This window comes from Alteromonas sp. 4NH20-0056 (genome assembly GCF_057539655.1).
This window is the reverse complement of the sequence record NZ_BAAJLS010000009.1, coordinates 115,343-161,777: the sequence shown is the minus strand read 5'-3', so window position 1 is coordinate 161,777 and position 46,435 is coordinate 115,343. Positions and strand designations below refer to the sequence as shown.

Sequence of the window (46,435 nt, the reverse complement as noted above, 5' to 3'; positions counted from 1 at the left end):
GCCGTTTCCGGCTGCTTCATCTCGAAGCGAGGCGCGCATTCTACGCGATTCGATTTCCGTGTCAACACTTTTTGAAAATTTATTTTCTAGAGCGTTTCCTTTGAAACCTTGCCAGTACTGCGCTATGGCGATAGTACTGACTTGCTTTTAACCGGTTAGCAATTTTGCTTTCCTGTCGAAGCGGATGCGCATTTTAGGGATTTATAACTAAAGGTCAAGCGCTATACCCTAAAAAGTTGATTAATTTGAACTGAATGGTTATTTTTCAGTCAAATGTGGTAATTAGTAGACAATTAGGACTAATTACTAATAGGATGGATGGTTATATCCTATAAAGTGTAGGGGCAAAAGCGCTGCAATTGTGTGGTAGATATTTTTGCATTACATAATAATTATAAGGTGGTTATATGTTTCGTAGGCTTTCATTTATATTCGCAGTGCTTCCAGTGTTAGGCGTAAGCGCTTTAGTAAATGCACAAACTGCAAATGAAGAAACAGTTACACCGGAACGGAATCTAGAAAGTAGTACTCAGCAAGATGCAAAGAGTCACGCGTTTCAAACTTCATTTTTAAAGCGTCAAGTCGATAGCTCTATGTCAGTAGGTAGAGCGATACGTTCTATTGCTGGCCACTATCCACAAGAAATGGTGTCTATTGTTGATATCGCACTTGATATTTATCCAGAAAAATATCGCGAGATCATTTTTGCCGCCGTTTCAGCCCAGCCTTCATCTACAGAAGAAATTGTGAAGCTGGCTATTGAGAAAGAAGTCAGTTCATGTCCAAGCATAGTGCAAATAGCAATTAGAGCTGAGCCTACTTATGTAGACTTCGTTGTTCAGGCTGCTGCAAACGCCACCCCCGAAGATTTAGACGAGATTGTACGCGTTGCAGTATTAACCCAGCCTGATTCTGCAGACAGCATTGTGCAGATATTATCTCAAGAGCACCCAAACAAAATCGTCGAGATTATGACGAGTGCCCTTAATGCTGTACCGTTTGTTGGCGAATACGTGGTTGATGCGCTACTTGCTATATTCCCTAATGATGCAGAGATGGTGGTAGAAACCGCCGTTAGAGAGTCTTCAACTCAGCGCGAACAGGTTATTCGTATATTGAATACCGCTCACCATGCAGGTGTAAACGACGTAAAACTGAAAGAGTATGCGTTATCGGCGGGTATGACCGAGACCGAATTCACCAGCGCTATTGATAATTAGTAAGGCAAGGCTTACTTGGCTAGGGCCTCGGTAAGTTTTGTTATTTGAGTGAAGTTAATAGTAAGTCATAAAAAGCGCTACGTTTAAACGTAGCGCTTTTTTTATGTCTAGTTCGCGGTGTAAAGCATGGCGGCTTCTCGATAAAGCCTAAGCTCTGCTTTTAATAAATCCACCCGCGCCGTAATTTCTTTCATTTGCGCTCTAATCTCACTTTGCGCACGCGCATTCAAAATAAACATGTCGCTGTCACCAGCATCAAAGCGTGTTTTTTCTACCCGTGAGAGCGTTCTTGCTAATGCGGCATTTTCTGTTTGTAACTCGGCAATGTCCTTCGCCTGCACCCAATAGACATAGGCTTGTTCAAAACGCTGCTGAATAGCTTGCTGCGTAGACACAAGCTTATGCTGTAGCTCTCTTTGTTTAGAAGTAAGCTGTGAGCGCTCGGCTTTCGCTTTTCGGTTTCCCAACGGATACGAGAACGATAAGCCTAATTTACTTTCGGTGCCCTCAAGCGTATTGGGGCCGGAACCTATATCACGGGCAACGGAGGCCTTTATATCAAGCTTGGGTAACAATGCATTACTGGCAAGTTGTACTTTATTGCCCACCACCTCTTGCTCTAACCGCATTACGTTTAGTTCAGGGTGGTTATTAATACTCTTTCTTAGTGTAGATAACTCAGCGCCACCCACCCAATACGGCCAGTGCAAATCTTTGGGAGGCACGGTGGCATTTAACCGCTTCATGTCTCCTTGAGGCGTACGCCAGTAAAAGGCCAACATTTGGGCATGAACATCGCGCTTTTGTTTTAACTCAGCCACCAGCAAACGCTGTTGTAGTATGTTGGCTCTGAACTCGGTAAGAATAACATTGGCCAAATCGCCCTTTTCTACCCGAGTCGTTAACGCTTTCTCTCGCTCGGCCGCATTCGCAAGTAACCCGTTTACAGCTTCAACCTGCAAGGCGCTTTCGTACCACGAAATATACTCTGCAATCCCTTTGTAAATAAAGTCGTTAATTAGGCTTGTGGCTTGTGCGCGCCACTGCGCACTAGCTAAACCTGCGTTTCTTAATTCGGTCCTGCGTTTATCTATCTCACGGTTTTGCAGCAAAGAGAATGTCATACCTACACTTGCCTCTCCGCCCGACAATGTATCGTAGTCTCCCTCGTATGACGGAAAGTCTCCATCGGCAATACGATACTCGGTAAACACAGAGCCGTTAAAATCTTCAATAGGTTTTGTAAAGCGTTGCGACGCACTACTACCGTTGTAATAACCGCTTACGCGACTATTTGTTTTTTGCTCAATGAATGGGTCAAAGCTACTACGCGCAATTTCCAACTCCGCGGCCGCTTGATAGTTTCCTTCGTTGATGGCCATCACATACGGATGGTACTGCGTCATACTATCAATGAATTCATCGATTGTTGGCGCCGGTAACCCAGCAGATGTTTGCGCTACGCTACTGGCTGACAATACTGCGCCTAGTGCAAAACAAGCCAGACGAACTCGCATTTTTATCTCCCTCGCTATCATATTGACGGACTCGAGGAATTAGACATTTGTGGTTCCGATGTTGGTTGAGGCGGGAAGTTGTTAAGCTGTCGCCACATTTCATACCCTAAGCGTACTTCTTCAAGTAGCACCCACGCTTTCACTCTACTGCCTAAACGCGCAGAGCTTTCTGCAGGCCACGGTACATCGTTTTCGTCGGGTTTAATCCATACCTGGAAATCCCCCATGGCATTAGCTACTGGCTCGACATAGACAACTTCACCACCAAACGTACCGATAGCACTGCCTGGCCAACCGCTAAATTGAAAAACAGGCCAACCTTCAAACTGAAGCCGCGCTTTTGCGCCTGGCTTTACCAGTGGCGCATCTAACCCTCTTACGGTTACCCGCACACTGCGTCTTGCATCGGCTGGAATAAATTGTCCCAATACATCACCTGAATTCACAAACGTTGATACGCCACCAGACAATAGCCTAACGACTGTACCATCAACCGGCGCTACTTTGGTCTGGGTAGATTGGCGTGACAACGTCATACTTACGGCATTAATGTCGGATACCGACGCCGCCGCTTTCGCACGTAATTCTTGTACCTTAATTTGAGCTTGCTCAACTTCCTTACGCGACACTAACCCCTCTTCTTGAAGCGAGATTTGCCGTTGAAGGTTGTTCTCAGCATTTTTGACGGCGGTTTCGTTCGCCACATTTTTAAGTTTTGCAGCAGATAACTGCGACTGCAATTTCTCTAAACGATCAGCATCAATATCAATAAGCGTTACGATAGGGTCGCCTGCTTTTATTTGCTGACCTTCTCGTACATGCCATTTTTTTACTTGCCCATCGACTAAAGCATTAATAGGTTGCGTGCGGTCTTCTGGGTCTAGTGAGTCAACCATGCCCGTGCCATACGCCGTTTGGATCCACGGCGTAAAATACAGCACAAAACCACACGTAATCACTAAAAATATAATAATCCCACAAATTACGCGGTGTACTCTAGGAACGCGGAGTGCGGATAACGAACTAATATTGTCTAAAAAACGACGCTCTGCGGTATTCATCTAGCTCTCCTCCTTTGCACTGCTATCGCTTTTTTTATTTACATGCTGATAAAGCGTGGCTTCTGCATGATCAAACAGGCTCAATACACCGCTAAAGCATTCAGGTAATGGAATATTGGTAAAATACAGTATGGTAAATGGCTGGGCGCTAAGCCTATCAAGCAAACGAACACGTAATGCATAAGGAATAGCATCGAAATGTTGATTGATAATAACCACCTTTGGCTGCGCAATAATAGCAGCGGCCAGTTTAAGCAGTAAAAACTCTAGCGGCTGTAATGGTGCACCCAATACTGTCACTTTCGTTGATAAGCCTTCAGGCAGGTTATCTATCACGCTGGTTAGCTCTACAATATCGAGTGCAGCTCGTATTTCAGCAATGGTGGCATCTGGTTTCGCCAGCTTTAAGTAACGCTCTAGCGACACTTCAATAATGAGCGACCTATCAAGAATGGTCACCGCTTGTCTTAATTCATGAGTGTCGTAATCATTAAGGCTTAAATCGCCCAGCATAATGTCGCCAGACGGCACTCGCTCATATTGCTTTAAATATCCTAGAAGCTGCTTTTGAACCCAACTTTTACCGGTGGTAACGAAATACTGACTTCCGGGCTTGAGTACAAGATCCAACTTACAGGCATCGCCCTCATGTGATAGTACAACATTCTTAAATGCCAACTTAGATGACACCGGCACGTGTTCTGAATCTTTGTGCAACTGTTCTTGTGGCATACTTAGCGCGTGCCCCAATTTTTCTGCCGCACCATAAAGCTCGTAATACAATTTTAGGTATTGCGTAAAACGCGATAGCCCTAGAAATACCGCTGACATAATAAGCTCGGCTGCAACAAGTTGGCCGATGGACAATTGCCCCTGCACCACTAATACACCACCAATACCCAACAATGCAGCACTCGCCGTTGCATACATTAATAAAAACATAACCACTTGAGAGAACGTATAGTAAAAGTGACGCTTATGTTTATGAATGTAGTCGTTGATAAAGGCTTCAGTACTTCGCCCCGCATACTCCACATGGTCGGCAGACTTAAAAAACTCATGAGCACCGGCAATATCATGTAGCCACTTAGCAGAATTGTACTTAGCATTAGACAGCTGAATGGCCGTGCGCTTCGCCCCTCTCCCCCAAATTTTCCATACTGAATACATCACTAAAATAAGTACCAGATTAAAAGCAAACAATGCAGGGTGATAGAACGATACCAACGTAAAGCCCACCAGCATTTGCAAAATAAGGGCAAAGCCATCAATCATCAGTGAAGGAATATTTTTTTGCAGTGTCATTATGTCGAAATAACGCTGGGTAAGCGTAATGTTTTGCCGTCCCTCAAAAAAGCTATGTGGCGCCATAATCGTTTTTAAACTTAAATCGGCGGTAAGCCGCGCATATACCTTACGCTCGTAATATTCCATTATGCGCATTCTAAGGGCGCTAAACACACCAGATACAAACAGCGTCATAAATAACACAGACGCAAGAATAACAACCGCCCGGGTAGAGCCAATGTTTGCAATACTATTAATAAGCGTTTGAACGGCAATAGGTACTGCCAGCGTCATAAAACTGATTGCCACACCATACGCAATGGCCACCCAGAAAAAACTGACTTCCGGTTTTAATAACTTAAAAAGTGTTCGTTTGGTTACTTTTAAATCTATTGCTTTTCCCATGATCCCTACTTAAAACACTAATTAACCGTATGTGTACTATAATCGAACCAAAAATAAGAATAAATCTGTTATATTCTTCATACTTCATCGATTAAAGCTGATTATGCATCACTTAAACTATCATCATCTGTACTATTTTTATCTCATTGGCCGTGAGGGTAGCGTCGCGAAGGCGGCTAAGTTACTTCACGTTACGCCCCAAACCGTTAGCGGGCAGCTAAGCACGTTTGAAAACCAACTAGGTTATTCACTTTTCGACAGAATAAACAAACGCTTGTATCTTAACGCAAAAGGTAAACTTGCGTACCAGTATGCCAGTGAAATATTTCAAAAAGGCAGTCAACTCGCTGAACTGCTGAAAACATCGCATGAACATACTACGCGAGAATTCGTGATAGGTATTACTAATGGTATCCCTAAAGTTCTTTTTTACGATTTTGTGCATACCACAATGCGCAAACACGCTAACGTGAAGTATGTCATAAAAGAAGACAGCTTCGATGCGCTTCTTAAAGAACTGGCAATTAATGCTATCGACTTCATTATAGCCGATAGGGGCATTGCCCCAGGCACGCGTGTAAATGCAAACAGCTACTTTCTGGGTGAAACGCATATTAGTTTCTTTGCCAAAACGCCGCTTACACCACAACAAACATTTCCGCAGTGCTTAAACGACATGCCGCTGCTGTTTCCTGGTGATACCTCAGGTATTCATTTGTCGCTAGCCAGCTGGCTTGAAACTGAGCAACTGTTTCCCACGATCGTCGCTGAATTTGACGACAGCGCGCTGCTTAAACTATTTGGAAGTGAAAACTTCGGTGTATTTTGCGCACCGTCGGCGATTGCCCCGCACGTTGAAACCCAATATCAGGTGCACTGTATTGGCGAAGCCCCTAGTGTAAGCGAACGGTATTATGCCATATCGGGAAAGGCGCACTCAGATCATGCTATTGCAGACGATATTATTCACCAATCGAGGCAGGTGCTGGGGCAGAATGGCTAACCACCACACGGTTCCTGCCATTACGTTTAGCTTCATAAAGTGCCTTATCAGCCCGCTCAAATACATGTTTAAGTGCTTCATCTTGGCTGCATAAGGCAATTCCTGCACTCATCGACACCGTTAGTTGCTGTACCTTTTCACTTTCAAAGTATTCGCGCCAACGATTTACCAATTCATTGGCATCGTGTAGTGACGTATTGGGGAGCAATGCGATGAACTCCTCTCCTCCCCATCGTGCAAGTATGTCGGTTTTGCGCATATTCTTAAGCAATAACGCGGCAAACGTTTGCAGCACTTTGTCGCCACCTGCATGGCCTTGAGTATCATTTATCTGTTTGAAATGATCTATATCCATGACAACCAACACATTAGGCACCGACGCATAACGCGCCATTGTATGGGTGAACTGTTCTTCAAATGTCTCGCGTTTAAGTAAGCCTGTTAACCCATCCGTGCGCGCTAGCATGACCAACTTCTGATGCTGCTGTTCTATTTGTGCATAACCTGCTTCTCGGGTGCGTTCGTAAAACTTAAAAATGAGCAAATAAACAAGAAACACCTCAACCACATTGCTAAGGGCCGTATAGGTAAGCGGCACTGCCACCGGCTGATTAATTTGAACAACCACAAAATACGCCGCAATGAAAAATGCCAGAAGGGACACAATGGCACCGCTCACTCCCCCTACCAAAAAGAAGGCCAGAGGCGGAATAACGGTTACCCACAAAATAGACAGCGAACTGCCTTGTTTAATACACAGGTAAATGACGATAAGCAGTGTGATATGCAATGTTACTAAGCAAGCACTTAATGCGATATTCCCCGACCGTCGAAACCATAAGTACAGTAAAACAGAAAATAAGCACCCCAAGGTGTCTAGCCATATTAGGCTAGGAACTTTCGAAAATAGGATATTCTCGACAGACAGAAACGCAAAGACAGCAGCAGATATAATAAGCGCGTGAAACACAAGCTTAACCCGCCAATAATCTCGACTGTCTTTAGCGTATTGCGGAAAGGTTTTGTATAAAGAAGGCATCGATTCGCCACACTACATAAACACCTTTTAAAGGTAGCTTATGAATAGCGATTTTTATAATGCACTAGCAAAAATGATGTAAAAAAGCGGTCGTAAAATTACGACCGCCTCAACCAGTAAAATACGCTATACCGCTGAACGGTTACGCACGACGAATGCGCGCAAATGCGATTAAGCTTAACGCAAACAACGCAAGTGTTGAAGGTGCAGATACTTCTGTCGCTTCTAATGTGAACCCGTTAATAATTGGGTTGTTATCATTAAAAGGTGCTGCCCCGCCAAAAGCAATATTCAAGATTGAATCTTGGGCGGTAAAATCGTAACGAATAAACGCACCGACTGTAGGTATATTAGTTGCTGACGTATTAAGACCTGAACCCTGTACGGTATATGGTGAAAAATCATCAACCGCTTGTGTACCTTCAAACGCCACATCAAAGCCGCGAGTACAACATGTCTCTGCGAATAAAAGCTGTAGTGAGTATGTTGAACCAACCGTCAAATTAGCTAAATCGATAGTGACTACATCGTCGCGCACCTGGCCTCCACTAACCGCGCGAGGGCTCCAACGTATAGAACGCATAACCGTCTCTAGGTTATTGTCGTTTGTAGTACTACCGTAGTTTGCATTGTGCCAATTTGAAATAGCATTTACCGCACTAATTGAAACGCCAGACACTGAATCATTGGTAAATGCTGCGTCACCAATTGAAAAACCACCGTTACCAAATACGTTTACAGCGTATGTAAAGTTACCCGAAAGGTCTAAGCCTTCGCCGCTGTCACCACCGGTGAACGTTCCAACGCTAATCAATGAAGCATTAGCGCTTAAGCTTAAACTAGCTACAATCACGCCAAGCATCATTTTAATTGTTTTCATTTTATTACCCATGTATTACTACCTCTTTTAATCATCATAGGACTTTGCAATATAGGTATAGCATTTTTAGTACCATATTTTTTATACCGTAAAAACAACAACTAACACTTATGGAAGGCGTTCAAAAATTGCTAATGTAAAATTACCTGACACTTGCGAGCACTTACCCCAAGGCAACATTCAAGGCTTTTTCAATCGCTAAAGGTTTTCTACTATCTCGCGTCATAAATTACTACTAATTAGCTTATTTACCCTGTAACTTGTAGGTGTCAGTAAAAATAAAGGGGCTTCCTTATTTTTTAGCTGATGACGGCGTACTCCGTTTTATAAACCTTTACGCCATACCTACCTGAATTCAGCAAAAATGGAGTTTCACAATGAAAACACAAACAATAGCGCTAGCATTATTAGTGGCTGTATTTGGCGTAACCGCGTGTTCTGACGCAAACGATGCGCCTAAAGAAGACGTTAAAGCAGAAATGAAAGCGGCGGGCGAAAAAACGGCCGCTGCCTATGAAGATGCCAAAGATAAAGCGGCAGACACATGGGAAGACACAAAAGATAGCGCTTCAGAAGCCTACGAAGATGGCAAAGACATGGCGTCTGACGCCTATGAAGACGGCAAAGAAAAAGCCTCTGAAATGATGGATGAAGGCGCAGAAAAAGCCGAAGAGTTAACAGATGCAACTAAAAAGAAAATGTACGAAGCATGTGTTGCCATGAAAGAAAAAATGGGCGGTGACGTAGAAGACTGCGATTCGGAAGATTAACCGTTAGCGGTATGTAACATATAAAAAGCCGAGCGTATGCTCGGCTTTTTTTTAATGGCTTAACCATTAATTTATAACTTAGCAATTAATCTGCGCCAAACAGGTCACGGCTGTATACTTTATCAAGCACATCGGCAATGTCGTCGGTCACGCGGTTTGCCACAATAACATCCGATTCTTTCTTAAAGGCCTCTAAGTCATTTACCACGCGAGAACGGAAGAACTCATCTTCTGTGAGCACTGGCTCGTATACAATAACTTCAATCCCTTTCGCTTTAATACGCTTCATAATGCCTTGAATAGCACTGGCGCGGAAGTTATCCGAGCCCGTTTTCATGATTAAGCGATAAATACCGACAATTTTAGGCCCACGGCTTACAATCGAATCGGCAATAAAATCTTTACGCGTTCGGTTAGCATCTACAATGGCCTGAATCATATTGTTCGGCACTTCACTGTAGTTAGCCAACAATTGCTTGGTATCTTTTGGTAGGCAATAACCGCCGTAACCGAAGCTTGGGTTGTTGTAGTGCTTGCCTATGCGAGGGTCTAAGCCAACCCCTTCAATAATTTGCTTGGTGTCTAAACCGTTGCGCTCAGCATAGCTATCAAGTTCATTAAAGTAAGCTACCCGCATCGCCAGATACGTGTTCGCGAACAACTTAATAGCCTCGGCCTCGGTGCTATCTGTGAACAACACTTCAATGTCTTCTTTTATTGCACCTTGCTGCAACAAAGAAGCAAATACTTCGGCACGCTCACTACGCTCGCCCACAATAATGCGGCTTGGGTATAAGTTATCGTATAGGGCTTTGCCTTCACGCAAAAACTCTGGAGAAAAAATAATATTTTGCGTGCCGTGGCGCTTTTTAGCTTCTTCGGTGAACCCAACAGGTACCGTAGACTTCACTACCATCACCGCATTGGGGTTTACGCTCATTACAGCTTTAATAACCGCATCTACGCTGCCCGTATTAAAGTAGTTGGTTTGTGGGTCGTAATCGGTAGGTGTGGCGATAACCACATAATCAGCATCTTTATACGCCACTTCAGCATCTAGCGTTGCTTCTAAGTTGAGCGTTTTTGTTGCTAAATACTCAGAGATCTCTTTGTCTTCAATCGGTGACTTTTTGTCATTTAGCATTGCCACTTTTTCAGCAACTAAATCAACGGCCTTCACTTCATTGTGTTGTGCAAGAAGCACTGCATTTGAAAGCCCTACGTACCCTGTACCAGCGACTGCGACTTTATACTGTTTCATACACTTTCCATTTTATAATATTTTGAGCCTACGACCCGACGCTTAAGTACGGAGATGCACACTGACAAATTGCTCACATTTTGATTAGTGTGCCAGAGTTTCTTCAAAACTCCTACTCGTCGTTCAGACTTCACCCAGTTATTTTTATGAAGCGCAATGGTGCTTTAATTTGCCTTGATTACATCTGCTAGCTTATTTGCCAACAATGTAGCCGTTTTGCTATCTGTAGCTTCAACCATTACCCGAATTAAAGGTTCAGTACCAGACTTTCTTAGTACTAGTCGCCCATTGTCACCCAACTGTTCTTCTATTGCTGCAACCGCTTCCGTTACCGGCTTAAGCTGCAAAACAGAATCTAAACTCTCATGCCTAACATTCACCATGCACTGTGGTAGCTTGGTCATACCTAGTTTTATTTGGGCCAGAGAGTACCCGCTTTTTACTACAATAGAGAGCACTTGAAGTGCAGCAATTATTGCGTCGCCTGTAAAGGCATAGTCGAAATTAAGAATATGCCCAGAAGTTTCACCACCAATGCGCCATCCAGTTTCGTTAAGCTTTTCTACGACATACCTGTCGCCGACTTTTGTTCGCTCAAAAGGTATATTAAGGTCTTTCAATGCCAACTCTAAGCCTAAATTGCTCATAAGCGTGCCAACAACACCACCTTTATAACCAATCTGCTTTGCTTCTCGGGCCATTAAAAACAGTATTTCATCGCCATCAACCACCTCACCATTGCCATCTACGAGCATAATGCGGTCTGCATCACCGTCCATAGCAATACCCAAATCAGCACCATGCTCAACCACGGCTTTGCTCAACGAATTGAGAGCAGTAGCGCCACAATCATTATTAATATTCACACCGTTAGGCGTATTGGCGATGTTTATGACTGAGGCACCTAACTCTTCAAACACACTAGGCGCAACTTTATATGCTGCTCCGTTTGCGCTATCGACTACTACCGTTAAATTTTCAAGGCTGAGTTCGGAAGAAAACGTTCCCTTACAAAACTCAATATAACGTCCTGCTGCATCCTCTATTCGCCTTGCCTTGCCTAAGCTTTCTGATTTTACACAGTCAATGCCGTTGTTCAGTGCATACTGCAGCTTATCTTCAATCGCTTGCTGTTGCTCAGCACCAAGCTTCGCACCGCTTCTACCAAAGAATTTTATACCATTGTCATAATATGGATTGTGAGAGGCACTAATTACTACACCTGCATCTGCACGAAACGTAGATGCTAAGTATGCTACAGCAGGTGTTGGAATTGGCCCCGCGAGCGCAATGTTTACACCTGCAGCTGACAACCCTGCTTCAAGCGCAGATTCAAGCATATAACCACTTGCGCGCGTATCTTTGCCAACCAACACTTCCTTTGTGCCTTCCGCTGCTAATACAACGCCAGCAGCCCACCCTAGTTTCATTACAAAATCTGGGGTCATTGGGAATACACCAACTTTTCCACGAATTCCATCAGTTCCAAAATACTTCTGAGACATTTTTACTTCCTAAAACACAAAAGGCCACAACTTCGCTAGTTATGGCCTTAAAAAATAAATTACTTAACTATTCAACTGTTACCGATTTCGCTAAGTTGCGAGGCTGGTCTACGTCGGTACCTTTAATTAAGGCAACATAATAAGACAGCAATTGAAGCGGCACCGTATAAACAATGGGGGCAATGATGTCCTCGCAGTGTGGGATGTTAATAACACGCATTGTATCATCGCTTTCAAAATGAGCATCTACATCGGCAAATACATACATAATCCCACCACGAGCTCGTACTTCTTCCACATTAGACTTTAACTTTTCAAGCAACTCGTCATTAGGGGCAACCACGATAACCGGCATTTCATCATCGATAAGTGCTAATGGCCCATGCTTTAACTCGCCTGACGCATAAGCTTCTGCATGGATATAAGAAATTTCCTTAAGTTTAAGAGCACCTTCCATAGCAATAGGATATTGTGCGCCTCGACCTAAAAATAAGCTATGGTTTTTGTCTGCAAACTCTTCAGCAAGGTCTTCAATGACATCGGCGGTACTTAGTGCTTCCTCAATTTTACCTGGCAAGGTTTTTATTGCTGAAACTACCTTTTGCTCTGTGTTGGCTGGCAAACCATTAAATTTACCAATAGAAAGGGTAAGCATTAAAAACGCTGTTAACTGTGTGGTAAACGCTTTGGTAGACGCCACACCAATTTCAGCACCAGCTAACGTCATAAACGCGAGGTCTGACTCCCTAACCAACGATGAACCTGGCACATTACAGATTGTAAGTGCCGACATATACCCAAGCTCTTTTGCCAAACGTAGCGCAGCTAGCGTATCTGCCGTTTCGCCACTTTGAGAAATAGTTACCAGCAAACTATTTTCATGTACAACAGACTTTCTATATCTGAATTCAGAAGCAATTTCTACTGAACACGATACATTGGCATACTCTTCTAGCCAATAGCGTGCAGTCATTCCCGCATGGTAACTTGTTCCACATGCAATAATTTGCACATGCTTTACCTTTTTAAGAATGTGTTCTGCACCTGCACCAAACAGCGCATCAACATTATGCAAATTGTCGATTCTATCTTGAAGTGTATTTCTTATTACCGCTGGTTGTTCATGTATTTCTTGTAACATGTAATGGCGATAGCCAGCTTTGTCGCCTGCATCATGTTCTATGGTCGACTCAACAATTTCGCGCTCTACACGTTCGCCATTTTTATCATAAATCGTAACTTCGCGGCGTGTAACTTCGGCAACATCACCTTCTTCCAAGAAAATAAAACGGCGAGTTACGGGTAATAGCGCTAGTTGATCAGATGCAATAAAGTTTTCACCAAGCCCTAAACCAATAACAAGGGGGCTGCCAGAGCGAGCTACTACCATTTTATCAGGGGCTTCTTTATCGATAACAACCGTACCGTACGCGCCTGTAAAATGCGTAACGGCTTGTTTGACAGCCTCTAAAAGTGAATTGCCATTATCTAGCAGGCTGTGAACAACGTGAGCGATAGTTTCGGTGTCAGTATCGCTGGTAAAGGTATAACCCTGACTAGTTAGCGATTTACGAAGAGGCACATAGTTTTCGATGATACCGTTATGGACTACCGCTACGCGGCTAGAAGAAAAGTGCGGATGCGCATTATTTTCGGTAACCCCACCATGGGTAGCCCATCTTGTGTGCGCAATACCTGTAGTACCAGGAGCTCCTTCTCGATCTACTGCTTCTGCAAGCTTATGTACCTTACCTACTTCACGAATACGCTTTAGAACGCCGTCATCGTTTAGTAGCGCTACCCCTGCAGAATCGTATCCTCTGTACTCTAGCCTTTTTAGGCCCTCAAGCAGTATTTCAACCACATTCCGTTCGGCTACTGCGCCTACAATTCCACACATTCCTTTTACTCCACATAAATACTAGTCATACAACTTTAGTTTAACCGCGTTATTGTAATGAAACGTGGTTTCAAAACAATAAGGATATGTATTTATTGTGAGGTAATAACTAAAAAACTTATTTTTTAACAAACATACTGGTCCAGCGCACATACTTTGAGGTAACCCACTTCACATGCAATTCAACGAGCAGATAACATTGCTAAGGTAAACCCAAGTAAAACGCAACTCTATAGACCTGCTCACCCACTGTATCTAAGCCATAAGAGGCTTCTACGCCCCAATACAAATTTTCAAAACGAGACCGGTAATCAGCACTGAAATTTAAGCCTGAGTTACCAATCTCTCTTGAGTCTTCTGCTAGCAATGCCACTCGAGACCAACCCAATGTGGTAGTTAAGCTATCATCAGCATTCATCGACCAAAACCATTGCGCCATTACGCTTTTCGCAGACGTGTTTTGCGCCTTAGTTGCCATAAAATGTGCTAACGACTTTTCATTATCCTGATAGCCATTGTTATAAATATCGCTGTTGTAAAAACCTTGGTCGTAACGCGTTGCTTCAATTCTAAGAGCGCTATCTTTAATAACTGGAAAATAAAGGCCTATGGTAGCCGCATTCGGCTGGTCGCCGGTACCACCTAACACCTTTTTCGTAACATGCTCACCATATAATGAGTAATGGAAGCCCATAACCTCGTGGTTATATCTGGCTTGCAATGCGTAACGCCTTTCAGCTTGGGTATTATTATAGGGGGTATTGGCTGCATTATCTAAACCATTACTAACAAGGGCATCATAAAACGCACTCCCCCCAGCGTCTCTCAAACCGCCACCGAATACGGTAGTATGAGCAAAACCAAGAGTAACCTGTTCAATAGGAGATATACTCAATGCTACGCCTGTTATGTATGGTTCATCTTGCTCTAGTACATCACCAGATATCACGTCTTGTTTATTGTTTAACTTGCCGGCAAACACTTCGTAATTAATATCCAGCATACTTATAGGCGCAACGTTGCTAGCCGACACGCTCGCAAAAGCTTCGGATTCGTTCGAGAGTAGCAGAGAGTTAATGCGCCCCACCGACCACCAGCGCGACTTATACCCTATATCTAGTTGGAAAACATCAAGGCCAAAATGCACCATTGCCTGAGCTTTGTTTAGGCGACTTTCGCTTACAATAGCATTGGCACTTACCCCTAAATGATCGGAGTACATTGCATAGCCAGCGGTTTCTAAAAGAAAGTTATTTTCCCCATCTGCACCAAAATGGTATGGGTTGCTAACACTGTTATTGCTAGATGCCAGCGACACCTGCATTAAGCTGGTGCTAGTGCGGTCTTTATGATTACGCAAATAGGGGGCGATATCTCTGTATAGCAGCGGGTGCGTGTTTTGAATTTTGCGCGCAAGGGCGGTGACCTGGGCTATTTTATAGGGCTTATTTAACGACGTTTCGCCAGCAACAATAGCCAGTCTTTCTATCTTTTGTGCAATATGACTTGGTAAGTTCAAAGGCAAGTAAGGCGACACACCTGCACTATATACAGAGTGGGAATAGAGACCACTGGTAGCGAAACAAGCTGCTATCAGTAAACGTAAACTACTAGGGCGCATGAACAAATCCAGTTTGTTATAGGATAAAAAAGTTGATTAGTGGGTAAGCTTTAACTCTTCGGCTTTTTTAGTGCTCGCTAACTGCCGTTCTAACCATACTAAATCGCATATTTCATCGGTTGGAGCAAAACCAGTCGGCGCTTTCAGCAAAATGTCCCGAATTCGCTCATGTTCAAAGTTATGGCACGCCTCATCTAAACTATTTAAAATAACTTTTAATTCAGGCCAAGTGAGCTTATTTTCATGGGCTGTCATAATGCGTTCGTGCGTAGTGCCTTCCACATTATCACCAATTAATAACTCTTCGTACAACTTCTCTCCAGGACGAAGGCCTGTACATTGTATTTCAATGTCGCCGTCTGGGGTTTTGTCATCTTTTACCGTAAAGCCAGATAAGTGAATCATTTTTGTGGCTAAATCTTTAATTTTAACTGGGTCGCCCATATCGAGTACGAACACATCGCCTCCCATGCCCATAGCACCCGCTTGAATAACTAACTGCGCTGCTTCTGGTATGGTCATAAAGTAACGGGTTATATCTTGGTGCGTAAGCGTTACCGGCCCACCTTGTTTAATTTGCTTTCTAAATAATGGCACAACCGAACCAGAAGACCCTAATACATTACCAAAGCGCACCATACAAAAACGAGTGTTAGATTGCTCTTCCGCTAATGCCTGCAATACCAATTCAGACATACGCTTTGTAGTGCCCATTACATTAGTGGGCCGAACTGCTTTGTCGGTAGACACCAGTACAAATGTTTCAACGTTATTTTTTATTGCTGCTTGGGCTGTATAAAGCGTACCGAAAATATTATTTCTTACACCTTCAACCACGTTATGCTCTACCAGAGGAACGTGCTTATAAGCAGCGGCATGGTAAACGGTTTGAACGCCGAAGGCGTCCATTACTGTTTCTAATCTATTCTGACGCTGAACAGACCCCATAATAGGCAAGATTTCTATTCTTAACGAACGGCTCTCAACATACTGGCTTAACTCACGCTCTATTGAATATAAAGCAAACTCGGAAAGCTCGAACAATACGACTTTGTTAGGTTGATTTTTTACAATTTGACGGCAGAGTTCAGAGCCAATAGAACCACCAGCACCTGTAACCATTACAACCTTATCTTTGATATCGGCATGCATGAGCCCTGTTTTAGGTGAAACTGGGTCTCGCCCTAAAAGGTCTTCTACCTCAACGTCTTTGACTTGATCAACCTCGACGGCGCCTGCAACAACATCAGACATCCCGGGAATCGTCTGTACTTTTACAGAGTACTTTTCTAACTTTTGCAGAATGTTTTTTCGTGTAGCGCGTGAGGTGCTTGGTAACGCCAGAAGTATTTTTTGAACATGTTCGTGCTCAACAAGTATTTTGAGTTCGTCGACAGAGTGTACCAAATGGCCTTCTATTGTAGAGCCTTGTTTGTTCTTATCATCATCGACAAACGCAACAACCCTGTATTCAGCACCATGGCGAAGCGCTAATGCTAACTGTCGGCCAGCAGAACCCGAACCGTAAATAATAACTGGCTTTCGATTTGACGAGCTAACTTTTCCAACTAAAGCTCGCACTACTATTCTGCTTCCACCAATTAACAGCAAAGAAAACGAGGCAAAGATAACCGGAACGGTACGAGGTACACCAATATGTGAGAAAAACGAAACTGCTACCAAGACAACGCATGATGCCACCACACCGCCAATGACTGCACTTAACGCGTTGATTCCCACATAACGAAGCACAGCTCGATAAAGCCCAAACTTAACAAAAGCGAAGATGCTAATGGGTACTAGTGCCGATAATATAAGCCAGTATCCACTCTCTGCGAGTGGAGAGAGAGAGTCTAAACGAATTATTAGTGCGGCCCAGAAAGAGGCTGTTATAAATAACGCATCGATAGTAAGCGTTATTAACCTCTTGTAAGCCCTTGGTAACGAGAAAAGTTGTTTAAGAAACTTATTCACAAAAACTACCTTAATAAATGGAAAGCAAAAAACTAGAAAACATGAATCGTGAAAGTTTGGCTTAGAAACGAAATTCTGACTTGAGTGAATTCAAAAAAACTTTATTACTTACCAACTCGGTCGCCGCTTCCACTTCCTGTAACTGTCATAAGTATATACCTAAAATAAGCACCTACCGAGAGGTTGTCGATCATTTCGCGATCCGTTTTTGCAAGAAGTTCTGGCGTTGACATATCAATTTCGTTCACTTGAGCAAGGCCCGTTATCCCTGGACGAACAGAAAATACGTTTTGACGTTCTCGCGCCTGCGTTAGCTCTTCTTGGTTGAAAAGGCCTGGACGGGGGCCAACAAGGCTCATCTCACCTTTAAGAACATTCCAAAGCTGTGGCAACTCATCTAGTTTGGTTTTTCTTAAAAAATGACCAAATTTCGTAATGGAGGCGCTGCTTGCTAAATGACTTGCCACTGAAGCGGTATCTACCTTCATTGTTCTAAATTTAACGAGTGTGAATGGCTTTTTGTTTCGGCCAACCCGCTCTTGAGTAAAAACAGGAGACCCTGTATCGAAAAGACCGATGATAAATAGAACGGCAAGAATCGGAAAACCAAAAACAAGACCTATGAAAGAAAAAAATATATCGAGCGTACGCATCATTAAAAACTTCTATTAAATAAACTAAGATTGATGTAACCAATTAAAGGTAGCAGCGAAGCCATCCTCGATGGTTTGAGGTGGAGACCAACTCAATGTCTCTTTTGTATGACTGATATCTAACTGTAATGACCCTACTAACCTATCCACCATGTCAGCCTTATTTAGAACAGCCCCAGCTAACTTAAATATTGCTGCGGGTAGTGGAAGGGCAAAGTTTGGTTTTCCGCAAGCCCGAGCCATTAACGCAACCATTGTAGACGTGGAAATATCTTCATCATCGCTTACCAAGAATACCTCATTTCTAGCTGCCGGGTGCTCTAAACAGGTGACGATAAGGTCGACTAAATTAACCACCGAAACCATGCTTCGCCTATTGTGTTTAATCATTCGTAATGGCAAAGGCATTTTTCTGTTTACTGCCGCCATCAATGCTGCAAAGTTAGCTTTTACACCGGGCCCGTAAACCAACGGAGGCCTAATTATAACGAATTCCATGCCGTACTGTTCGGCTATTGACTTTAACCCTGATTCCGCTTCAGCTTTAGATACTCCGTAAGGATCTACTGGGTGCGGTATATCGAATGCTGAAAAGGGCTTAGAACCTGTAGTGGTTTCGCCATTAACTTTAATTGTACTTAAGAAAATGAAGCGTTTAACACCTTTCTCTGCAGCTTGTCGCGCTAAAGAGAGCGTTGCTTCGACGTTGAATGCACGAAATTCCTCTAACGGGTTTGCAGCCGTTTCATCCATTACATGAACACGTGCTGCACAGTGGACTACAGTACTTACCCCTTCTAGAACATCATAGTAAAAGTCATCTTTCAGAAAACCGGTACTTGAGAAGGGGAACTTGCCACCGTGAACATCTCGCCTTCCTAAAATTTCAAAGCTAATGTTTTTTTTATCCAAGCAGTTCACTAACTGACCACCGACAAAACCAGAAGCGCCGGTTACCAACACTTTATTCATTAAGACCTACCCGTAGCTACAATAGACACTGACATCTCTTTCATGATATTGGTACGGGCGAATTTTTGGATGAATTCGGGCCTTTCGGTATTCTTTATTTCTAGCGCCAAAAGCGCCTCAACCCCCTGCTTGGAATCATTTGGCATGAAAACTTCACAGTTGCTCATATGCTCGTTGAGAAACTTGGCAGCATACCCTTGTACCCCTGCCAATATCGGCTTTCCTATCGCACCATATTCAAACAACTTTGAGGGAAGTACCTTCTTAAAAGCGGGGTAATCGTTCAAGTGAAGAAATAGAACATCCGCCGCTAAATATTCATCAACCAGTTCTTGTCTGGATACAGGCGGTGCTAAACTCACATTGTTTATCTCAGAACATGCTTCCTGTAATTGTGCTTTTCTCCCGCCATCGCCGATGATTTTAAATTGGTATCTTTCTCCAGCGCCCTTGGCAAGAGCAGGAATAATTGACTGAAGACCCTGCCCCTCACCGATGTTGCCAGCATAAAGTACATTAATCGTTTTTCCCTTCTCACTCTCTGATAAAGAAACGCTTTTATTTAAAAACTCACTATCGATTCCATTTGTAAAATAGCTGTAGACTGGCTTGGGATAGCGTTTCTCGAAGTAGGGTTTAAAACCTTCGGAAACTAAGTTTATATGTTGCGCACTGTGAAAAGCGTATTTTTCTACAAGGCTTAACACTGGCTTCATGAACCAAACAATTTTAGGGCTAAGTATATCTTTAATTGTATCTACGAATATGTCTCGCACATCAAGATAAAGAGGCAACTTTTTCGACTTAGCTACCCATGCCGAAAGAAAAGCTGTAAACAGTCGAGAACTTGTTCCAAAAACCAAGTCGTATTTTTTACCTTTTGTTAACTGAATTGCCGCTTTGAAATAAGTATAAAAAGCTTTTATCTGGTCTAGCATTCCACTTTGATGAGACGGTAAAGGGACTCTATGTATAGTTACATTTTTATCTTTCTCTAACGGGAGCGCCTTAGACTTAAAGGTAGAATACCTATTAGGCATCGTAGTTATAATTTCTAGCTCTACATCAGGTAGCTGTCGTAACTGTTCAACTAAAGCAGCCATGCGAAAAGAGCCAGCGCACAGGTCTGGTGTGTAATAAAAACTAAACAGCAATATTTTCAAACTTACTAACCCTCAATATCCATACGGGTCACCAAATGCCCACTTTCGAAAGGAATAACCATTTTTTGTGTTGGTATTGTAACACCAAAATTGGGGTGGAACGTAGTAGGTAATAGTTCAACTGTACTATCTGCTGAAAAAACAAGCCTTTTACCTTTTTTAGATGTGAGACGGACAGAGTTTGAGTTTATGCGAGTACACTTAACATCTGGGTGTATGTGCAAGTGGAACATCGCACTGACTTTCTCTGTCAGACTATCTTCAATTTTTAAACTATGCGCATTAGCAGTAATAGAGCGTCTATGATTTACTTTCGGTCTAAGTCTTGTGTAGCCATCGTGACTTGCTGTTAACCGCACATATTCTTGGCATTCAACTGCTTCTTCCAAAGTTGCCGAGGCTCTTCTTGCAACTCTAAATCCAGACCAAACTTCAGAAGAACTTTGCCCACAAACCTCAACTGTATTATGTGCTGCGGTTTGCCGCTGCCTTAATCGCTCGTCACTAACTCCATAAAGCGAAGTCCCTGAGTTTACGAAAACTCTTTCATCAGCAATAGAAAGCTCGAAGCTTAGCGTATCTGCGTGGGCATGCCCCGGAAGGTAATCTGGTCCTACTTGGCCGCAATCCATAATTAGGCAATAATTACCAAGCTTCACCCGGCTGTAACCGGTGTCGCTATTCGTATGTAAAGGTGACAATGGTATTCCCCATTTAATATTCAAGCTTTTTGCAAATTTGAATATTTCTTCAGGGCTATGTGCAATTCCTATAGCGGCATCGTTAAAAAAACTTATTTCACCATCGGAATGAAGCATAGACTCCAACCAGAGCAATGCCTTTTGAGCAACGCGTTGCCAGTGAGCCAGCCTACTTGTTAACCGTGTATTTTTACTAACCTCGGCAAGGTGAATTAACTCAAGTAGATCCCACAGTAATATGCAGTGGTACATCGGTGATAGTTCAAAATGTCCACCGTCCGAAAGAAATTGCTCTTCTATTTCACTGTCTAGTATTTCGAGCGCTTTTGACAAACAGCTTTCGGAAAACTCTCCGTTCAAAAAAGCTCCGACGAAAGCTAAAGCCTTGCCATTCGCAAAAAGGTGATTACCTAAAATATGGTACTCAAGCTGTTGAAGGAGTGCTTTCGCTTGAACAGCAATGCTAGATAGATATCGAGTATCTACATTATCCTTTTTACTAAACCATTTCACCCAATTCACTAACCTAAGTGAAATAGGATAAGGCTCCCAACCATTCCCGATACAAGGTGGGTTTTGGCTTATCCACTTATTTATAAACTCATAATGTATACTTTCTCTGCCTTCACTTTTGGTAGCACTTAAATCATCAAAGTAATGAAGGTTATAAAGCCATAATTTCGTATGCTCATCAGAATTCCAGTCTGAAGAATGGACAATATTACCGTCTTTATTTAAGAAGCGAACGTCGGTCGGTGTAAATATGCTTTGAACAGAAAGACTTGGTCCTTTCCAGGACCAAGGATTCTTTTGATTTATTTGAATCGAATCAACATTAGGCTTTCTAACTTTGTAGAAAAGCCTGTAGAAAACCTGCTGAAACTTCAAATACTTCAGAGTATTAAATAGTTTTCGAAAGTGCGCGAGCTTATGTTTCATTGACTTCGTAAAAGCTCAGCTATATCAATTGAAACTTTTGCAACTTCAAATACTTCGTTTGCAGGTATTGGACAGTTAGCACCATTTCTAATCGAATCCATAAAAGCGACACAACAAGCATCTTGTCCTTTGTCCTGCTTCCATAAATTAAGCTTTGAGAATCCTTTCCAACCAAATCCTTTTAATTTAATAAAATTATCTAGTTGCAGTACTTTCCCTGCTGTAAAAACTTCTATTCTTTCTTTTGGAAAACTTGCCGCTCCATTAGCATAATAATGAATAGTACCAAACGAACCGTCAGCAAAACCTAAAATAATAGCAGCCTTATCTTCTGTTATATCAACAGCATCAGAGTCACCCATACGACGCGCTTGTACGGAAATAATTTCACTTCCGCTGAGGAAACGCATTAAATCTACAAAGTGACAAGCCTCGCCGATGATACGGCCACCACCAACATCATTGCTTTGCGTCCAGTGCTCTGAAGGAATTGCCCCAGCATTCATCGTCATAATAAATGACTTTGGTTCATTTACCGTACTTAGCAACGATTTCATCTTTCGAATTTGAGGTGAAAATCTACGATTAAAACCGACCATCAACTTAGGAGGAATAGCAGAATCCTGCGCTTTTTCGTATGCAGCTTTCACCGCATCAAGCTCTTCGTAATTAATTGCCAAAGGCTTCTCTACAAATACATTTTTCCCTGAATCTAACGCACTTTTTACAAACGATGCATGAGTATTATGCTGAGTTACAATTGCGATGGTATTAATTTCTTTATCTGCAATAACCGCTTCTGTATCGGTAGTGGCTTTGTCAAAACCGGCTTTCTTGCCGTGTATAACGCCATTGATACCACCAGAAGTTGATATAGTGTGAAAGTTAGCCCCCGCCTTTTTGAATGCTGGAATTAGAACACGCGAGGCATAATTTCCAGCACCAACAAAACCGATTACTGGCGCTTGCTTTTCATAACTACTAGGTGCATTTAGTTCAATAGTTGCTTTGTGTCTTACTTCTGCTTGCGACTCATATGACAATAAAATACCGAGTGCACTCTTGTCTGAAGTTAAAACTTCATAAGCTTGCGTAGCTTCTTCAAAACGAAACCTATGCGATATTAAAGATTGGACATTAAGTGAGCCGCTAGACATCATGTCTAAAATAGCTTCAAAGTTACGTTGTTCCGTCCATCTCACAAAACCAACGGGATAATCATTCCCATTTTCTTCATAACCAGGATCGTATCGGCCTGGCCCATAAGAACATGAAACTTGAAAGCTCAATTCTTTCTCATAAAAATCGGCTCTGCTAAGCTCTAAACCTGTGACTCCGACAAGAACGATTCGGCCTCGCTTACGACTCATTCTTGCAGCTTGCATGACAGGGTCGTTAGACTTAGTGGACGCAGTAATAATAACAGCATCAACTCCGACACCTCGGCTAAATGCCATCCCCATAGATATCGGGTCTTCACCTTTACTTGGGTTGCAAATATCTGCACCAAATTGCTTTGCTAATTCTAATTTACTTTGGTCAAAGTCTACTGCGAGCACACGACAACCGTTAGCTCTTAACATCTGAACTGTAAGTAAACCTATAAGCCCTACACCAATTACAACAACACATTCACCAATGGTTGGATTAACTAGTCTAATACCTTGAAGGCCAATACTCCCAAGAACAACAAACGCTGCTTCTTCATCCGACACATTGGTTGGTATTTTTGCAACAAGGTTTTTTCCAACTCTCACTACGTCTGCATGGGGGCCATTTGAAACAACCCGGTCGCCAAGTTTAAACTCATCGACGCCACTACCAATTTCGCTTACCACACCAACGTTACAATAACCTAGAGGAATAGGCTGAGAAAGCTTCGACCGAACCGCGTCGACAGTTGTCATAAGCCCATCTGTCTGCACCTTTTCCAATACCATCTTAACTTTGTCAGGTTGAGAGCGCGCTTTATCTATTAAGTTAGCCTTTCCAAAATCTACTAACATTCTTTCAGTACCGACTGAAATTAATGTCTTTGATGTATCAATTAATACATGATTTTTTTTTACGTTTGGAGATGGGGAATCAATTATTGTGGTTCCGCCTTTGGCCATATCTTGAAGAATTTGTTTCATAATAATTTTTCGATTTCTAAGTGTAATGAAAGGGGATCGGTATATCTATATGTAGTGCAAGGAGAAGGTCGCACGACTGAATCAGACGCGACAACACGACGGCCATAAAATAGCGCTTCTCTGACCGTAACACTATCGCCATCAGTAGGTGTAAGGCGCAAACATATCAAATCGAAGTTTTTGAGCAAAGGCCATATCTGATACTGACCAGCGAGCAAAAAAAGCCTGTTCTCTTGGACGTATTGATTTATTAACTTTATTAAGCCACGAGGCACTTCATCAAGCCCAATGCCAACACAAAGCAAGAGTTTTACATCTGGGAATTTAGCTAATATTGAAACACTTTCTTCAATCCCGTATAAATCTCTATTCCCAAGCGGGATATACTTCCATGCGGAATTCAAAAGGACGTTTGTACCACCAACAAATTCAAGTAACGGTTCAGGGTATTGAGCAAGTAATTCATGTTCTTCGTCTTCGTTCGGAGGCAAAAAAGGACTAATTACAGTTGGACTTAGCTTATTTGGATAAAACCTTTTAAGGTCTTCATTTACAACCATAATCTGCTCAGCGTATGACAGCATCATTATGAGCAAGCGCTTTTTAACGCCACTGTAATGGCGTGATGCATTGTGATCGACGATGTAACAATACTTTATCTTTGCACTCACAAACAACATCAAGACTACGATAAAATTTAGCGTATTTACTTCTATTTTGCCTGAAGACAAAAACGGAATCTTAAGTAAATTATATCTACGCGACAAATCAAGGAAAGTAACTTTTTCTTCCCCGTATTCATCTCTTAATAACCTTAGCCTTCGGCTACAATAAACACTTACACCTCCTATAGGCGGCGGTAGCGAACCAATCAAACAAATTTCAGACATTCCTTCCTCGAGAACATTTTATTAAATTAGTAACTCAGACTTTACGTAGGTCCATAATCCAACTAAAAACGCATAGTGGATTCACTCTTCAATTAATTTGTTGCGACTATCGTCTTGCTTTTAACAATACTTTTTAGGCTTAGTGCTGGACGTTCTACAAACCTCCACGAGAAAAATGCCAACCCCAAGGAACCAATGATAACACTAATAAAAGCATTTTTTCCGCCAACAATATTCGTTTCAATAATCACATTGATAATAAGCATATGATAAACATAAAGACCGTAGGAGATATCGTTGCCGCGTAAAATTTTGCTAAATTTTTCTGTAAAACTATAAGCAAACGAAATAACAAGAAACGCTAGAAAAGTCGCAGAAATGGGATTTATTAAATTTCCCTTATTTACTAAGCCTACAGCTTCCGTTATAAAACAGAAGGCGGCATAAGCAATAAACCAATAGAAAACCTTTCGCAACAGGAATCGCTCGATAAATGCTCGATTCTTCTGGATGAGGATACCTATTAAAAACATATAAAAATATGGAAAAAGAGATACACCTAAAAGTTTCACAAGAATAGAATTCTCCCCACCATGAAGCATTAAATAAACTATGTTTACAGTTACTGAGAAAGCGAAAACGACTAGCAAAATAAAATTCCGCCATTTGAGAAGCCTCATGAAAGAGTAAAATAAAGGCAGAAGAAGATAAAATTGTAGCTCTATCGGAATAGTCCATAAACTGCCATTAAGTACGCCAACACCAAACTCTCTCAAGAAACCCGGATTATAAAACTGAACAAACGATAGCTGCGCAACTGTCCAAATTAAAAAATCGGTTGACCAAAGGTCGATGGGAAAAATGATCTGGAGAATAATAAGAGAAATAAAAAAACTAAACCAAAGTGCGGGAAAAATTCTTAGAATACGATTAACAAAATATGAGGGTAAAGAATCAGACCGCTCTAGAGATGCAGATATTAGAAAACCACTAATGACGAAAAACACAGGAACTCCGGGAAAATAAGACAGAAGTTTGATAATGCTTTCACCAAAGTTCAAGCGAAGATGTTCGTGCGCATGAACAATTACTACTTGAAACGCTGCTAACAAGCGCAGCAAGTCAAAATTATTTACCCTAAAATCAAAACCAGTCAAATTTAAATCTCCAATCGTAAAGTACTTCAGTAGGTATGTTTTTTAAACGATTTCGTTTAGCCAAGTACGATATTCATAAATCACTTCTTTTGAAAACATTGAGTTTTGAATTGTCAATCCGTAGGTGGCAAAAGCTAGGGTTATGATTATTATGGCAATCTTTCGTTGCAGTAGTTGTAAGTTTGTATGAACCCAATTGATAATCAATATGACAAAGAGAAATTCAGAGATAATAAATAAGCGTGCTGAAAAGATCGGGAAGGCAATGAACACAAAAGACAACATACATGTCGTAAAAAATAAATAGTGGAGGAATTGCGTAGACTCCCGAGTCAGTTTCTTAGAACGAATCACAGCAGGAAAAAAATAGTTATCCCTAAGGTAAAGACACGAAATAATAGTAAACTCTAGAAAATACCTAAGTTTTATATGCCAAACGAGTTGAAGCTCTATATTGTTAAGATATGAAATAAATTTTAGAACAAAATATCCGTTGCCAGATCCCTGTAATAAGCCAGCCAATAGCGATATGGTATCAAAAAAATACGATGATAAGAAGGCCATAATACCGCAAGTGGGTAATAGAAAAATTGATTTTTTTTTGAAGGCCAACCATGAAATTAAAAACACTAAGCACACTGCTAGCGAAAATATATGGAAGAAACAAGCAATAACGAGGAGCATTAATGCCCGCCAAGGATTCTTTTCTGCGAATAAAAAGGCAACGTAGCAAATAGAAAGACTCAAGGCCCAACGAATTTGAATAAACTCCGAGTTATAGAAAACCAAGCAAAAATAACAAACTAATGCAGTAAGAGGATAAAAACAGAGTCGCCCAAGAACGTACGCTTTCGATAAAATACTAAGAAAAGCTAATACAAATAGAAAAACAAAGTCTTGAACCCCAAGACTCCTGAAAACGGAATTTAGGTATGTATATCCAATTTCGACGGGTACAGCACGCACATCCGCGAAGGTTGCCCATAAAGGGGGGGTGATTGAATAGAGCCATACATATGATTCATAGTCGTGGGCGCTGTAATAACGAAGCCCACTAAATGTTGCGACAACAATAGCTGCTAAATAAAGCAACACTTTACGTAAGGCAGAAGTAAGAAAAGTACTATAGAGCGTAACCGATAGTAGACATAGCCAAAAGATTGAATATATATACATTGTTAGCTTAACAACTGTTCGAAATGTTTAAACCACTTATTGGATATTTGTTCAACACTGTATTTTTTCGAAGTAGCTACCGAGTTGAACCGCATTTTGTTCAATGTGTACAGGTCGCTGTAGATAAAACTAACCCTATCTACAAATGAATCATAATCCCCATCTCTTACAAGGAATCCATTTTGGCCATCAATAATCATCTCAGCAGGGCCTGTAGGGCAATCAAAACTTACGACTGGTAACCCGAAGGAATTTGCTTCAGATATCACCATGGGTAATCCTTCATATATAGATGTCATTAATAAAACCTCATGAGTTCTATAAAGTTCAGCAATATCTTTTACATTACCCTTAAAAAATACCCGATCAGATAACCCTGTCTTTTCGACTTGATCTTCTAATTCACTTCGAAGGGGCCCGTCACCGGCTATTGTTAAGGTGTACTGTTTACCCAACATCGTCATGATATCTAACATCCTATCGAGCGACTTTTGTTTTGTATGACGTGCAACCGCAAGCAGCTTGTAACGAAATGTGGTGTCGACCGTAGTGTCAATGTTTACATCGCCTTTAATACCTAGTGGGTTCAACATAACTTCCAATTTTCCTTTTGGAAATCCGTTCTCTGAATACTTATAGAGATCCCTCTGAGTCAATACAAATAACTTACTAGCACGTTTGAAAAGGTAATTTCGCACTGTGATCTTGAATTTTGATTGCGGAGCATCATAATTATTATGTTCACAAATTAAAAGTGGACCTTTCCTGAACAAGTAATGAAGCGCAAAGCGCAAGGAGATATCAGTTGCAGATGTCACAGTCAGGTCAAAGTCTTGCTTCCTTAAAAAGCACTCTACTACAAAAAATCTTCTGATTTGTTCTAGCAGCTTTCTTATTGTTCCACGTGGTGCGTAGTTAAACCCAAGACTTTTTCTCTCAACTTTAGGGTTTACGTTATAAAAATCAGAGTCGGCAGATGTACCTGTCACTAATGTGATACTTAATCCGCTCTTAGCCCAATAGTCTGTAAGAACACTTGCGACTCGCTCTGCCCCACCAGATTGCATACTACCAATTACAAAAAGTACTTTTGACATAGCTCACCAATACTGAATTTTTATACTTTAACACTGTTAAATTAGTGTCCTGCTTCAAGGTACGTTAGGGTTTCTTTCCCATTCACCTATAAATTTTAAAGCTATCGTTTTATAACCGTGGTGATGTTCAACAAATTCTCTGGATGACTTTCCAACGTCGATAATATTGTCTAAGCCAGAATCAATTAAAAAGGTTATCTTTTGAGCTATATCATTTTCATCGGGTAATACATTTATCGCTGGAGGCGCTTCGCCTTCATATAATTCAAAAGACTCTGGTTCTGCACCACCTAAGACAACTTTCCCCATAGCCATCCCTAATAAGCCATTCACACCAAGTGAGTGAGAGCTTGTTTGATCTATAATTATGTGAGTTTTTTTCATAACCTCTAAATAATCTTTGTATGCCAAATTCCCTTCGATTACAAAATTAACATTCGGGTATTGAGTCTCTAATGATTTAAATGCCTTTTTCACATAGTGAGTACCTTTCATTCCAACTCGATTTAAGCCATGAAACACGGTTAACTGTTCGCCGCGCTCAACGTCTTGAAACGCCACAGCGTTTACATTGATAGGAATGGGTATCATACGTCTCAAGTTTTGGCACCCTTTATAGCTAATTTTATATTCGTACATTATTGGAATTACACCGTCTACGTTGTCAGCAATGTACTTGTTGAGTCTTAACATCTTTTCCGACTCAAGGGGGGATGTACTAATTTTAAAATCGTACTTCAAAGTGTCGGAATGAGGACCGTATTTAAGTAGCTTTTTTCCGTATTTCCAAAAATATGCATCATCACCAGCTGCTAACAGGAAAACCTTTTTATTTTTTCTTCTTATTCTTCTGAGAATGTATTTGTTTGGAAAGTATTTTTCGCTCAGGAGATTTGCATTGATAATCTGAACAACATCATATCCTTTCAAGGAAAAAAGAAACCGAAATAATTTGACACGTCGTTTTATTTTCGACAACAAAGAGCTACCTTCAACCCCTAAAAAAATATCAGTGTCAAACTGTTTCCAACCATCACCACCGGATGCTAAGGTCACATCATGCCCTAGCTCAATCAATCCGTTTTTTAAATTGTTGTGTAGACCACTATATTCTCCGAAGAATAAAATTTTCATATAAATTCTCTTTTTAAAAGCACAACAATAAGTATCAAATAAATTATATAATTTACAAAATAAGCATAGGTAATTCCAACAAGGCCATAATATTCGATAAAGACAAAGGATAAAATTAAGAAGCTGGTTACTGAAAATACCTCTGTCACTATATATTGTTTAGTTAAGGCCTTAGCAAGCATTATGTAAGCAAGGAGCCAGGCTGCTATCTTGACTACATCGCCAGACATCTGCCAAAAAAACAGCGAACTCATCTCTGAAAAATCTTCAGAAAACAAAATGGAAATGATTAGATCTCTAGCCAGATAAATAGTTAAAGCCGCAAAAACAACAAGCGGCAAAATGATCTTGTAACCATTTACTATTTCTTTTTTTAACTCGCTTTTCTCTTTGATTTCTGAAAGCCGAGGCAAATAGTAAGTCCCTAGCGTTGTGGTAACTACCATTAAATACATTGTCGATACATACCACATTGCCTGCCAATAACCAGCTTGTTCCCAACCCAAATTTTCACCGATATGGCGCCTTATTATCATATGCGACAATGGCAGAAGTAACGCAGTTGCAGCTGCCATCAATGCGTATTTTGACAGGTCTTTTGCCTTAGAGCGGCAAAATTTGTCGATAAATGCAGAGCGATTTAGGATACGATACTTTTTTACGTACCAAAGTAAATAGAAAAAAATTACCGATTGATTTGTAGCAAGCGCAATTAGAACACCGTCTATTGCGAAATAATAAACCAATGTTGCAGTAAAAATTAAACTAAAGACACTTTGCGTTATATTCACTTTTATAAATGTAGTTATCTCTTTCAATCCATTAATAATTGACAAAATTAAGGAATTGAAGACATAAAGAATGAGCGTAATTCCAAAGATAAAGAATACATATTGATATTCGACACTATCAAAGAGAAATAGTGAAATTAAGCTAGAGAAAGCACATATGCTCATCCCCACAGCGAGTGAGGATAAAAAGCTTATTTTCATCGCGGTATTAAATAACTTGGGTAGCTCGCTACTTTCTTTTCCATATTCAGCAGTATATTTAGTTACACCTGAATTAATACCTCCTTGTCCTAAGGTCATTGCGACCTGGATAAAATTTTGAAACTGACCTATGACGGCCAAGCCATTTGGTCCAATAAATATAGCAACCATCTTGTTGATAACTAAGCCAGATAGCATTTTTACAATTGTTGCTATTAAACTTAGCAACGAAGTTTTAATTAAAGTCATTTGTAAGAATTTACAGTCTCAATGACTTTAGTTACTTCTTCGTCATTTAATACAGGGCTCATTGGAAGGCTTACCACTGTTTCATGTATCATTTCTGTGAGGGGCAATTTTTTCGAATTTAACTCACTGTAAGCTTGTTGCTTGTGGATCGCTATCGGATAATGAATAAGAGTTTGAACGCCATTGTCATTTAAATGCTTTTGAAACTTTTCACGATTATCAACGCGCACTACGAATAAATGAAATACGTGCTGCTCTTCTTCGAAGGCTGCTGGAAGTGTAATACGTGAGTTATTAATTTCCGTAATGTAGCGCTTCGCTATTGTCTGTCGAGCTCTAGTTTCTGAGTCTAGATAACCTAGCTTTACTCGAAGCATTGCGGCTTGAATTTCATCTAAACGGCTATTTACTCCTAAGAACATATTTTCATATTTTTTATGCGAACCGTAATTTCTTAAGGCTTTGATAGTCGAATAGAGCTCTGGATCGTTTGTTGTTATTGCGCCAGCGTCTCCGAGCGCTCCCAAATTTTTCCCGGGGTAAAAGCTGAAAGCAGCTGCGTCTCCTATACTACCGCACTTTTCCCCTGATAACGCCGCACCGTGTGATTGAGCGCAATCCTCTAAAACAAGTAAATTGTGTTCCCTAGCGATATCCATAATCTCACCCATTGGAGAAATCAAACCATATAAGTGAACAGGCAAAATAACCTTAGTCTTATTTGTGAGCGCATTTCTGACGTTTTCAGGGCATAGGTTATATGTTGTTTCGTTGGGTTCTACTAATACTGGTACTAAACCGTTCTCAGAAATTGCCAATACGCTTGCGATATAAGTATTCGCTGGAACGATGACTTCGTCTCCAGCTTTAACCTTACCCATTTCTTTCCACGCTCTTAATGTTAATGTAAGTGCATCAAGACCGTTGGCTACTCCTATGCAATACTTGACATCGCAATAGTTTCCAAACTCTTCTTCGAAGCTTTCTACTTCTTTACCTAAAACATACCAGCCTGAGTCGATAACTCTCTCGCAAGCACCTTTCAATTCCTGGTGATATTGTGCATTGATTTTTTCTAAATCTAGGAATTTAATCATTTTAAGACTCTACAAACCTAATAACTTTGGCAGGGTTACCCACTACAACTGCGTTTTCTGGAACATCTTTTGTTACGACCGCCCCTGCACCAACCATACAGTTTCGTCCTAAAGTAACACCGGGAAGAATGGTAGCGTTAGCGCCGATTGACGCATTATCCGCTATGACGGTTTTTTGAAACTCTTCAGGGTATTGTTTTGACCTGGGAAGCTTATCGTTAGAAAACGTCGCGCATGGTCCTATGAATACATTGTTACCGATGACTAATCCGTCCCACAAATAAACGCCCGACTTGATTGTTACATTATTACCAATTACTACATCGTTCTCAATTAGCGTGTGCGCACATATGTTGCAGTTTTCACCCAACTTAGCACCCGGTAGAACAACTGAATATTGCCAGATACTTGTTCCAGCGCCTATATTGCTTGATTGAACGTCACTGTATTTATGAATCACACTAGATACCTATTAACTTTAAAAATTCTTCGTAACTGCGGATATAATCTGTCTCATTATATTCATCATCAGCCATGACAAGAAGTAGGCAATCTGACGAAAAATTACTCATAACATGCCATTGCATAGCGTCAATAACCAATCCTTTAGAGGGGTGATTAAGTGTTATCGTTTCTTGAAAAACGCCGTCATCCATCAAAATGTCAACACTTCCTTTAAGACACACGGCGACTTGCTTCAATTCCTTATGGGCGTGAAAGCCTCGTTCCTGGTCAACTGGAGTATTATAAATGTAGTAAACCCTTTTAACTTCTATTGGTATGTTCTTATATGACTCGAGCGCCACTAATGCGCCCCGTTCATCACCAATTTCCTTAAATTCCAATAGTCCAAATCTCGCCATCACGCTGTTCTCACTAAATCAATTAAGTAGCTGCCATAACTGCTCTTTTTATACTTTTCAGCAGAAAGTAATATTTGTTCTTTACTAAGCCAGCGATTATTAAAGGCTATTTCTTCTAAACAAGCTATTTTATACCCTTGTCGCCTCTCTATAGTCTCGACAAAAGTCGCAGCTTCTAAGAGACTGTCATGAGTTCCAGTATCTAGCCATGCAAAGCCTCTACCTAATTGTTCTACACACAATTTACCTGCTTCTAAGTAGGCTTTATTAACATCAGTTATCTCGTACTCACCTCTGGACGATGGCTTAATAGATTTAGCAATATTAACTACGTCGTTGTCATAAAAATAAAGACCAGTGACTGCGTAGTTTGAACGCGGTTCATTCGGCTTTTCCTCAATACTTACTGCTTTATTTTCACCGTCAAACTCAACTACACCAAAACGCTCAGGGTCTTTTACTTTATAGCCAAAAACAGTCGCTCCATTTTTGCGACTCGCAGCACGCCTTAATATAGGAGAAAACCCTTGCCCCCAAAAAATGTTATCACCAAGTGCTAAGCAAACATCATCGTTACCAATAAATGATTCACCGATCACGAATGCTTGAGCCAATCCATTGGGCGTATCTTGTGTTGCATAAGACAGGTTAATTCCAAATGAGCTTCCGTTTCCCAGAAGCCTCTCGAAACCGGAACTATCCTCCGGAGTAGTAATGATTAAAATGTCCTGAATCCCTGCAAGCATAAGCACAGAGAGTGGATAATAGATCATCGGTTTATCGTAAACAGGGAGAAGTTGCTTAGAAACTCCCTGAGTTATAGGATAAAGCCTTGTACCAGAGCCGCCTGCTAAAATAATTCCTTTCATAATTTTTTCCCTTCCAATGCACCTAGCCGTTGCCCTTGATAAGAACCATCTAGCACGCGAGACCACCATTCCTTATTAGATAAATACCAGTGAACGGTTTTTTTAATCCCACTTTCAAATGTTTCAGAAGGTTTCCAACCTAGCTCTCTTTCGATCTTACTAGCATCTATTGCATAACGAATGTCGTGTCCTGGCCGGTCTGTTACATAAGTAATTAAGTCTTTATAACGCTCAACACCCATAGGCTTATTTGGAACAAACTCTTCCAGTAAATTGCAAATAACCTTTACTACGTCAATGTTAGCCATTTCATTATGACCACCAATATTGTACGTTTCTCCAACTACCCCTTTATTTAAAACTGTATGCAAAGCACGAGCATGATCTTCAACGAATAACCAATCTCGAATTTGCGTTCCATTACCGTACACGGGCAGTGGTTCGCCTTTAAGTGCATTTAGTATCATTAATGGTATAAGCTTTTCTGGGAAATGATAGGGGCCATAGTTGTTAGAACAGTTTGTAACAATAGTTGGCAAACCGTACGTACGTTGCCACGCACGAACTAGATGATCACTAGACGCCTTCGACGCTGAGTACGGGCTTGATGGCGAATAAGAAGTTGATTCAGTAAATAGGTCGTCAGTGCCCTCGAGATCGCCGTACACTTCATCTGTAGACACATGATGAAAACGAAAAATTTGTTTTTGGTCGTTTGTTAAACCATCCCAATATGCACGAGATACCTCAAGCAGGTTATATGTACCGATAATATTAGTTTCAATAAACTCACGCGGACCGTCGATTGAACGGTCTACGTGTGACTCTGCGGCCAAATGCATTACCGCATCGGGTTTGTGTTCAGAGAATACGCGTTGTAAATCAGTAACGTTGCAAATATCCACTTGTTCAAAGCTATAGCGTTCTGAATTATCTACTTCAACCAACGACTCTAAGTTTCCAGCATAGGTAAGCTTGTCAACGTTCACAACTGAATCAGTAGAGTTATTAATTATATGACGAATGACTGCAGAGCCGATGAAGCCAGCCCCTCCAGTTACTAATATTTTCATTACCAAATACCCTTAGTATCAACTATTGCGTTAATTGCTGGCCTTCCATTTGCTTTAAACTCTTTATGGTCAACCAGTAAAACAGCAACGTCAGCTAGTTTCTCTGCTTCTTTTAGCGATACGAGTTCAAAACTGTTATCTTCTAAGACTGAGATATTCGGCTCAACTGCAATAACACGACCAACATGTTCGCTTGCTATTTGCCGTGTAATATTAACTGCAGGGCTTTCTCGCAAATCGTCAATATCTGGCTTAAACGCAAGACCGAAACAAGCGACTGTTATATCTTTAAGGCGCTTATTTGGGTTTGCTTTGATAAAGTCGAATATGGCTACTTTAACTTTATCGATTACCCATTTTGGTTTGCTGTCGTTAACCATTCGCGCAGTGTGAATAACACGCGCTTGCTCGGGTGTTTGACTAACAATGAACCAAGGATCGACTGCTATGCAGTGTCCACCCACACCTGGCCCTGGCTGTAAAATGTTTATACGTGGATGACGGTTAGCAAGGGAAATGAGTTCCCACACATCAATATCTAATTTGTCGCAAATTATTGAAAGCTCATTCGCAAACGCAATTTGTACGTCACGACATGAATTTTCTGTAAGTTTTGCCATTTCAGCCGTGCGTGCATTTGTTACCACGCATTCACCTTGAACAAATGTTTTATAAAGCTCAATAGCGCGTGCCGAACACTGAGGTGTCATACCACCGATAACACGATCATTCTCAACTAACTCACGTACCACATGACCTGGTAAAACGCGCTCTGGACAATGTGCGACGTTTACATCAATTGTTTTTGAAAGATTCTCTCCGCTCGATGAAGGAAAAACTAAGTCTGGTCGCTCTGCCGCTAACCAAGCAGCCATTTGTTCTGTAGCTCCTACTGGTGAAGTCGACTCAAGTATTACAAGGTCACCCTTTTTTAGTACTGGCGCTATAGCTTTCGATGCTGATTCTATATAACGGAGATCTGGTTCAGGAATTTCACTGCCGTTGTCTTTAAATGGCGTAGGAACTGCTATTAAGAAAGCGTCAGCAGGTTCGGGAGACGTTACAGCTTTTAAGTAACCATCCTTTACTGCGTTATGCACAATAATATCAAGCTCAGGCTCAATAATATGAATTTCACCACGGTTAATGGTGTCAACGGCACTTTGGTTAACATCAACGCCTATTACTTGCTTTTTTCTAGAGGCAAACATAGCTGCCGTAGGCAAACCAATATAGCCTAAACCAACAACAGAAACGATATCAAAAGACATGGAAATCCCTAACACTTGAAATTTTAAATTATCAACTACTTGCTAAATATATGTGCATAGAAAATTCTAATAGAGCCTTCAGCTCTGCTTGGGCACGATACAGATACAAGCCAGCTTATTTTTTGCAAATACTGAGTATAGAAACGTTAATTATTGCCGAATCCAACAGCCTTGGAACGCATTACCCGTATACTGCGAATGAGAAAAAGGCTAAGTTCTATTAGACGCTATGAAATGCCTAATCAATACGATCATCACACCCAACATACCGCCAAGTATTGTTCCTAGTACAACGATGAGAGCTCTCTTTGGCTTAAATTTTTCTTCTGGTACGAACGCAGCATCAATAGTTTTGAATACATATTCTTCGCGCACTTCCGCAAACATGATTGTCTTGGTCTGCTCTTCAACCAGTTTATAAAGTACTTCGCGTATATCAGCAATTTCTGTCTGCTTTAACTGTTTTTGTAAAAAAACAGTACTTTCCTTCGCCTCTAACACTTCACGCTCTTTCATTGTTTGGTTTATGTCTTCAACCAACCAACTCACCCACTGCTGCGCTATGAACGGTGATACATGGGTAACTGATAATGTCACCATACCGGTTTCTTTGTCGGTATTTGCGCTGAAAGATTTTTTAAACTCTTTGTAAGCCTCTTGCATGGATGGTTCAGGCTTAAAAGGTGCTTTTACTTCCCTTGTCCACTCACCACTTTCGCGGTTATATAGCTCTTCATTGTAAACTACCTCGTTAGCTTGCATGCTCCATGAATCTGCAGCCATGAGATCTGGCAATATGTTATGTTTTTGAATAAACGCACTGGTAAACTGCCTTGATTTTAAAACTTCAACGGCCAACTGAGTCTTATTACTACTGCCACCACCTAAATTAACGCCCGCTAAGCTCGCTAAACCGCCAAACTGCCCGGCTAAGCCTGCTAACCCGCCAGCACCTTCCTGCTCGGCAGGCGCTAATAACACCTCTGATTTATAGATATTAGGCTGGTTTATTGCATAAATTACCGCAGCAACTGCAAATAGCGCAGTTGTTATTATAATAACGAACTTACCTTTCCAAATAACGCTAAACAGCTCTCGCAAGTCAATCTCGTCATCTGAGTTACGTTCAGCTTCAAAAGCCTTATTACTCGGTTCTACATTGTTTGTTCTGTTGTCCATAAGGTCTCAAATTATAGCTAGAAAGCGACTGTTAAAACCATAAGCACCAAATGCATCACAAGATAATTATGGGTTGCTTATGTAAACTAATCTAGAAGCTATTAATCCCATTGAGCGCTGCAACCGCAATCGCTGTATTATAAAGAATCCCCGTAGCTGTGCCCCACAAGGTAAGTGAATCTCTGTACTCTGTATCTAGCGGCACTACAATAGTGTCCCCAGGTGCTAATCGGCTTTCAAGCGAATACCAATTAAATGTGCTTGGCTGGTACACTGAACCGTTTGCGCGCACTACATAAATGCGAGAGTCGTCTGCACGTACTTTTAACCCACCAGAGCGAGACAAATAGTCACTTACGTCCACATTTGGATCAAATATATGAGAAGTTGGATACTGCACCTCACCTACAACAGTCACACTTTGTGATATTTTGGGAATGTAAAGCGCGTCGCCGGCATTGAGTGCTAAGTCTAGCGCTTCTTCACCCGCTATTAATGCAGGAAGGTCTATCACCAAACGTCCGACAGCATCTGTTACGTCTAATCGCTCCTTTAAGCGATTAGCTTCGTCGGCGGAGAGACTTTGTACATCGTCGCTTTTATCAACACTTAGCGAAGCTATTTCATTTTCCAGTTCTTTAGACAAACGTTCAATTTGTTCTTGTTCACGTACCTTTAGAGATTCTCGGGTAAATATGGCTCCGTCTGCGAAAGCGAGTTCGGTTAGCCCGCCGGCACGATGTATTACCGAACTCAAAGTTTCGCCTGCTTGCAGCACATAAGTGCCCGGAAATTTTACTTCGCCAGCTAATTTAATTGTGCGGCGCTCTCGCCATTCTGGAATGCGTTTAATTAACAATGAGTCTAAGGGCTGAAGTTTAATCTCGTCGCTTAACGATACTCGCTGATGCGTTAATGCTGCCGATGACGTATCGTTGGTTTCGAAGCGCGTTAACTCTGCATCAAGCATATAACTTGAATCGTTAAGGCCTCCAGCAAGCGCTATGAGGGTTTGTTGGGTCATACCCTCAACAAAAGGGTAGATACCAGGAAAGCGCACGTCGCCGCTAATGGTAATTAGCTGCTGCGTGAAGCCTTTAGCTGATTGCTGCGCAAGTTCATCTACTAAGTCTTCAATTAACTCATCACGCGGTTTGTCTTTATCAAATACATACAAACGGTCTAGTGGCTGCAGCGTTTCACTTTTATTAGTGCTTATATCAATATATTTAAGTTCAGTTTTAAACGTATTTTGATTAAGTCGCGCTACTAGCACAAAATTTAATTCTGCATCTTGCATGTAACCCATTGCTGCACGCAGCGCATTGCTTACCGTCGAGCTTTCACTTAAAGGGTAAGTACCCGGGTTTCTTACTGCGCCTTTTACTGTAACCACTTTAGGTGGCTCTGCTAAGCTAGTTTGCTCTTTCAACTGGCTTATAACCTGCTGCAGGCGTTCTGCACGTTCTGGCTTGCGACTGAATACATACACAGTGTCTTTTGCACTAAGCATTATGTCTTGCGAAGGATCTTGCTGCGTAAGGTATTGTGAATAATTAACGTCGTAAGCCGTTATTGCCCCGGTTAATGGGTCTTCACGTGTCACCAATATATAATTTAAATCGGGCTGAGTTTTAAAATCGTGAATATCTCGTAGTAACGAGCTTAAACGCATACCTTCGTGCCAACCGTAAACACCAGGGCGAGCAGCATGACCTAACAAGGTTACGCTGTTTTCTAATGCATCTAATGTTGAACTTACGTCAACAATATCACCGTTTTGTACTTTATTTTTTTTGTTATTGTTCAGGTTAACGTTGATAACTTGGCTTAAGCCGTTTGCCGTTATTCGCTGCAGTTTAACAATACTACCGTATGCGTTTGGTAGCAGGCCACCTGCAAGTTTTATAGCATCGCGTACAGTTTCATCACCATCTAACTCGTAAATAGCAGGGCGAGGCACTGCCCCCTTTACTGATACACTTTTACCCTTTGTAGGAATGAATACTACGTCGCCCGCCATTAAGCTTACATCACCACTGGTATCGCCTTTAAGAAGCAGGTCGTACAGGTCAAGATTTGCTACTACGTTGCCGTTGCGTTTCACTTCTATGTTGCGCAGCGAGCCAATGTCATTTATGCCGCCTGCAGCAAATAATGCTTGTGTAACGGTCGATAGTGAACTGACAGTATATGAGGCAGGCTTATAAGCCTCGCCTAACACAAACACCCGTATAGAGCGCAGTTCACCCATAGATATGTTACTGCGAACCCCAATAATACGGTTGCTTATCTCGGCGTTTAATTCTTCACGTACTGCGGCAAAGGTTTTTCCCACCACTGAGTAAGGGCCTAATTTTGGAATTTCAATATCGCCTTGGCGGTTTACCGTTAGCGAATAGTCTTGTGCTTCTTTACCATAAATCTGTACACGAAGCGTGTCACCAGGGCCTAGAACGTATTCGCTTGGTACTGGAACGTCTGAAACTGGGGCAAATGTGCTTGGCTCTCCGGCAAACAGCTGATAGCCGAATGGTTCAAGGTCGTCTGATTTTTGCTGCTTGAAGAAGTCGTTTGTTACTTTTTCGCTATCTGTACTTTCTTCATCTTCGTCGGGTTGTGCGTCTCTGCTCTCGATTTCTTCGCCGTTTCGCGATGTCATCATAGACTCATCTAACTCTGCGTTTCTACTACGGCTAGTACCTCTTTCGCCAACCAGTTCATTAAGCGTAGGTGACGGTGCCACAGTGCTTCCTGCGGAACCTTGAGAAAGTGATGATAAATCGACGCCGTACTGCTTAGCCAGCGCTTCTTGTTGCGCCCTTGGTAACTTGCTAAACATTTCGATTTGTTCGGGAGTGGGGGTGGCTGCAGAAACTGCCGAAGCCATGGTCATTGATACGAATGACGCAATGAGTAAACACACTTTTTTCACATTTAATCCCTTTTTCTTCCGCGGGTTAACCGCAACGAACTGCCCGACAGTATGTCTTCGGACCGCGCATTCTACCTACTTAAGCCGTAAAATTCCAACCGTAAATTATTAAAAATTAAGAGGGATCACTAATTTATTAATTAATAGGAAAAATATATTAAGAATATAAATTTTAGGACCAACGAAACGAAAGGTCTAACCATTTTGGCTAGACCCACCTGGCAATCGCAATGCTACACTTCTTTAGTTTACGGCTTCGCCACACGCCCATATCTATCAGAAAACCGAACAATATCGTCTTCGCCCAAATAAGCACCAGACTGAACTTCAATAAGCTCTAGCGGAATCTTCCCTGGATTTTCTAATGCATGCACTGCGCCTATCGGAATATAAACAGACTGGTTTTCAGTAATCAACGTGGTTTTTTCATCGATGGTAACATTGGCACTTCCAGACACCACAACCCAGTGTTCTGCCCTATGGTGATGCATTTGAACAGATAATTTTTCTCCGGCTTTCACGGTGATATGCTTAACAAGAAACCTTTCTCCCCCATCAATAGAGTCATAACTTCCCCATGGGCGGAATACTTCGCGATGGAATTCAAACTCGGGGCGCTTTTCGGCTTTTAATTTGTTTACAACGGTTTTAATGCTTTGCGCATCGTCTTTATGCGCAACCATGACTGCGTCTTTCGTTTCTACAACTATTACATCTTTTAGCCCGATTACTGAAACTAAGCGCTGTTCAGCATTTACGTAGCTATTTTTAGTATTTTCTAGAATAGTGTCGCCAACGGTAGCGTTGCCGTTTTCGTCTTTTTCCGCCGTTTCCCATAAAGATGTCCAACTGCCTATGTCACTCCAACCAGCATCAAGCGGCACCATAGCGGCGCTATCCGTTTTTTCCATTACCGTATAGTCGATAGAGTCGTCTGGGCAGGTTGCAAAAATATCGTGATCTACGCGGATAAAGTCTAAATCTGGTGTTTCGGTGTCTATCGCACGTTTACATACGTCTAGCATTTCAGGATTGTATTTGCCCAGTTCTTCCAAGTAACGGCTTGCTTTAAACATAAACATGCCGCTGTTCCAAAAATAACTTCCGGAATCTACATATTCTTTGGCCGTGTCTAACGCGGGCTTTTCAACAAATTCGGCAACTTCAAATCCATCGCCTAATTCGCTGCCCGCTTTAATGTAACCGTAACCGGTATGTGGTTGGTCTGGCACTATACCGAAAGTCACTAACTTACCTTCTTCTGCCAGCTTTTCGGCTTTTTCAATGGCATGGTGAAATGCGCTATTATTTTGAATAAGGTGGTCTGCTGCTAGTACCAACAATACAGGGTCTTCGTTATTTTTAATTGCATGAAGGGCAGCAAGCGCAATAGCCGGTGCCGTATTGCGACCAACCGGTTCTAGTAATATACCGCCGTGGTGAATATCTTTTTGGCGAAGTTGCTCGGCTACTAAAAAGCGATGTGCATCGTTACAAATGAAAATAGGACTTTGTGCCTTGGTGCCTTTTAAGCGAGTAATAGTGTCTTGCAGCATGGTGCTGTCTGAAGTGAGCGACAAAAACTGCTTTGGAAGCGCGGCACGCGATTTGGGCCATAAACGACTACCCGAGCCGCCAGCAAGTATGACTGGTTTCAATGTATGGTCCTTACGTTACGATACACGCAATATTTTGCTACGTTTACATTAGAATACAAAGCTTTATTGTACAAATAAATATAAACAAGCAATGAGTTGAACACCGCGCTTATCTCATTTACTCATCGGTTATTAGTGTTAGTAATTCTTTAGTTTTTTCTTCCATTAGCGGAACATCACCCTTACTTTCGACATTCAAGCGAATTACCGGCTCGGTATTCGACTTACGTAAGTTAAAACGCCAAGTACCGAACTCCAAGCCTAGGCCGTCGGTGGTATCGATAACACTAGCAAGGGGTTGGTATTTACTGGTAACGCGCTCAAGCGCAGCGTCGGCATCTTTCAGCTTGCTGTTAATTTCACCTGAAGATGGAAAAGCTTTTATGCGTTCTTTTACCATGCTCGCTAGTGTTTGTTTTTTCACACACGCAAGTTCAGCAATGAGTAACCATGGGATCATGCCTGAATCGCAGTAGGCGAAGTCGCGGAAATAATGGTGTGCACTCATTTCGCCGCCGTATACCGCATCTTCCTTACGCATACGTTCTTTGATAAAGGCATGGCCCGTTTTAGACTTTATGGGTGTACCACCTGCGTTGGCCACAATGTCTTCGGTATTCCAATATACGCGCGGGTCGTAGATAATTTTACTGTCAGTGTTTTTTTCAATGAAGGCTTCGGCCAGCAAACCTACTATGTAATAGCCTTCGATGAATTCGCCATCGGCATCGAACAAGAAACAGCGGTCGAAGTCACCATCCCATGCTATACCGAAATCGGCACCCGATGCTTTTACTGCATCCGCCGTGTCTGCTCGGTTTTCTGGCAACAGTGGGTTAGGAATACCGTGAGGAAATGTACCGTCTGGGTTGTGATGAACTTTAATAAACTCGATAGGTACGCCGCGATTTTTCATTTCAGCTTCAATGGCATCAAGCGCTGGCCCGGCTGCACCATTACCTGCGTTAACCACTACCTTTAACGGGGTAAAATTTTGTAGGTTTACATAAGACAACATATGCTTGACATATTCGCTCATGCACGATTTAACGGTGTAATTATCGGTATTTAAAAGAAGCGACGCATCTACATGGGCAGTACCGTTGAAAAAGGCATCTTCGTTAATGCTAACCGCGTTTGTGTAATATGAAAGGCGCTCAGACACAAACTTATCACTTAACGCTTCAGCACGCTCTTTTATAGCATTAAGGCCAGTATCACCACTAATTGGAATACTGCCAGCTTTTACAAGCTTCATACCATTATAGTTAATAGGGTTGTGGCTTGCGGTTACTTCAATACCACCGTCTACACCCAAATGCTTGGTCGCAAAATAAATCTCTTCTGTACCTGCCATGCCTAAGTCGGTAACGTTCGCGCCAGCATCAATTAACCCCGCGCTTAGCGCCAATTTAAGGGGCGTAGAAGTAAGACGAACATCGCTGCCTACTACGACTGTTTTCGCGCTTAGCTCGGTAGCAAATGCATAACCAATGCGATAGGCCACCTCTTCTGTTAACTGTGCGTTTAGCTCGCCTCTTATGTCGTAGGCTTTAAAACAGGTAATTGAGTAGTTCAAAGCTAGTTTTCTCTTGTTCTTTACAGTCTGAATTTGGGGCGTATTGAAGATGGTACGCTAACTTCGCTATTTGTTCGATAAGTCAATGTAGCCTATTTCATTACTGCTTACGCTGCGTAATCGGCAAACAATATCAAAACAATGACTAGCCCGTACTATTCAATAAACCCAGCACTTGCTCATCACTCGATTTAGCTTGTGCGCGCACCGCGATACTCGCCTGCTCTACTATCTGGCTTTGTGTTAACTGCGCAGTTTCAGTTGCAAAGTCTGCGTCGGTTATTTGTGCCCTCGCCGCTGATACACTTTCGAACATTTGAGCGTTAACCCGATACGCCGATTGCATTTGATTAATGCGTGCGCCATAAAACGCACGGCTTTCACTTACGTATTCAAGGGCGCTGTCTAGCTGCTGCAATGCAGCTGCAGCGTTATCACTGGTAAGAATATCACTGTCTACCAAGCCAAGGTCAGACAGCCCTGCTGGCGTTTTCGTTAGGTTAATGTATTCGGTGCCAATTTTAACGCTATTGGTGGCGGTAATATCGACAGGACCTGCGGTAAAACTATTCCCGCCATTACCAGGTTGCCCTAGTGAATCCCAGTTTGCTGTAACATCGAAAGAGCCGGTCCCTACTACTGATATTATCAGCGGCTCGTTAGCCACATCGATAGTCAGTGTTTCTATGTTAGAACCGGGGTGATTATCACCACTAAAGCCAAACGTCGTCCCGTTTACTGTCGATGTGCCAGATGTTAATAAATCGGTATTGTCATAGGTAGCGTCTGGCGCGTAACCGTCGGTGGTTAAAAAGAATTGCGACGCAATATCGGCAGCATTACGGATTGCGTTCCCCGTCCACACCCCATCGCTTAGTGGCGTACCAATGAGGTGCTTACCGTTTGTGGTAAAGACCTGCAGGTCATCATCTTGAGAAAAGCTGTCTATGTTAAGCGTTATATTGGTTGAGCCCGCAGGGATATAGGCAACAGACCTTAGACCGCTTCTACGTCGGTCAGTTACGCCTGGCGTAAACGTATCACCGATCGACGGTACATTGTCTGAAAGTAAGTCGTTATCGCCTAACAAGGGCAGACGGTCGAACGCTTCGGTGTTGTACGCAATGCCATTAAGGGCGTTTTTAAGTTGCTGAAACTCTTTATCAAGCGCCGCTCTATCGCTCTCGGTATTAATGCCATTCTGAGATTGCATGGAAAGTTGCCGCATGCGCTGCAAAATATCGGCAGATTCTTGCAGGCCGCCTTCCGCTATTTGGGCATAGCTAATACCGTCGTTTAAGTTTCGGCTTAGCTGCTTATGCGCTAACGTGGCAGAAGTGAGGCGATTAGATATTTGAAGCCCGGCGCTATCGTCGGCGGCACTATTGATACGTAAACCAGAGCTTAGGCGCTCAAGTGCGGTAGTTAACCCGGTATTTTGTAATACCGAGGGGGGGAGCGAATGCATGTTGCCGGCAACAGTTAGCATAAACATCCTTGCTATAGATAACGGTTAGTAAAACGTTGTAACGATTAGTACCCGTTAATTTTGCAAGATGTTTGCCAAAAACAAAAAACCCGGCCTAAGCCGGGTTTTTTTACTATTCTGAAATTCAGAATAAAGAGTATTACTTACTCTTCAGTTGCTTCTACTGCTTCTTCTTCAGCTTCAACAACTGGACGGTCTACTAGTTCAACGTATGCCATTGGGGCATTGTCGCCTGCACGGAAACCGCATTTAAGAATGCGAGTGTAACCGCCTGGGCGAGCTTCGTAACGAGGACCAAGCTCGTTGAACAATTTACCTACTACTTCTTTATCACCTGTGCGGGCAAAAGCTAGACGGCGATTTGCAACGCTGTCTTCTTTAGCCATAGTGATAAGAGGCTCAATTACGCGACGTAATTCTTTCGCTTTTGGTAACGTAGTTTTGATCACTTCGTGCTTGACCAAAGAGCCAGCCATGTTTTTGAACATAGCTTGACGATGGCTGCTGTTGCGATTCAACTGACGACCACTCTTACGATGGCGCATAGTTTTATCCTTCTCTACAAATCAGTTTGATAAAAACCTGATTAATCTTTTTCAGCGATGCTCTCAGGCGGCCAGTTTTCTAGGCGCATACCTAGAGACAAACCACGAGATGCTAGAACATCTTTGATTTCAGTTAGCGATTTCTTACCAAGGTTTGGCGTTTTAAGTAGCTCAACCTCAGTGCGCTGTACCAGGTCACCAATGTACTGGATAGCTTCTGCTTTCAAGCAGTTAGCAGAACGTACTGTTAGCTCTAGGTCGTCGACTGGGCGAAGTAGAATCGGATCGAATTCTGGCTTCTCTTCTTTCGCTTCTGGCTCTGACACATCACGTAAATCTACGAATGCATCTAGCTGTTCAGCTAAGATAGTTGCAGAACGGCGGATCGCTTCTTCAGGATCTAAAGTGCCGTTCGTCTCCATGTCGATGATCAGTTTGTCTAAGTCTGTGCGTTGTTCAACACGAGCAGACTCAACACTGTAAGCAATACGTTCAACTGGGCTGTATGAAGCATCAACTAACAAACGACCAATTGGACGATCATCTTCTTCAGAGGAGCGACGGGTAGAAGCTGGAACGTAACCACGACCCATTTCTACTTTAATACGCATGCTGATTTCAGCTTCGCCAGTTAAAGTACAAACTACATGGTCAGGGTTTACAATTTCTACGTCGCCATCATGCTGAATATCACCAGCAACAACAGGGCCAGCGCCAGATTTCACTAGTGTTAGGGTCGCCTCAGTTTTACCTTCAAGGCGAACCGCTAAACCTTTAAGATTTAGCAAGATTTCGATCACGTCTTCTTGTACACCTTCTTTGGTGCTGTACTCGTGAAGAACGCCATCAATTTCTACTTCCGTTACCGCGCATCCAGGCATGGATGACAACAGAATACGGCGTAGGGCGTTACCTAGAGTATGGCCGAAACCGCGCTCTAGTGGTTCCAAAGTTACTTTGGCACGAGTAGGAGAAACGTTTTCGATCTCAACTAATCTCGGTTTTAGGAATTCAGTCACAGAACCCACAATGCTTCCTCTTTAGTTAGCTTTACTTAGAGTAAAGTTCAACGATCAACTGTTCGTTAATTTCAGCAGACAGGTCAGTTCTTTCAGGAACACGTTTGAACGTGCCTTCCATTTTAGTACTGTCAACTTCAATCCAGGTTGGCTTCTC

General features: G+C 42.0%; 38 protein-coding genes (1 of these 38 only partly in view). 3 read left to right on the top strand and 35 right to left on the bottom strand.

Going from position 1 to position 46,435, the window contains the following annotated elements; all coding sequences use genetic code 11:
* Window positions 1-407: 407 nt before the first annotated feature.
* Window positions 408-1,220 carry a hypothetical protein gene (locus tag AC27EZ_RS15070; protein WP_487136104.1) on the top strand — a complete coding sequence of 271 codons (813 nt, stop codon included), beginning with the start codon at window positions 408-410 and terminating at the stop codon, window positions 1,218-1,220.
* Between the two features lie 107 nt (window positions 1,221-1,327).
* Here AC27EZ_RS15070 and AC27EZ_RS15065 read toward each other — a convergent pair whose 3' ends face one another.
* Genes AC27EZ_RS15065 through AC27EZ_RS15055 form a run of 3 tightly spaced genes read right to left on the bottom strand, consistent with a single transcriptional unit; the run spans window position 1,328 to window position 5,490 of the window.
* Window positions 1,328-2,737 (bottom strand): TolC family protein, encoded by a 1,410-nt coding sequence (locus AC27EZ_RS15065; RefSeq protein ID WP_487136103.1) that lies wholly within the window; start codon window positions 2,735-2,737, stop codon window positions 1,328-1,330.
* A gap of 17 nt (window positions 2,738-2,754) precedes the next feature.
* Complete coding sequence (locus AC27EZ_RS15060) at window positions 2,755-3,798, bottom strand: HlyD family secretion protein (RefSeq protein WP_487136102.1); 1,044 nt, start codon at window positions 3,796-3,798, stop codon at window positions 2,755-2,757.
* Complete coding sequence (locus tag AC27EZ_RS15055) at window positions 3,799-5,490, bottom strand: ABC transporter transmembrane domain-containing protein (RefSeq protein WP_487136101.1); 1,692 nt, start codon at window positions 5,488-5,490, stop codon at window positions 3,799-3,801. It lies immediately after the preceding gene.
* Between the two features lie 103 nt (window positions 5,491-5,593).
* Between AC27EZ_RS15055 and AC27EZ_RS15050 the strand changes: the two genes are divergently transcribed.
* Entirely contained in the window at window positions 5,594-6,493 is a 900-nt protein-coding gene (locus AC27EZ_RS15050) for a LysR family transcriptional regulator (RefSeq protein ID WP_487136100.1), read from the top strand.
* Here AC27EZ_RS15050 and AC27EZ_RS15045 read toward each other — a convergent pair.
* Both AC27EZ_RS15045 and AC27EZ_RS15040 read right to left on the bottom strand, forming a co-directional pair.
* Complete coding sequence (locus AC27EZ_RS15045) at window positions 6,453-7,532, bottom strand: GGDEF domain-containing protein (protein WP_487136099.1); 1,080 nt, start codon at window positions 7,530-7,532, stop codon at window positions 6,453-6,455. The two genes, AC27EZ_RS15050 and AC27EZ_RS15045, sit on opposite strands and share 41 nt — an antisense overlap.
* 142 nt (window positions 7,533-7,674) lie before the next feature.
* A complete protein-coding gene (locus AC27EZ_RS15040; RefSeq protein ID WP_487136098.1) occupies window positions 7,675-8,412 on the bottom strand; it encodes a hypothetical protein in 738 nt (245 codons plus the stop codon).
* 377 nt (window positions 8,413-8,789) lie between these two features.
* Here AC27EZ_RS15040 and AC27EZ_RS15035 point away from each other — a divergent pair, with 377 nt between their 5' ends.
* The gene (locus AC27EZ_RS15035; protein ID WP_487136097.1) at window positions 8,790-9,182 is read left to right on the top strand and encodes a hypothetical protein; all 393 of its coding nucleotides are present in this window, start codon (window positions 8,790-8,792) and stop codon (window positions 9,180-9,182) included.
* Between the two features lie 85 nt (window positions 9,183-9,267).
* Here the strand turns inward: AC27EZ_RS15035 and AC27EZ_RS15030 are convergent, their stop codons facing one another.
* From AC27EZ_RS15030 to rpsD, 30 genes are all read right to left on the bottom strand, one after another.
* The gene (locus tag AC27EZ_RS15030; protein WP_487136096.1) at window positions 9,268-10,443 is read right to left on the bottom strand and encodes a nucleotide sugar dehydrogenase; all 1,176 of its coding nucleotides are present in this window, start codon (window positions 10,441-10,443) and stop codon (window positions 9,268-9,270) included.
* A 164-nt stretch (window positions 10,444-10,607) separates the two neighbouring features.
* The gene (gene glmM / locus AC27EZ_RS15025; protein ID WP_487136095.1) at window positions 10,608-11,948 is read right to left on the bottom strand and encodes a phosphoglucosamine mutase; all 1,341 of its coding nucleotides are present in this window, start codon (window positions 11,946-11,948) and stop codon (window positions 10,608-10,610) included.
* 67 nt (window positions 11,949-12,015) lie between these two features.
* Window positions 12,016-13,848 (bottom strand): glutamine--fructose-6-phosphate transaminase (isomerizing), encoded by a 1,833-nt coding sequence (gene glmS / locus AC27EZ_RS15020; protein WP_487136094.1) that lies wholly within the window; start codon window positions 13,846-13,848, stop codon window positions 12,016-12,018.
* 202 nt (window positions 13,849-14,050) lie between these two features.
* Entirely contained in the window at window positions 14,051-15,469 is a 1,419-nt protein-coding gene (locus tag AC27EZ_RS15015) for a capsule assembly Wzi family protein (protein WP_487136093.1), read from the bottom strand.
* A gap of 36 nt (window positions 15,470-15,505) precedes the next feature.
* Window positions 15,506-17,443 (bottom strand): polysaccharide biosynthesis protein, encoded by a 1,938-nt coding sequence (locus tag AC27EZ_RS15010; protein WP_487136092.1) that lies wholly within the window; start codon window positions 17,441-17,443, stop codon window positions 15,506-15,508.
* 104 nt (window positions 17,444-17,547) lie between these two features.
* On the bottom strand, window positions 17,548-18,099 hold the full coding sequence (locus tag AC27EZ_RS15005) for a sugar transferase (RefSeq protein ID WP_487136091.1): 552 nt from the start codon (window positions 18,097-18,099) through the stop codon (window positions 17,548-17,550).
* 21 nt (window positions 18,100-18,120) lie between these two features.
* A complete protein-coding gene (locus AC27EZ_RS15000) occupies window positions 18,121-19,068 on the bottom strand; it encodes a UDP-glucose 4-epimerase family protein (protein WP_487136090.1) in 948 nt (315 codons plus the stop codon).
* On the bottom strand, window positions 19,068-20,231 hold the full coding sequence (locus AC27EZ_RS14995; RefSeq protein ID WP_487136089.1) for a glycosyltransferase family 4 protein: 1,164 nt from the start codon (window positions 20,229-20,231) through the stop codon (window positions 19,068-19,070). The genes AC27EZ_RS15000 and AC27EZ_RS14995 overlap by 1 nt, the downstream gene beginning before the upstream one ends.
* Before the next feature lie 5 nt (window positions 20,232-20,236).
* Entirely contained in the window at window positions 20,237-21,871 is a 1,635-nt protein-coding gene (locus AC27EZ_RS14990; protein ID WP_487136088.1) for a heparinase II/III family protein, read from the bottom strand.
* Window positions 21,868-24,006: a bi-domain-containing oxidoreductase gene (locus AC27EZ_RS14985; RefSeq protein ID WP_487136087.1), complete on the bottom strand. Its 2,139-nt coding sequence runs from the start codon at window positions 24,004-24,006 to the stop codon at window positions 21,868-21,870. The genes AC27EZ_RS14990 and AC27EZ_RS14985 overlap by 4 nt, the downstream gene beginning before the upstream one ends.
* The gene (locus AC27EZ_RS14980; RefSeq protein WP_487136086.1) at window positions 24,003-24,896 is read right to left on the bottom strand and encodes a glycosyltransferase family protein; all 894 of its coding nucleotides are present in this window, start codon (window positions 24,894-24,896) and stop codon (window positions 24,003-24,005) included. Before AC27EZ_RS14980 ends, AC27EZ_RS14985 begins: the two co-directional genes overlap by 4 nt.
* 92 nt (window positions 24,897-24,988) lie before the next feature.
* Window positions 24,989-26,053 carry an acyltransferase family protein gene (locus AC27EZ_RS14975; RefSeq protein WP_487136085.1) on the bottom strand — a complete coding sequence of 355 codons (1,065 nt, stop codon included), beginning with the start codon at window positions 26,051-26,053 and terminating at the stop codon, window positions 24,989-24,991.
* Window positions 26,054-26,095: 42 nt separating this feature from the next.
* The gene (locus AC27EZ_RS14970) at window positions 26,096-27,229 is read right to left on the bottom strand and encodes an EpsG family protein (protein WP_487136084.1); all 1,134 of its coding nucleotides are present in this window, start codon (window positions 27,227-27,229) and stop codon (window positions 26,096-26,098) included.
* Window positions 27,230-27,231: 2 nt separating this feature from the next.
* Window positions 27,232-28,326, bottom strand: a complete 1,095-nt coding sequence (locus tag AC27EZ_RS14965; RefSeq protein ID WP_487136083.1) for a glycosyltransferase family 4 protein — start codon at window positions 28,324-28,326, stop codon at window positions 27,232-27,234.
* A 54-nt stretch (window positions 28,327-28,380) separates the two neighbouring features.
* Window positions 28,381-29,460: a glycosyltransferase family protein gene (locus AC27EZ_RS14960; RefSeq protein WP_487136082.1), complete on the bottom strand. Its 1,080-nt coding sequence runs from the start codon at window positions 29,458-29,460 to the stop codon at window positions 28,381-28,383.
* Window positions 29,457-30,701: an O-antigen translocase gene (locus AC27EZ_RS14955; RefSeq protein WP_487136081.1), complete on the bottom strand. Its 1,245-nt coding sequence runs from the start codon at window positions 30,699-30,701 to the stop codon at window positions 29,457-29,459. The genes AC27EZ_RS14960 and AC27EZ_RS14955 overlap by 4 nt, the downstream gene beginning before the upstream one ends.
* Window positions 30,698-31,798 (bottom strand): DegT/DnrJ/EryC1/StrS family aminotransferase, encoded by a 1,101-nt coding sequence (locus AC27EZ_RS14950; protein ID WP_487136080.1) that lies wholly within the window; start codon window positions 31,796-31,798, stop codon window positions 30,698-30,700. Before AC27EZ_RS14950 ends, AC27EZ_RS14955 begins: the two co-directional genes overlap by 4 nt.
* 1 nt (window position 31,799) lies before the next feature.
* On the bottom strand, window positions 31,800-32,258 hold the full coding sequence (locus tag AC27EZ_RS14945; protein ID WP_487136079.1) for an acyltransferase: 459 nt from the start codon (window positions 32,256-32,258) through the stop codon (window positions 31,800-31,802).
* A gap of 1 nt (window position 32,259) precedes the next feature.
* On the bottom strand, window positions 32,260-32,661 hold the full coding sequence (locus tag AC27EZ_RS14940) for a sugar 3,4-ketoisomerase (RefSeq protein WP_487136078.1): 402 nt from the start codon (window positions 32,659-32,661) through the stop codon (window positions 32,260-32,262).
* The gene (gene rfbA / locus AC27EZ_RS14935) at window positions 32,661-33,530 is read right to left on the bottom strand and encodes a glucose-1-phosphate thymidylyltransferase RfbA (RefSeq protein ID WP_487136077.1); all 870 of its coding nucleotides are present in this window, start codon (window positions 33,528-33,530) and stop codon (window positions 32,661-32,663) included. The genes AC27EZ_RS14940 and rfbA overlap by 1 nt, the downstream gene beginning before the upstream one ends.
* Window positions 33,527-34,603, bottom strand: coding sequence for a dTDP-glucose 4,6-dehydratase (rfbB, locus tag AC27EZ_RS14930; RefSeq protein WP_487136076.1), 1,077 nt, complete (start codon window positions 34,601-34,603; stop codon window positions 33,527-33,529). The genes rfbA and rfbB overlap by 4 nt, the downstream gene beginning before the upstream one ends.
* Complete coding sequence (gene wecC, locus AC27EZ_RS14925; protein WP_487136075.1) at window positions 34,603-35,874, bottom strand: UDP-N-acetyl-D-mannosamine dehydrogenase; 1,272 nt, start codon at window positions 35,872-35,874, stop codon at window positions 34,603-34,605. Before wecC ends, rfbB begins: the two co-directional genes overlap by 1 nt.
* A 210-nt stretch (window positions 35,875-36,084) precedes the next feature.
* The gene (locus AC27EZ_RS14920; RefSeq protein ID WP_487136074.1) at window positions 36,085-37,053 is read right to left on the bottom strand and encodes a Wzz/FepE/Etk N-terminal domain-containing protein; all 969 of its coding nucleotides are present in this window, start codon (window positions 37,051-37,053) and stop codon (window positions 36,085-36,087) included.
* 91 nt (window positions 37,054-37,144) lie between these two features.
* Entirely contained in the window at window positions 37,145-39,988 is a 2,844-nt protein-coding gene (locus AC27EZ_RS14915; protein ID WP_487136073.1) for an SLBB domain-containing protein, read from the bottom strand.
* Window positions 39,989-40,236: 248 nt separating this feature from the next.
* Window positions 40,237-41,646 carry a mannose-1-phosphate guanylyltransferase/mannose-6-phosphate isomerase gene (locus AC27EZ_RS14910; RefSeq protein ID WP_487136072.1) on the bottom strand — a complete coding sequence of 470 codons (1,410 nt, stop codon included), beginning with the start codon at window positions 41,644-41,646 and terminating at the stop codon, window positions 40,237-40,239.
* A 118-nt stretch (window positions 41,647-41,764) separates the two neighbouring features.
* Entirely contained in the window at window positions 41,765-43,225 is a 1,461-nt protein-coding gene (locus AC27EZ_RS14905) for a phosphohexomutase domain-containing protein (protein WP_487136071.1), read from the bottom strand.
* Between the two features lie 145 nt (window positions 43,226-43,370).
* Window positions 43,371-44,714: a flagellin N-terminal helical domain-containing protein gene (locus AC27EZ_RS14900; protein ID WP_487136070.1), complete on the bottom strand. Its 1,344-nt coding sequence runs from the start codon at window positions 44,712-44,714 to the stop codon at window positions 43,371-43,373.
* Between the two features lie 143 nt (window positions 44,715-44,857).
* Window positions 44,858-45,259 carry a 50S ribosomal protein L17 gene (gene rplQ, locus AC27EZ_RS14895; protein WP_012519212.1) on the bottom strand — a complete coding sequence of 134 codons (402 nt, stop codon included), beginning with the start codon at window positions 45,257-45,259 and terminating at the stop codon, window positions 44,858-44,860.
* Between the two features lie 41 nt (window positions 45,260-45,300).
* Window positions 45,301-46,290, bottom strand: coding sequence for a DNA-directed RNA polymerase subunit alpha (locus AC27EZ_RS14890; RefSeq protein WP_421134781.1), 990 nt, complete (start codon window positions 46,288-46,290; stop codon window positions 45,301-45,303).
* Window positions 46,291-46,309: 19 nt separating this feature from the next.
* Window positions 46,310-46,435: the final stretch of a 30S ribosomal protein S4 gene (gene rpsD / locus AC27EZ_RS14885; protein WP_032094884.1), read on the bottom strand. It continues 495 nt past the right edge of the window; 126 of the gene's 621 nt are visible here — the last part of the coding sequence; its start codon lies beyond the right edge, outside the window; it ends in the stop codon at window positions 46,310-46,312.

Coding starts and splice junctions, on each gene's coding strand:
- AC27EZ_RS15070 (WP_487136104.1), top strand. CDS start 408: ATGTTTCGTAGGCTTTCATTTATATTCGCAGTGCTTCCAGTGTTAGGC.
- AC27EZ_RS15065 (WP_487136103.1), bottom strand. CDS start 2,737: ATGCGAGTTCGTCTGGCTTGTTTTGCACTAGGCGCAGTATTGTCAGCC.
- AC27EZ_RS15060 (WP_487136102.1), bottom strand. CDS start 3,798: ATGAATACCGCAGAGCGTCGTTTTTTAGACAATATTAGTTCGTTATCC.
- AC27EZ_RS15055 (WP_487136101.1), bottom strand. CDS start 5,490: ATGGGAAAAGCAATAGATTTAAAAGTAACCAAACGAACACTTTTTAAG.
- AC27EZ_RS15050 (WP_487136100.1), top strand. CDS start 5,594: ATGCATCACTTAAACTATCATCATCTGTACTATTTTTATCTCATTGGC.
- AC27EZ_RS15045 (WP_487136099.1), bottom strand. CDS start 7,532: ATGCCTTCTTTATACAAAACCTTTCCGCAATACGCTAAAGACAGTCGA.
- AC27EZ_RS15040 (WP_487136098.1), bottom strand. CDS start 8,412: ATGAAAACAATTAAAATGATGCTTGGCGTGATTGTAGCTAGTTTAAGC.
- AC27EZ_RS15035 (WP_487136097.1), top strand. CDS start 8,790: ATGAAAACACAAACAATAGCGCTAGCATTATTAGTGGCTGTATTTGGC.
- AC27EZ_RS15030 (WP_487136096.1), bottom strand. CDS start 10,443: ATGAAACAGTATAAAGTCGCAGTCGCTGGTACAGGGTACGTAGGGCTT.
- glmM (WP_487136095.1), bottom strand. CDS start 11,948: ATGTCTCAGAAGTATTTTGGAACTGATGGAATTCGTGGAAAAGTTGGT.
- glmS (WP_487136094.1), bottom strand. CDS start 13,848: ATGTGTGGAATTGTAGGCGCAGTAGCCGAACGGAATGTGGTTGAAATA.
- AC27EZ_RS15015 (WP_487136093.1), bottom strand. CDS start 15,469: ATGCGCCCTAGTAGTTTACGTTTACTGATAGCAGCTTGTTTCGCTACC.
- AC27EZ_RS15005 (WP_487136091.1), bottom strand. CDS start 18,099: ATGATGCGTACGCTCGATATATTTTTTTCTTTCATAGGTCTTGTTTTT.
- AC27EZ_RS15000 (WP_487136090.1), bottom strand. CDS start 19,068: ATGAATAAAGTGTTGGTAACCGGCGCTTCTGGTTTTGTCGGTGGTCAG.
- AC27EZ_RS14990 (WP_487136088.1), bottom strand. CDS start 21,871: ATGAAACATAAGCTCGCGCACTTTCGAAAACTATTTAATACTCTGAAG.
- AC27EZ_RS14985 (WP_487136087.1), bottom strand. CDS start 24,006: ATGAAACAAATTCTTCAAGATATGGCCAAAGGCGGAACCACAATAATT.
- AC27EZ_RS14980 (WP_487136086.1), bottom strand. CDS start 24,896: ATGTCTGAAATTTGTTTGATTGGTTCGCTACCGCCGCCTATAGGAGGT.
- AC27EZ_RS14970 (WP_487136084.1), bottom strand. CDS start 27,229: ATGTATATATATTCAATCTTTTGGCTATGTCTACTATCGGTTACGCTC.
- AC27EZ_RS14965 (WP_487136083.1), bottom strand. CDS start 28,326: ATGTCAAAAGTACTTTTTGTAATTGGTAGTATGCAATCTGGTGGGGCA.
- AC27EZ_RS14960 (WP_487136082.1), bottom strand. CDS start 29,460: ATGAAAATTTTATTCTTCGGAGAATATAGTGGTCTACACAACAATTTA.
- AC27EZ_RS14955 (WP_487136081.1), bottom strand. CDS start 30,701: ATGACTTTAATTAAAACTTCGTTGCTAAGTTTAATAGCAACAATTGTA.
- AC27EZ_RS14950 (WP_487136080.1), bottom strand. CDS start 31,798: ATGATTAAATTCCTAGATTTAGAAAAAATCAATGCACAATATCACCAG.
- AC27EZ_RS14940 (WP_487136078.1), bottom strand. CDS start 32,661: ATGGCGAGATTTGGACTATTGGAATTTAAGGAAATTGGTGATGAACGG.
- rfbA (WP_487136077.1), bottom strand. CDS start 33,530: ATGAAAGGAATTATTTTAGCAGGCGGCTCTGGTACAAGGCTTTATCCT.
- rfbB (WP_487136076.1), bottom strand. CDS start 34,603: ATGAAAATATTAGTAACTGGAGGGGCTGGCTTCATCGGCTCTGCAGTC.
- wecC (WP_487136075.1), bottom strand. CDS start 35,874: ATGTCTTTTGATATCGTTTCTGTTGTTGGTTTAGGCTATATTGGTTTG.
- AC27EZ_RS14920 (WP_487136074.1), bottom strand. CDS start 37,053: ATGGACAACAGAACAAACAATGTAGAACCGAGTAATAAGGCTTTTGAA.
- AC27EZ_RS14900 (WP_487136070.1), bottom strand. CDS start 44,714: ATGCTAACTGTTGCCGGCAACATGCATTCGCTCCCCCCCTCGGTATTA.
- rplQ (WP_012519212.1), bottom strand. CDS start 45,259: ATGCGCCATCGTAAGAGTGGTCGTCAGTTGAATCGCAACAGCAGCCAT.